Below are 55,331 nucleotides of genomic sequence, written 5' to 3' on the forward strand. Positions count from 1 at the left end.
GCGCCATCGCCGGCGGCCTGGCGTTCTCCACCGTGGTCAGCCTGCTGTTCTTGCCGACCATCTATGCGTTGCTGGACGACCTGCGCAGCGGGACAGCCCGTTCGATCAAGCGGGCTCGTCAGCGCCGCGGCGAGGCTCCTGTTGCGGCAAGCGCCACCAGCCCGCACGGAAACTGACGTGGACAGCAGAAGAAAAGCCGGGCAATGCCCGGCTTTTTCTTTGGATCGGATCGCGGGGGGACTTAGCCGACCAGCTTGCCCAGCATCCGCAATCCGCCCGTCCATACGCCGATGGCGGTGCCCAGGCTGGTCAGGAAGAAGTTCAGCAGCACGCGCGCCACGCGGTTCTTCCACCAGCCGCGCATCGTCTGCACGTCATCGCGCAGCGCCATGAAATCGGCGTAGGTCGGCTTGCGCAGGGTCGCTTCCACGAAGGCGCTGACCGTGCCCGAGGCGAGCGCCGGATGCAGCGGTGTGAGCGGCGAGGAGATGAAGGCGGCCAGGATGCTGAGGGGGTGTCCGCCCGCGATCGCGCAGCCGATGGCGCCGAGCACGCCCGTCGCCAGCACCCACTGCAGCAGCAGGTCCGAGCCGACATCCACGCCGCCCTGCCAGAAACCCCAGGCGAAGCCGCCGATGAGGAAGGCGCCGATGATGAGTTCCATCCACGGGAAGCGCGACTTGGCTTTCACGATTTCCAGCGACCTGCGGAGCTCGGCCGGATCAGCGGTGTCGTCCTTCAGGTGCCGGGTCAGGCCGGGCAAGTGGCCTGCGCCGACCACCGCGAGTACGCGATACGGCGATGCTGCATCCGTCGGCTTGCCCGCGGCGATCTGGCGCAGCGCCGACGCCATGTACTGGTCGCGCTCGGCGATGATGGTGCGGTACAGCTGCGGGCTTTCGGCCGCGAACTCGCCGAAGCTCGATTCCATCATGTCGCCCTGCTTGAGTTTCTCGATCTCGTCGTCGCCGACTTCGTCATCGCCGAACATGCTGGCCATGATGCCGGCGCCGACCTTGGTCCGCTGCCACCAGCCCAACGATTGCAGGGCGCGCTTGAAGGTCAGGCCGACTTCGCGGTCGATCAGGTGCACGGGCAGGCCGAGCGCCTTCGCATCCAGCGCGCCGGCCTTCAGTTCCTCGCCGGGCTCGACGCCGAGCTGTTCGGCCAGGCGCCGCTGGTAGGCGGCCAGCGCGAGGTTGGCGGCGAACAGGTGCGTCTTGCCTTCGCGGATCACCTTCACCAGGTCGAGCCGCGACAGGGTGTCGGGGTCGGTGAGCGATTGCAGGCGCCCGGGGTCCAGTTCCACCGCGACGCTGTCGTAGTCGCCGCTGGCCACGGCCGCGCGCACAGCGTCGACGCTGGCGCGCGAGACGTGCGCCGTACCGAGCAGGGTATAGCGGACGCCATCGCGTTCGACGATTTCGTGGGGTTGTCCGTGCAGGGGATCGGCAACGGCGTCAATCGATTCGGTCATCGTGTCATTCGTCTTTCGGAGGCGCGTCGGTACCGACGCCGAGGGAACGCTGCATCTGCACGGTGTCCAGCCAGCGGTCGTGCTTCCAGGCGATGCCGCGGAAGATGCCGACCAGGGTGAAGCCGAATTTCTCGTGCAGCCTGATGGAAGCCGTATTGGTGGGTTCCCCGATCACGGCGATCATCTGCCGGTAGCCACGCGCTTCGCAGGCGTCGATCAGCGCCTGCATCAGCGCGGCACCGATGCCCTGGCCCTGCTGGCCGGGCACCACGTAGACCGAGTTCTCGACCGTCTTGCGATAGCCCGCGCGGGCGCGGTAGCTCCCGGCGTAGGCGTAACCCACAAAGCGGCCGTCGAGTTCCGCGACGAGGTACGGATAGCCCGCATCCAGCAGTCCCCGCATACGACGCGCCATCTCGGCGTCGTCCGGCACGTCGTACTCGTAGGTGTTGACGTGGTCGCGGACTTCGTCCGCGTAGAGGGCGGCGATGGCCGGCACGTCGGCCGGCGTGGCGTCACGGACGATCAGCGGCACGCCCGGACCTCAGTCGATGTAGCGCTTGAGCAGGTCGCCGTACGCATCGATGCGGCGGTCGCGCAGGAACGGCCAGATGCGGCGGACGTGTTCGCTGCGCTGCAGGTCGACGTCGGCCATCAGGAGCGTCGCGTCGCCACCGGCTTCGGCGATGAACTCGCCCTGCGGACCGAGCACATGGCTGTTGCCCCAGAACTGGATGCCGGACGCGCCGAGCGGGGAGGGCTCGTGACCGACGCGGTTGCAGCTCAGCACCGGCAGCCCGTTGGCGACCGCGTGGCCGCGATGGCTGAGTACCCAGGCATCGCGCTGGCGGTTCTTTTCCGGCTGCTCGTCGTCGGGATCCCAGCCGATCGCGGTGGGATACAGCAGCAGGTCGGCGCCGGCCAGCGCCATCAGGCGTGCGGCTTCCGGATACCACTGGTCCCAGCAGACCAGTACGCCAAGGCGGCCCACCGAGGTATCGATCGGCGTGAAGCCGATATCGCCCGGCGTGAAGTAGAACTTCTCGTAGAAGCCCGGATCGTCGGGGATGTGCATCTTGCGGTACTTGCCCGCGATGCTGCCGTCCTTTTCGTAGACGACAGCGGTGTTGTGGTACAGGCCCGCCGCGCGCCGCTCGAACAGCGACGATACCAGCACCACGCCATGCTGCTTCGCCAGCACGCCAAGACGCTCCGTGCTGGGGCCGGGAATCGGCTCGGCCAGGTCGAACTCGTCGACCGATTCATGCTGGCAGAAGTACGCACCGTTGTGCAGCTCCTGCAGCAGCACGAGCTTCGCGCCGCGTTTGGCGGCTTCGGCCACACGCGCTTCGATCACCGACAGGTTGGCGTCGGCGTCGCCATGGTTCTTTTCCTGGATCAGGGCAACGGGCAGGGTGGTGCGGCTCATCGTGCGAGGCAGGGGGGTATCGGGGGAGGCCGCATGGTACCGCGTCCTTCGTGACGGCAGGCGTCCCGGGGGTGAACGCGCGGCTTCAGGGCGTGCCGCGCGTCGCTTCCAGCCGCCGCTGCCGCTTTCCGAGTGCCACGCCGGTCACCGCCCAGGCGGCCGCCACGCCCGCGCCGATGAACATCGCCGCCGCAGGATGCTCCGCCAGCACGTCCAGCGCCCGCTTCACCCACCCGCTCAGCGCATCGCCGCCGCGGTAGACCACGGTGTCGATGAAGTTCTTCGCCTTGTACTTCTGTTCGGCCGGGACGACGGTGTACAGCATTTCGCGGCCAGGCCGCACGAAGGCGTACTCGCCGGCGCGCCGAACCACCATCACCACCACGAAGACCGCGAACACCGGCGCCAGCGCCAGCCACAGGAAGCCCGCCGCCATGATCACCGGCACGGCGACCAGCAGCACGCCGACCCCCAGCTTCTGCGCGATGCGGCCGGTGATGAACACCTGGCTGAGGATCGCCAGCGTCTGCACCACGGTGTCGATCAGCCCGAACACCTGCGTCTGTTCTTCCTTGCTGCCGAACCGTTCGGCGACCAGCTTGGCCTGTTCGAAATAGAGGAAGGTGGTGACCGTGGCCAGCAGCAGCACGAAGAAAGCGATGCCGAGCAGATAGGGCGAGCGGAACACGGCGGTCGCGCCCGCGAACGGGTTTCCTCCCAATGGCCGTTGCCGTTGTTCGGCGGAGCTGGCACCGGCAGGCAACGGATGGCGGTCGCGCCAGCGATGCAGCCAGGTCGCCGTGGCGGCGCTCGCGCCGATCAGCAGCGCCGAGAACAGCATCAGGCCCCCGTGACCCAGCGGTTTGACCAGCAGCGTGGTCAGCAGCGGACCGGCGAGGCCGCCCAGGCTCGCGCCGGCGGCGATCAGCGCGAACAGGCGCTTGGCCTCATGGCTTTCCATCACGTCGGCCAGCACGCTCCAGGCCAACGAGATCATCAGCAGGTTGATGACCGATACCCAGATGTAGAACGTGCGCGCCAGCCACACGTCGTCCGGCCGCACCAGCATCGCCGCGCCGTAGCCCAGCAGGCTGGCGACCACGACGCCGAAGACCCACGGCACGATGCGACGGCGCGACACCTTCGAGGCGATCCAGCCGTACAGCGGCAGCACCGCCAGCGTGGCGACGAAGGTGCCGGTGAACAGCCATTGCAGGTTGTCGACGCCTCCCGCGACGCCCATCGTCTCGCGGATGGGACGGAGCATGAAATAGCCGGCGAACAGCAGGAAGAACATCATCAGCCCGGCGCCGACGACCGGCGCTTCGTGGTCGCGGACATTGAACGCGCGGGCAAGCCAGCCGGCGATGCCGGGCGCGGGAGGCGATGACATCGCCTCAGGCCACTGCGGCGATCAGCGCATCGCGCTGGACCGGGGTCAGGTCGGGACCGGTGCCGGCCTTCAGGTTGTCGGTCTGGCGGTCCGGCTTTCCGGTCGCCGGGATCACCGCCGTCACCGCCGGATGGCTCAGTGCGAACTTCAGGAACGCCTGCGCCCATGACGACACGCCCGCTTCGGTCAATGCGGCCGGCACCGGTTTGTCCTTCACCTGCGCGAACAGCTTGCCGTCCTCGAACGCGCGGTTGATCAGCACGGCCACGCCCAGTTCCTGGGCCAGCGGCAGCACGCGCTTCTCGGCCCCCCGGCTGGCGACCGAGTAGTTGATCTGCAGGAAATCCGGCTTCTCCGCCTGCACGACGTTGGCCAGTTCTTCCTGTGCACGCTCGACGTAATGGGTGACGCCGACGTATTTCACCTTGCCCTGTGCCTTCAGTTCGCGCGCGACCGCCAGTTGGGTCTTCAGGTCGCCCAGGTTATGGACCTGCAGCAGCGCGACCTTGTCGGTCTTGAGCCGGCGCAGCGTGTCCTCGAACTGCGCGATGCCGGCTTCGCGACCGGTGACACCGGACAGCTTGGTCGCCAGCCAGGCCTTGCCGGTGAGGTTCTGCTCGGCGAGCAGGGCTCCCATCACGTCTTCGGCGACGCTGTAGGTGGGGGCGGTGTCGATCAGTGTTCCGCCGGCGGCAAAGAACCGCTTCAGCACTTCGCGCAGCGGGCCCAGCTCGCCCGCGCTCTGGCCGACTTCGAAGCTGCCTGAGGTGCCCATGCCGATCACCGGAACGCGCTCGCCGGTGGAGGGGATGGCGCGGGTATTCAGCGGGCCGGGCAGCACGGGCGCCGGCAGGGTGGCTGACGCAGCGGGTAGCGCATCCACGCCGCCGGCCTGGGCGGCGTCGCGGCACGCGGCCAAGCCAAAACCGGCGGTGGCCAGCGCGGTGGTGGTCAGGAACTTGCGTCGTGAATACACGGCCGTCTCCTCGATCGATGGGAAACGGTGGTTATCCGGGATCAGTCCGCATGAGATGTAAACGAACCGTTCAATCTGCGCCCAACTGATGTCACGGTGCCACGAGCCGTGGCACCGTCGCTCAGTGGAGCAGGCCCGCCGGCAACTGCATGGTGATGCAGTGGAGGCTGCCGTTCTGCCAGATCAGGGCGCGGCAAGGCACCTGCACGATTTCGCGACCCGGGTAGGCTTCCGCCAGCACGGCGGCTGCGCGGTCGTCGGCGGGATCGCCGTAGGCGGGCATCAGCACCGCGCCATTGACGATCAGGTAGTTCGCGTAAGACGCCGCCAGCCGGCGGCCGTCATCGATCACCGGCTTCGCCCACGGCAGCGGGAACTGGCGGTACGGACGGCCATCGACGGTGCGCAGCGCGGCGATGTCGACGGCCATCGCCTGCAGTTCCGCATGGTGTGTGTCGCCGGCGTCGTCGCAGGCCTGGTAGACGATGGCATCGCCGGGCGCGAAGCGGGCGAGGGTGTCGATATGGGCGTCGGTGTCGTCGCCTTCCAGATAGCCATGGTCCAGCCACAGCACGCGGTCCTGCTTCAGCCAGCGCGCCAGCTTCTCGGTCAGCTCCTCGCGCGAGGCATCGGGGTGCCGCTCGTGCAGGCATTGCCATGTCGTCAGCAGGGTGCCCGCACCATCAGTTTCGATGGCGCCACCTTCCAAAGCAAAATCAATACTTTGGACGAAATAATTATGAAACAGCTGCATGCCGGACAGTTCGCCGACCAGCCGGTCATCGCGGCTGGCTTCGTACTTGCCACCCCAACCGGTGAAACGGAAATCGAGCAGCTTGAAGCGGTCGCCGTCGCGCAGCGTGACCGGCCCGGAATCGCGCAGCCACGTGTCGTCGTATTCGGCGGGGACGAAGCGCACGCGCGCCATGTCCACGCGCGCGGAACGCAGGCGGGCTTCGGCGTACGTCTGCAGGTCGTCGTCGGCGACGCAGATCACCACGGGCTGGAAGCGGGTGATGGCAGCGACCAGGGCGACATAGGTTTCCTCGACATCGGCGAGGCGGTCGGCCCAGTCCGTCTCGGCGTGCGGCCAGGCGATCAGGATCGCGGACTGGGGTTCCCATTCCGCGGGAAAGCGATAGGCATCGATCATCGGATTACAGGGCGCGCGGAGCGCCGGTCAGCGAATGGGAGGCTTGGGGCCGATTTCTTCGGCGGACGCCTTGTTCAGTACCACGTCGATGACGCGGCTCTTTTCGAAGTAGACGGTGAAGCCCGGGTAGACCCAGCGATGGATTACCGGCCACTGCCGCTTCTGGCCGCCGCGCGGCTCCAGCTTCTGCTGGGGCGCACCGAAGCGGGCTTTGACATCGGCAGTGGTCTGTCCACGGACCGGCGCAGCGGCGGGTTGCTCCTGGGCACGCTCGATCAGCAGGGTGTCGGCGGACGCCGGACCGGCGAGGCCGAGCAGGACGATCAACGGATATGCGAGGGCGCGACGGCTCATGGTGGAACTCCCCTGGATGATCTGCCTTTTATAACAAAAGGCAGGCAACAAAAAGGCGGTCGGGAGCCGCTTTTGACATCGCTTGTCGGTGGCCCGGACGGTGGCCGCCCTGCATGGCAGCAACAAAAAACCGCCCGAAGGCGGCTTTTCTCGCATTGCCGGCCTGAGCCGGCAGTGCCGTTTCTCAGCGCTGGCGCGCCTTGAAGCGGGGATTGGACTTGCAGATCACGAAGACCTTGCCGCGGCGGCGGACCACCTTGCAGTCGCGGTGACGGGCCTTCGCCGACTTCAGGGAGGACAGGACCTTCATGAGTTGAAACCTCGGCGTAAAAGAATATGGGGTGAAGCGAAGCCCGCTATTCTAGCGGCAATTCCGCTGGCTTATCAAGCGGTTGCACGTATCGATCGTTGCCGGGGGATTCCAGGCCTCCCTCGGACGCCATAATGGTGGCGAAAATCCTCCTGGAGTGCCCATGTCCGACACCGCCCCCGTCCTTACCATCGATGGCCCCTCCGGTGCCGGCAAGGGAACCGTGAGCCGCCTGGCGGCGGCCCGGCTGGGCTGGCATTACCTGGACTCGGGGGCCTTGTACCGGGCGGTCGGCGTGGCGGCCAGTTGGGCCGATCTGGACATTTCCGACCCCGCTGCCCTGGTCCGGTGTGCATTCGATACCCGGGTGAGCTTCAGGGAATCGGAACAGGGCCTGCGGGTGATCGTCGACGATCTTGATGCCACGGACGAGCTTCGCCTCGAGACGACGGGGGCGCTGGCCTCGGCCATCGCGGCGATTCCCGAGGTCCGCTCGGCGCTCAAGGAGCGCCAGCGGGCGTTCCGGCAGCGTCCGGGCCTGGTCGCCGACGGTCGCGACATGGGGACGGTCATCTTCCCGGATGCGCCCTACAAGGTCTTTCTGACCGCCAGCGCCGACGAACGGGCGGAAAGGCGCTATAAGCAGTTGAAAGACAAAGGGGTTTCCGTCACAATCGACGGTCTGCTGCGCGAGATCCTCGCCCGCGATGCCCGTGACGCCCAGCGCACGGTGGCGCCTCTGAGGCCGGCCGACGACGCCATCCTCATCGACACCACCGGCCTCGGTATCGATGCGGTCGTCGAGCGCGTGCTGGCCCTTGTGCCTGCACGTGCAGGCTGATTCCCGCGCAGCAGAAGGTCCGTTCGGAATCCCCCGGGCGGTTTTCCAACCACAACACTCACGGCCATACGCATCCCGCGGAGGCCGACAACGGGTGGACCGTCCGCACCGCGTGCGCCGGTCTGTTTCATCAACCGAGTATTTTTTCAATGACCGAATCATTTGCCGAACTGTTTGAACAGAGCCAGACCCAACTGGCCAAGCTGAAGCCGGGCGCCATCGTCACCGGCGTCGTCGTGGAAGTCCGCAACGACGTGGTGGTGATCAACGCCGGCCTGAAGTCCGAAGGCATCGTGCCGATCGAACAGTTCCGGAACGACGCCGGCGAAATCGACGTGGGCGTGGGCGACGAAGTGAAGGTGGCCCTCGACTCGATCGAGAACGGCTTCGGCGAAACCGTCCTCTCGCGCGAGAAGGCCAAGCGCGCCATGGTGTGGGACGAGCTGGAGCAGGCGCTGGAGAAGAACGAAACCATCACCGGCCGCATCAGCGGCAAGGTCAAGGGTGGTTTCACCGTCGACATCAAGGACGTCCGCGCGTTCCTGCCGGGCTCGCTAGTCGACGTGCGCCCCGTGCGCGACCCGGGCTACCTGGAAGGCAAGGAGCTGGAGTTCAAGCTCATCAAGCTGGATCGCAAGCGCAACAATGTGGTCGTCTCCCGCCGTGCGGTGGTCGAGAGCGAGCATTCGGAAGAGCGCGAGCAGCTGATGGACAAGCTGCAGGAAGGCGTGGTGCTGAAGGGTGTGGTCAAGAACCTCACCGACTACGGCGCGTTCGTCGACCTGGGCGGCATCGACGGCCTGCTGCACATCACCGACATGGCGTGGAAGCGCGTGCGTCATCCGTCCGAAGTCGTGGAAGTCGGCCAGGAGCTGGACGTCCGTGTGCTGAAGTACGACCGTGAGCGCAACCGCGTCTCGCTGGGCCTGAAGCAGCTGGGCGAGGATCCGTGGGACAACATCGCCCGCCGTTACCCGGCCAACAGCCGCGTGTTCGGCAAGGTCTCCAACGTCACCGATTACGGTGCGTTCGTCGAGATCGAGCCGGGCGTCGAAGGTCTGGTGCACGTGTCCGAGATGGATTGGACCAACAAGAACGTCAACCCGTCCAAGGTTGTCCAGGTTGGCGATGAAGTCGAAGTCATGGTGCTGGACGTGGACGAAGAGCGTCGCCGCATCTCGCTGGGCATGAAGCAGGTCGCCGCCAATCCGTGGGAGACCTTCGCGGCCACCCACAAGAAGAACGACAAGGTGTCCGGCCAGATCAAGTCGATCACCGACTTCGGCATCTTCATCGGCCTGGACGGCGGCATCGACGGCCTGATCCACCTGTCCGACATCAGCTGGAACACCACCGGCGAAGACATCGTCCGCAACTTCAAGAAGGGCGACACGCTGGAAGCCGTCGTGCTGGCCGTCGATCCGGAGCGCGAGCGCATCAGCCTGGGCGTGAAGCAGTTGGAGCAGGATCCGTTCGGCCAGTACATGGCGGCGCATCCGAAGGGCTCGAAGGTCGAAGGCACGGTGAAGGAAGTGGACGCCAAGGGCGCCACGGTCGAACTGGCCGACGGCATCGAGGGCTACGTGATGGCGCGGGACATCAGCTACGACCGCGTGGACGATGCCAGCCAGCACCTGAAGGTCGGCGACAAGGTCGAAGCCAAGTTCATCGGCATGGACCGCAAGGGCCGCACGCTGCAGCTGTCGATCAAGGCGAAGGACGAAGCCGAGACGGCCGAAGCGCTGGCGGAGTACAACAAGTCGGCCGCCGAAGCGTCCACCGGTACCACCAGCCTGGGCGCGCTGCTGCGCGCGCAGCTGGACGGTGGCAAGTCCGAGTAAGCGCGGCTCGCGCCGTTGCAGTACCACCCGCAGTAACGTTCCCCGCCGGCCCGGATATCCCGGGCCGGTGCGGGTTCACCCGCCCGACTTCCGCACGCGATGACCAAATCCGAACTCATCGAGATCCTCAGCCGCCGCCAGCCGCACCTCAAGGCGGAGGATGTGGACCTGGCCGTCAAGGCATTGCTGGAAATGATGGGCGGCGCCCTGTCGCAGGGCGACCGCATCGAGATCCGGGGTTTCGGCAGTTTTTCGCTGCACTACCGTCCGCCGCGCATGGGTCGCAACCCCAAGACCGGCGAGTCGGTCGCGCTGCCGGCCAAGCATGTTCCCCATTTCAAACCGGGCAAGGAGCTGCGCGAACGCGTCAGCGACGTCACGCCCATCGAGGAAAGCGGGGAATAGCCCCTGCGACTGGCGCGTGTCGTTCCGCGCCGACTCCGTTAAGCTAGGCGCCGTCCTGCAAGGAGTCGCCTGATGAACATGTTCCGCCTGGTCGTCGCTCTGCTGTTCCTGGCCTACGGACTCATCATCGGCGTGCTCAACACGCAGTCGATCACGCTGAAACTCCTGTTCACCGAATTCCAGACCTCGTCCGGCGTGGGCATCATGCTGTCCCTGCTGCTGGGCGTGGTGGTCGGCGGATTGATCGTGCTGGCCACGCTGGTATGGCCGCTTTACGCCAAGTTGCGCAAGGCGACCCGGGCCGCCGCAACGACCGCGAACAGCACAGGCGCAACGACCGTCGACGGCGGCGTCTGACCCATGGCGTTCCTGACCGAATGGTTCTGGTTCTTCCTGTTCCTCCCGCTGGCCGCGCTCAGCGGCTGGATCGTCGGCCGCCGCGGCGGACAACGGCATGGGGATACCCAGGTCAGCCGTCTTTCCAGCACCTACTTCCGCGGCCTCAACTATCTGCTCAACGAGCAGCCGGACAAGGCCATCGAACTGTTCCTGCACATCGCGGAACTGGACAAGGAAACCTTCGAGACCCAGGTCGCACTGGGTCACCTGTTTCGCCGGCGCGGCGAGGTGGACCGTGCCATCCGCCTCCACCAGGGGCTGGTGCAGCGTGCCGACCTCAGCGATGCGCAACGTGTGCAGGCATTGCTGGCGCTGGGCGAGGACTATATGCGTTCGGGGCTTCTTGATCGTGCGGAAACGGTCTTCTCCGACCTGGCCCAGATCGACCAGCGCGCACCGCAGGCACTCAAGCACCTGATCGGCATCTACCAGGCGGAGAGGGATTGGGAAAAGGCGATCGACAATGCCCGTCGCTACGAGGAAGTGACGGCGGAGCCGATGGGCAAACTGGTGGCGCAGTTCGAATGCGAACTTGCCGAGCGGCAACGCACCGCGAACAACATCGAGGCGGCCCGCTCGGCGGTAGCCCGCGCCTACCAGGCCGATGCCGGCAGCGTGCGTGCGGGCATCATCGAAGGACGTATCGAGTCCGATGCCGGCAATGCGGAAGCCGCCATCCGCGCATTCGAGCGCGCCGCGCGCCATGACCCCGACTATCTTCCTGAAGTGCTGCCCAGCCTGCTCGCCAGCTATGACCAGGTCGGCGACTTGTCCGGCGCGCGCGCTTTCCTGTCCGAGATGTGTGAGCACTATCGCGGCATCGCACCGGTGCTGGCGCTGACCAAGCTGGTCGAGCGGCAGGAGGGCGTGGCCGCCGCACGCGCGTACCTGGCCAGGCAGCTCAAGGACCGGCCATCGGTCAGGGGCGAGGCCTCATTGATCGACCTGACGCTGGCGGAAGGGGCGGATCCCGCCGCTACCCTGCACGACCTGAAGCACATCACCGACCAACTGTTGGTGCGCAATCCCAGCTACCGCTGCACACGCTGCGGTTTCGGGGCGCGGACCCACCACTGGCAGTGCCCCAGCTGCAAGGAGTGGGGGACGGTCAAGCCGCTTTTGAACTACGCGGTGGTTTGATGCCTGACGCGTTCGTCTGGGTGGGGGGGCTGTCTGCCGCCGCCGGGGTGGGCACGTGGGGGGCGCTGCACTACGCGTTGCGCGGCAACCTCATGGATCAACCAGGCGACCGGCGCAGCCATACGGTCGCCACGCCTCGTGGCGGCGGTATCGCCATTGTGCTGGTGGTGCTGCTGGCCGGCGCTTACCTGGCGACCCGGCGCGAACCGGTCGATGCCATGTGGCTCGGGTTTCTCCCCGGACTCCTGATCGTGTCCGGGATTGGCTGGTGGGACGATCACCGCCCCCTTTCGCCTTGGTTGCGGCTCGCGGTGCAGGCCGTCGCGGCGCTCATGTTGGCGCTGGGGGTGGGGTGGCAGAGCGGTCAGTGGTTACCGGCTGTCGCGGCGTTCGCAGCGGCGATGGTCCTGGTCAATGTCTGGAACTTCATGGATGGCATCAATGGCCTCGCCGCGAGCCAGGCTGCGCTGGCGGCACTCAGCTACGCCGTGCTCTTGACCGGCGAGTGGCATGGGTTGGCGCTGGCGTTGCTCGCCGGCTGCCTGGGCTTTCTGCCTTTCAACTTCCCCCGCGCCAGGATTTTCCTGGGAGATGTGGGCAGTGGCGCGCTGGGGTACATACTGGCGGCGCTGGCGACAGCGGGTGCGGTTCAACTGCCGTCGGCCAAAGTTCCCTTGTTATTGCTGCCGCTCGGCGTATTCCTCGTCGACGCTGGCTTCACATTGTCAGGGCGCATCCTGCGCGGCGAACAATGGTGGACACCGCATGTCAGCCACCTTTACCAGGTCATGGCTCGACGGATCGGACATACCGCTGTAACAGTGATTTACATAGCATTCGGCGGTGTAAGCTTATTGTTAAGCTATGTGTGGACGCCGGCGTCGCATTTCACCGCCGTCTGTGTTGTAGCTGCGCTCTATGTTGCGGGTGGCGCGCTGTGGGTTTTATTGCGCCGAGGATGGCGCGGCTAGTATTGGGAGAGGGAGCTAATGGAATCCTGGCGGGACCGTTTGAGCGGGTTCATGCCCCGTGCCCTGGTGGCAATCCACGATCTGGCCATGGTCTGGCTGTGCTGGCAGGTTCTGCACCGGGTCCGCTATGCGATGCTCCCGCACCAGCCAGAGTTCCCTTTGTGGTCCAACGAGATCGCGGTCGTCCTTCTTGCCCAGGGCGCGGTGTTCTGGTGGATGGGGTTGTATCGCGGCCTCTGGCGCTTCGCCAGTCTCCCGGACCTGTGGAACATCGTGAAGGCTTGCGCCCTGGGGTTCCTCGGCGTGGTCCTTGGTCTGTTCTTCTACAACCGGTTCGGGTCCACGCCGCGGGCCGTGCTGGGATTCTATCCCTTCGCACTGGTGGGCTTCTTGGGGCTCCCCCGGCTTGTTTACCGGGCCTGGAAAGACGGTCAGGTCCAGCGCAGCAGCGACAATGCCTCGCGCGTACTGGTACTAGGCGCTGGGCGAGCCGGTGAAGCGCTTGTCAGGGAGCTGCGCCGGACCGGTGTCTACCATCCCGTCGCCTTCCTCGACGACGCGTCCCGATTGCACGGGTCCAAGCTGTTGGGTGTTCCGGTGCTTGGCGGGCTCGAAAACGCGGCGGCGGTCGCGCGCGAGACCGCCGCACGCATGCTTGTCATCGCCATGCCATCGCTCGATGCGCCTTCCATGCAGCGTGTCGTGGCGATCTGCGAAAGCACGGGGCTGCCGTTCAGGATGGTGCCTCGGCTGGTCAATGTCCTAGAAGGCCAGTCCATGCCGGGCGACTTGAAGGAAGTCGCGATCGAAGACCTGCTGGGACGGAAGTCGGTCACGCCGGACTGGAAGCTGATTCGCGGTTGGCTGGGCGGTCGCACCGTCATGGTGACGGGCGCGGGCGGGTCGATCGGTTCGGAGCTCTGCAGGCAGTGCGCGCGTCATGGCGCGCAGCGGATCGCGCTGGTCGAGATCGACGAACTGGCCCTGATCACGATCCAGGGCGACCTGCGGCGCGCCTTCCCGGACCTCGAAGTCCTCCCCGTTCTCGGTAATTGCGGCGATCCCGCCGTCATCGCGCATGCCTTGCGGGTGGCGGAGCCGGATGCGGTCTTCCATGCGGCGGCCTACAAGCAGGTCCCGTTGCTGGAGGGTCACCTGCGAGAGGCGGTCGGCAACAACGTCCTGGCGACGGAGACGGTCGCGCGTGCCTGCCGCGAGGCTGGCGTGGGTACCTTCGTCCTCATCTCGACGGACAAGGCCGTGGATCCGGTCAATGTGCTGGGGGCGACCAAGCGCCTTGCCGAAATGGCCTGCCAGGCGCTGGATGATGCGCGCTCGGGTACGCGCTATGTCACCGTGCGGTTTGGCAACGTGCTGGATTCGGCCGGCAGCGTGGTCCCCCTGTTTCGCGAGCAGATACGCAAGGGCGGACCGGTGACGGTTACCGACCCGGACGTCACCCGCTACTTCATGACGATTCCGGAGGCATGCCAGTTGATCCTGCAGGCGGCGTCCGGAGCGGCCCACGCGTCCATCTACACGTTGGACATGGGCGATCCCGTGCCGATCCGCCTGCTGGCCGAGCAGATGATCCGCCTGGCAGGCAAGCAGCCCGGGCGCGACATCGTGATCGTCTATACCGGCCTGCGCCCGGGCGAGAAATTGCATGAAACGTTGTTCCACGCGGATGAGCGTTACCAGCCCACATCGCACTCGAAGATCATGAAGGCGCTGGCGCGTGACGTATCGCCGGAGTTTCTGGACCTCGCGTTGCAGCGCTTGCGTGCGGCCTACACCCGCTATGACACCGCAGAACTGGGTGAGGTACTCAAGGTCGCCGTACCGGAGTTCGCCCCGCTGTCAAATGATCTTGACGACGCCTCGGCTAATATCGTGGTTTTCCCAGGCCGCGATGCGCGCAGGATCCGATGACTCGAGCAAGAATCCGTAAGGCCGTATTCCCCGTCGCCGGCCTGGGCACACGCTTTCTGCCGGCGACCAAGACCGTTCCCAAGGAGATGCTGCCGATCATCGATCGGCCGTTGATCCAGTACGCCGTGGACGAGGCGATCGAGGCGGGCTGCGATACGCTGATCTTCGTCACCAACCGCTACAAGCATGCGGTGGCGGATTACTTCGACAAAGCGTACGAACTCGAGCAGAAGCTGGAGCGCGCGGGCAAGACCGAGCAGCTCGAACTGGTGCGCAACGTACTGCCGCCGCATGTGCGCGCCGTGTTCGTCACCCAGGCCGAAGCGCTGGGTCTGGGACATGCGGTGCTCTGCGCCAAACCCATCGTCGGCGACGAGCCGTTCGCCGTGCTGCTGCCCGATGACCTGATCTGGAACCGGGGTCCCGGCGCACTCAAGCAGATGGCGGATGCGGCGGAAGCGAGCGGTGGCAGCGTTATTGCGGTGCAGGATGTGCCGCCGGAACAGACGGCGAGTTACGGCATCGTCGCCACCGAGACCTTCGCCGGGCGCGAGGGACGCATCAGCGCGATCGTCGAGAAACCCAGGCCTGACGTGGCGCCCAGCACGCTCGCTGTGGTCGGTCGCTATGTTCTGGATGCACGCATCTTTTCGCTGCTCGAAAGCACCACGCCCGGCGCCGGCGGCGAGATCCAGCTGACCGACGCCATCGCCGCGCTGCTGGCGGAAAAGCCAGTGCATGCCTACCGCTTCCAGGGCACGCGTTTCGACTGCGGTACGCATATCGGGTTGATCGAAGCCACGATCCGCTACGCGCTCGATCACGAGAAACTCAGCGACGCCGCGCGCGATACGATGCAGAACGCACTGGATGAGCTCGGGGTGCGGGACCTCGGTTGACGGTCCCGGCATCGGCAACGTCCGATGCGTTTCCGGCTTTCAACGTCCCCGGGAAACCGCGCCGTGCAGATGTCGTCACGCAACTACTACGTGGATACGGCAGGTGGCGAGCCCGCCCTGTCGATGCTCGACTCTCGAGTGAACGCATCGGTTTGCGTCGTGGGCGGGGGCTTCGCCGGCCTGAACACGGCCCTGGGCCTGGCCGAGCGCGGCGTCCGCGAGGTCGTGCTGCTCGAAGCGGATACCCCTGCCTTCGGCGCCTCGGGCCGCAATGGTGGCTTCGTGTTCGGAGGCTTCTCGCGGGGCGAGTCGGCGCTGCTGCGCGACCTGGGGCAGGTGCGTGCGAAAGCACTGTATGCCGGCACGACGCAGGCGGTGGAATTGATCCGCGGCCGGATCGCGCGGCACGGCATCGATTGCGATGACGCCCAGGTCGGCATCCTGTGGGCGAACTGGTTCCGCGATCAGGCGGTGCTTCGCCAGCGGCAGACATTGCTTGCCGATGTGTTCGGGCAGGACTGGCAATGGATGGACCGCGACGACGTCCGCCAGCGATTGCGCACGACGCGCTACCACGATGCCCTGTTCGAACCGAGCGCCTTCCACTTCCATCCCTTGAAGTATGCGAACGGGCTGGTGCGCGCGGCAGGCAAGCAGGGCGTCTCGATCTTTGCGCATTCGCCCGCGGTTTCGCTGGCGAAGGTCGGTGAGGGCTGGCGCGTCACGACCCCATCGGGGAGCGTGGACGCCAGACAGGTGGTGCTGGCCTGCGGTGGATATCTGGCGGGTCTGCACCGTCGGGTCGACGCGGGCGTGCTGCCGATCGCGACCTACGTGATGGTCACCGAGCCGCTCGGCGAGCGCATGGACGAGGCGATGCGCACCCGGGCGGCGGTCTACGACACCCGCTTCGCCTTCGACTACTATCGGCCGCTGCCGGATTCCCGCGTGCTGTGGGGCGGGCGCATTTCCATTCTCGACCGTTCACCCCAGGCGGTCAGGCGCCTGCTGTACCGGGACATGCTGAAAGTCTTTCCGCAACTGGAGGGCGTGGGCATCGAGTACGCATGGTCCGGACTGATGAGTTATGCGCGCCATGAGATGCCGCAGATCGGTCAGGTCGAACCGGGACTCTGGGTGGCGCAGGCGTTCGGCGGCCATGGCGTGGCGCCTACGACGCTCGCCGGCGAGGTCATCGCCGCCGCCATCGCGGAAGGCGACGCGCGTTGGCGCGAGTTCTCGGCGTACGGTCTGGTGTCGGCGATGAAGCCCGCGGGCTTCCTGGGCGCGCAGGTGAGCTATTGGTGGGCCGAGGCCAGGGATGCATGGAAGGCACGGGCAGAGGCGAGGGCGGGGACATGAGGGTGCCAATGGACGTCATCGCATGGGACGACTTCATGCGCGTGCAACTCTGTGCGGGCACGGTGTTGCGGGTGGAACCGTTCCCCGAGGCACGCAAGCCCGCGTGGAAGCTGTGGGTCGATTTCGGCCCGCATGGCGTCAGGAAGACCAGTGCGCAGGTCCGGGCGCTTTATGCGCCGGAGGATCTGATCGGACGGCAGATCGTGGGCGTGATCAACTTTCCGCCGAAGCAGGTGGGGCCGTTCGTGTCGGAGTTCCTGCTGACCGGCTTCCATACCGACGAGGGTGTGGTGATCACCACGGTTGAACGCCCTGTGCCCGACGGCGCGCGGATGGCGTGAAGCCCGCCGCTGGCAGACAAGGAAATGGCGCCTCACGGCGCCATCTCTTCTTGCAGCATGCAATGGGTTCGCTTACAGCGATTCGAAGATGCCCGCCGCGCCCATGCCGGTGCCGATGCACATGGTCACCATGCCGTACTTTTTCTGGTGGCGGCGCATGCCGTGCACGATCGTGGCGGTGCGGATGGCGCCGGTCGCGCCCAGCGGATGACCGAGCGCGATCGCGCCGCCCAGCGGATTGATCTTCGACGCATCCAGTTCGCTGTCGCGGATTACCGCCAGCGCCTGCGCGGCGAAGGCTTCGTTGAGTTCGATCCAGTCCAGCTGGTCCTTGGTCAGGCCGGCCTGCTTCAATGCCTTCGGGATCGCCGCGATCGGTCCGATACCCATCACTTCCGGGCGGACGCCGGCGACGGAGAAGCTGACGAAGCGGGCGAGCGGGGTCAGGCCGTAGTCCTTGATCGCCTGCTCCGAGGCCAGCAGCACGCCAGCCGCGCCGTCGCTCATCTGCGACGAGGTGCCGGCAGTCACGGTGCCGCCGAACTGCGGGTTGCGGAACACGGTACGCAGCTTGGCCAAGCCTTCCAGCGACGTGTCGGCGCGCGGGCCTTCGTCCTGCTCGACCAGCAGCTTCTTCAGGCGCACCGTGTTGCCGGCCAGGTCGGGCTGGCGCGAGATCACTTCGTACGGGCTGATCTCGTCCCTGAATTCGCCAGCGGCCTGCGCGGCCAGCGCCTTCTGGTGCGAGGCGACGGCGAAGGCGTCCTGATCCTCGCGCGAGATCTTCCATTCTTCGGCCACCTTCTCGGCGGTGATGCCCATGCCGTAGGCGATGGCCACGTGGTCGTTGTCGAACACGCTGGGCGCCATAGCGATCTTGTTGCCCATCATCGGCACCATGCTCATGCTCTCGGTGCCGCCGGCCAGCATCAGGTCGGCGTTGCCGAGCCGGATCTGGTCCGCCGCCATCGCCACGGCCTGCAGGCCGGAGGAGCAGAACCGGTTGATGGTCTGCGCCGCGATCGTGTTCGGCAGGCCCGCGAGCAGCAGGCCGATGCGCGCCACGTTCATGCCTTGCTCGGCTTCCGGCATCGCGCAGCCGATGATGGCGTCGTCGATGCGGTTGAGGTCGATGCCCGGCGCCTGCGCCACGACCGACTTCAGCACGTGCGCCAGCATGTCGTCCGGACGGGTGTTGCGGAACACGCCCTTGGGCGCCTTGCCGACCGGGGTGCGGGTAGCGGCGACGATATAGGCTTCTTGTACTTGCTTGCTCATGTCTCTGTGTCCTGTGTCGTCGTCGGTCAGTTACGCAGCGGCTTGCCGGTCTTCAGCATGTGCGCGATGCGGGCCTGGGTCTTTTCCTGCTGGGCCAGCTCGACGAAATGCTGGCGTTCCAGCTTCAGCAGCCACTCCTCGTCGACCAGCGAACCGCGGTCGATCTCGCCGCCGCACAGCACGGTGGCGATGCGCACCGCGATCTCGTAGTCGTACGGGCTGATGAAGCGGCCTTCAAGCATGTTGACCAGCATCATCTTGAAAGTGGCGATGCCGACGTCGCCGGCCACCTGGATGCGGCGGGCGGGCAGCGGCGGGCGATAGCCGCTTTCGGACAGTTGCAGCACCTGCTGCTTGGCCACGTAGAGCTGCTCGTAGGCGTTGAACACGACCAGGTCGTTGGCGCGCACCAGGCCCAGTTCCTTCGCCTCCACGGCGGAGGCGGAGACCTTGGCCATCGCCACGGTCTCGAAGGTCTTCTTCAGCTCGGCGAACACGTCGCCGCCCGGACCCGCGGCCTGCGACGCGCGCACGGCGATTTCCTTCAGGCCGCCGCCGGCCGGCAGCAGGCCGACGCCCGCTTCGACCAAGCCGATGTAGCTCTCCAGCGCGAGCACCGTGCGGGCGCTATGCATCTGGAACTCGCAGCCGCCGCCGAGCGCCAGGCCACGCACGGCCGCCACGACCGGGACCAGCGAATACTTGATGCGCTGGCTGGTGGCCTGGAAGTTGGCGACCATCGCTTCGAACTCGGCGATCTTGCCCGCCTGCAACGCACCCAGCGCCCCGGCCAGGTCGGCGCCGGCGGAGAAGGGCTCCTTCGGCTGCCAGATCACCAGGCCCTTGAACGTCTGCTCGGCGATGGTGATCGCCTGCTGCAGGCCATCCAGCACGGCGTCGGACACGGTGTGCATCTTGGTCTTGAAGCTGACCACGCCGATACCGTCGCCGTCGGTCCACAGGCGCACGCCGTCGTTCTCGAACACCGTCTCGCCCTGCGGGAAGACCTCGCCGAGCAGCGGATCGGGGAAGCGCTGGCGCCTGTACACGGCCAGCGAAGAGCGTGGCAGCTTGGCGTTCTTGACCGGGCTGTAGCTGCCCTCGGCCGCATGCACGCCCTCGCGGCCGTCGAATACCCAGTTCGGCAACGGCGCGCTGCTCATGGCCTTGCCGGCCACGATATCGTCGGCGATCCACTGCGCCACCTGCTTCCAGCCGGCGGCCTGCCAGGTCTCGAACGGGCCAAGGCTCCAGCCGTAGCCCCAGCGGATGGCCAGGTCGACGTCACGTGCGGTCTCGGCGATGTCGGCCAGGTGGTAAGCGCTGTAATGAAAGAGGTCGCGGAACACCGCCCACAGGAACTGCGCCTGCGGATGCTGGCTCTCGCGCAGCCTGGCGAACTTCTCGGCCGGGTTGCGGATCTTCAGGATCTCGACCACCTCGGGTGCCGCGGTGCGGTCCGAGGCGCGATAGTCCTGCTTCTCCAGGTCGAGGACCACGATGTCCTTGCCGACCTTGCGGAAGATGCCGGCGCCGGTCTTCTGGCCCAGCGCGCCCTTGGCGATCAGCGCTTCCAGCCACTTCGGCGCCTTGAAATAGCTGTGCCAAGGATCCTCCGGCAGGGTGTCGGCCATGGTCTTGATGACATGCGCCATGGTGTCTAGGCCCACCACGTCCGAGGTGCGGTAGGTCGCCGACTTCGGACGGCTGATCAGCGGACCGGTGATGGCATCCACCTCGTCGAAGCCCAGCTTGAACTCGCCCGTGTGGTGGGCGGTGGCCAGGATCGAGAACACGCCGATCCGGTTGCCGATGAAGTTCGGCGTGTCCTTGGCGTAGACCACGCCCTTGCCGAGCGTGGTGGTCAGGAAGGTCTCGAGGCCTTCCAGCACCGAGGCGTCGGTGGATTTGGCCGGGATCAGTTCGGCCAGGTGCATGTACCGCGGCGGATTGAAGAAGTGCACGCCGCAGAAGCGGTGGCGAAGCTGTTCCGGAAGAACTTCGGCCAGCTTGTTGATGCCCAGGCCCGAGGTATTGCTGGCGAGCACGGCGTGATCGGCCACGAACGGGGCGATCTTCTTGTACAGGTCCTGCTTCCAGTCCATCCGCTCGGCGATGGCTTCGATGATCAGGTCGCAGCCTTTCAGGTGCTCCAGCCCGGTCTCGTAGTTGGCCGGGGTGATCGCCTCGGCCAGCGACTTGCTGGCCAGCGGGGCAGGGCTGAGCTTGGCCAGGTTGGCGATGGCCTTCTGGACGATGCCGTCGGGGTGACCGTCCTTGGCGGGCAGGTCGAACAGCACGGTGTCGACGCCGGCATTGGTCAGGTGGGCGGCGATCTGCGCGCCCATCACGCCGGCGCCCAGCACGGCCGCCTTGCGAACAAGCAGGGGGTTGGACATGGGATTTCCTTGGATGGCAGGGGGTGTCAGGTGCGGTCGGCGCGCAGGCCGGCCTCGGCGAAGCGGATCAGTTCACGGGCAGCACGCTCACGGTGGGCCGCTTCGGTGACACCCGTGGGGCGCTTGATCAGGCCGAAGTCGGCCATCGCATAGGTCAGCGCGCCGGAGAAGAAGTCCAGGCGCCAGTAGAGCTCTTCCTTGCTCAGGCCCGGGACGCAGGCAGCGATGGCCTTGCCGAATTCGCGGAGTACGTGGCCGTAATGGTCGGACAGGAACTTGCGCAGTCCGTCATTCTTCTCGGCGTAGGCACGGGCGATGACACGGACGAAGGCGCCACCGCCATGACGGTCCTGGGCCAGCGCAAGAGCCGGTTCGACGAAAGCGGCGAGGATGGGTTCGAGCTCGCCCGGGCGATCGCCCAGGGCCTTCTCCAACAGGGAAAGACGGGCGACGGTCATGTCGTCCATGCGGCGGCGGAAGACCTCGTTGACCAGGTTTTCCTTGCTGCCGAAGTGGTAGTTGACCGCGGCGATGTTGACGTCCGCCCGGCTGGTGACCTGCCGGAGCGAGGTACCGGCGAATCCGTGCTGGGCGAACAGCTCTTCGGCGGCCCCCAGGATCCGTTCCTTCGTCGAAAAATGCGTGGTGTTGCCCATCACTCCTCCGGGACCTGAATCAAACGCTTGTTTGATCCATTGTCTGCCCGGCGTGGGCGGGGTGTCATGCTGCGAAGCAGCAAATCCACCATCAGGGCGGCTGCACACTTCCGGCCGATACGTTAGAATCTCGCTACGCTTTCTGGTCTAAGCCCGCGTTTCGACGCGGGTTTTTCATGTTAACCTCGGGTCTTCAGTGGCCCGCCCAACGGAGAGAATCCCCATGGCGCTGGAGCGCACCCTGTCGATCGTCAAGCCCGATGCCGTCGCCAAGAACGTCATCGGCGAAATCTATGCCCGTTTCGAAAAGAACGGCCTGAAGATCGTCGCCTCGAAGATGAAGCATCTGTCGCGTCGTGAAGCCGAAGGTTTCTACGCCGTGCACCGCGAGCGTCCGTTCTTCAACGCGCTGGTCGAGTTCATGATCTCCGGTCCGGTCGCCATCCAGGTGCTGGAAGGCGAGAACGCCGTGCTGAAGCATCGCGACATCCTCGGCGCCACCAACCCGAAGGACGCCGCGCCGGGCACGATCCGCGCCGACTTCGCCGATTCCATCGACGCCAACGCCGCGCACGGCTCGGACTCGGTCGAGAATGCGAACATCGAGATCGCGTACTTCTTCGCCGCGACCGAAGTGTTCTCGCGCTGAGCGATACGTGATGAGCAGCCACGAACTGCCGCCGATCGAGTTGAAGCTGGCCACGGACGCTCCGTCCGTGGCCGTCGGCGTGCCTGTGTCTGCGAAGCAGAACCTGATGGATCTGGACCGTGAAGGTCTGGAGCAGTTCTTCACCGGCAAGCTGGGCGAGCAGAAGTTCCGCGCGCACCAGGTGATGAAGTGGATCCATCATCGGTACGTCACCGACTTCGACGAGATGACCGACCTCGGCAAGAACCTGCGCGCGAAGCTGCAGGAACATGCCGAAGTCCTCGTGCCGCAGGTGGTGTTCGACAAGCCCTCCGCCGACGGTACGCACAAGTGGTTGCTCGGCATGGGCGTGGACGGCAAGAACGCCGTCGAAACCGTGTACATCCCCGACAAGAACCGCGGCACGCTGTGCGTGTCGTCGCAGGTCGGTTGTGGTCTGAACTGCACCTTCTGCTCGACCGCGACCCAGGGTTTCAACCGCAACCTGACCACGGCGGAGATCATCGGCCAGGTGTGGGTGACGGCGCGCCATCTGGGTAACGTGCCCGCGCAGAACCGCCGTCTCACCAACGTGGTGATGATGGGCATGGGCGAGCCGCTGCTGAACTTCGACAACGTCGTGCGCGCGATGAACATCATGCGCGACGACCTGGGTTACGGCCTGGCCAGCAAGCGCGTCACGCTGTCGACCTCCGGCCTGGTGCCGATGATCGATCGGCTGTCGACCGAAACGGACGTATCGCTCGCGGTATCGCTGCACGCGCCGAACGACGCGTTGCGCGAGCAACTGGTGCCGCTCAACAAGAAGTATCCGATCGCCGACCTGATGGCCTCGTGCGTACGCTACCTGCGCGCGAACAAGAAGCGCGACTCGGTGACGTTCGAGTACACGCTGATGAAGGGCGTCAACGACCAGCCCGAGCATGCGCGCCAGCTGGCGCAGTTGATGCGCAAGTTCAGCAATGCCGCGCAGCTGAAGGATGCCGGCAAGGTCAACCTGATCCCGTTCAACCCCTTCCCGGGAACACGCTATGAACGCGCGCCCGAGGAAGACATCCGCGCTTTCCAGAAACTGCTGCTCGATGCGCAGGTGCTAACGATGGTCCGCCGGACCCGCGGCGACGATATCGACGCGGCCTGCGGCCAGTTGAAAGGGCAGGTGATGGACCGTACCCGTCGCCAGGCCGAGTTCCGCCGGCAGTTGCAGGAACAGGGCATCGACGATGCGGCTTAAGGCGATCTGCCTGCTGCTGATCACCGTCCTGCTGGCCACGGCCTGCAGTCGCCTCACCTTCGTGCGCCCCAAGGGCAAGATGGGTCAGCTGGATGGCCAGGAAGAGCTGCCCGACTACGCGGTCAAGGACAGCCCGGAAGTGAAGCGCCGGCAGAACGTCCAGACGATTCTCGCGCGTACCCTGCAGCGGCTTCAGGCGGGCCAGTTGGAGGCTGCCGAGAAAGATGCGCGGTCGGCACTGAAACTGTCCCCGGATTCCGTGGATGCGCTGACCCTGCTGGCGGTGATCGAGGACCGCCAGGGACGTCACGACAAGGCGGGCGAGTCCTATCGCCGGGCAGCCGAACTGGCGCCGAAGGTGGGCGCGACCCAGAACAATTACGGCACCTGGCTGTGCGCGAATGGTTTCGCCGCCGAGTCGCTGGTCTGGTTCGACCGGGCCATCGGCGCCCCCGGATATGCCACTCCCGGCGCAGCCGTCGCGAATGCGGGCAGCTGCGCGCTGAAGGCCGGCCAAAAGGAGCGTGCGGCACGCGATCTGAGGCAGGCATTGGCGCTCGACCCTGCCAATGCCGTAGCGCTGGAAGCCATGGCCGAACTCGAATTCACCCAGCAGCAGTACATGTCCGCTCGCGCTTTCGTCGAGCGTCGGCTGGCTGCTGCACCGGCCAGCGCGGCCGTGTTGAAACTCGCATCACAGATTGAGGACAGACTCGGCGACAAGGCCGCTGCCAGTCGATATGTTCAGCGCATTCGGGCGGAGTTCCCCGACGCGCAGGACGTCACAACCGGGGGAAATGCAGGGCCATGATGCAGTCGGTAGTCGGGGATGTGCCCCCGCCGCAGGGGTGCGGCGCGGCGTTGCGGTCGGCGCGTGAACAGGCCGGCCTTTCATTGCAGGAAGTCAGTCAGCGGCTGAAAATGCCCGCCAAGGTGCTGCAGGCCCTCGAAGCAGGGCAGTGGGACCAGTCGGGCGGTGCCGTCTTCGTCCGCGGGCAACTGCGAAGTTATGGCCGCCTGCTGAAGGTGGATGTGGAGCCTTTCCTGCAGCAGGCGGATGCCGTCGTGGCGAGGCCGGCAGAGCTGGTCAGCCACAGCCATACGCCACGCCTCCAGTATGTCTTCGAAAGCTTCAAGCGGCGCGCGGTCTATGCGGTGCTGACGCTGGTCATCGTGACGCCGGTCTGGATGGCCCTTCGCCCGTCCGGCGACTCCGATGCCGCGACCGCGTCGCTGGACGTCGTGGCCGATGCCTCCGTCGCCTCCGAGGAACCCGCGGACAAGCCCGCTCGAACGGGCGCTCGTCCGCAAGCGGCACCGTACGTGGCGTCGATGGCGCCCTTGCCGCGCTCGGCCGCCCCCTGGCTTTCGCTGTCGTTCAAGGGCGACAGCTGGGTCGAGGTGAATGCGCCCGATGGCCGCAAGGTCGAGCATGCGCTGTTGCGGGCAGGCGATGAGCGTCGCTACGCACAGGGCGAGGTCGGCCGCGTCAAACTGGGCGATGCGACGGCGGTCGAGGTTCAGCAAGCGGGGAGTACGGTGGATTTGGCGCCGTACCAGCGAGCGAACGTCGCACGCTTTACGGTATCCTCTGAGGGTTCCCTGGCGCCGGTCGTTGACTGACCCGCGCGCGGGTCTTTCCAACCTAGACCGAGACCCCGCATGAGACGGGGCAAGAGAGCGCATGGCGATTGACGATCTGCTCGACGAGCACGAACAAAGCGAACGTGTCCGCAGCTGGCTGAGGAACAACGGTGCCGGCCTGCTGGGAGGCGTGGTCCTGGGGTTGGCCGTGATCCTCGGCTGGCAGTGGTGGCAGAAGGATCAGGCCGGCAAGAAAGAGCAGGCGTACCAGAGTTACCAGACGGCGGTCGAAGGGCTCGCCAAGGGCGACCTGAAGAAGACCCAGGGCGCGGTGGACGCGCTGGTGAAGGAAGACGAGCTCTATGCCGACGTCGCCGGCCTGCAACTGGCCAAGGCGCAGATCCAGGCGGGCGAGCGCGATGCCGCCATCGCCACCTTGCGTACGCTGACGCCCGACGATGCGCTGCGACCGCTGGTCAATCTGCGGCTCGCCCGCCTGCTGATCGACGCGGGCAAGCACGACGAAGCACTGAAAGTGCTCGACAAGTCGGACGACGCGTCCAGCCTCGAAGTGCGCGGCGATGCACTGCTGGCGACCGGCAAGACCAAGGAAGCGCAGGATGCCTATATCCGTGCGCTGACCACGCTGGATGCGGTGTCCCCGCAGCGTCGGCTGGTGGAACTCAAGCTGATCGACGCCGGCGGTACCCCGCCCAAGACCGGGGGTGCGGCATGAAGCGCGCTTCCGGTTCCCCGGTACGCCTTGTCGCGGCGCTCGCACTCGTCGTCGCGCTTGGCGGCTGCAGCACGGTGAAGGGCTGGTTCTCGAGCAAGGACAAGGAAGGCGAGAAGCCGGTCGATCCGGCCGAGCTCGTCGACTTCACGCCGTCGGCATCCGTCGCCAAGCTGTGGAGTGCCAATATCGGCAAGGGCGAGAAGCGTCTCGGCCTGCAGCAGGCCCCGGTCGTGGAGGATGGCCGCGTCTACGCGGCGGCCGTGGAAGGCGGCGTACGTGCCTTCGACCTGCAGACGGGCAAGCAGGCGTGGCAGTACAAGTCCGACCTGCGCCTGTCGGGTGGACCGGGGGCCGGACAGGGTCTGGTGGTCGTCGGCACGCTCGATGGTCAGGTGATCGCACTCGACGCCGCCACGGGCACCGAAAAATGGCAGGCCAAGGTACCGAACGAGGTCATCGCGGCGCCTGCCGTTGGCCAGGGCCTGGTCTATGTCCGTACCAACGACGGTCGCGTGACGGCGCTTTCGTCCGAGAATGGCGAGCGGCGCTGGTTCTGGAACAACGAACTCCCCAGCCTCACCGTGCGGGGCAACGCGCCTGTCGTCATCGGCCCGGGCGTGGTGTTCGCGGCCAGCGACGACGGCACGGTCACCGCGCTCGGGGCCAACGACGGGCGTCCGATGTGGACGCAGGCCGTCGGCATTCCGGAAGGCCGCAGTGAACTGGAGCGCATGGCCGATGTCGATGGCGCTCCCGTGCTGGAAGGCACCACGCTGTACGTCACAAGCTTCAAGAAGGAAACGGTCGCTCTCGAGGGTCCCTCCGGGCGTCCGTTGTGGACGCGCGACAATGGCGGCGCCGGCGGACTCGGCGTGACCAGCAGCGTCGTCGTCGTGTCCGATCCGGCCGGCACAGTCTGGGGTCTGGACAAGTACAGCGGCAGTGCCCAGTGGTCGAATACCACGCTGGCCCGCCGCTCACTTACGGCGCCGACCATCCATGGCGACTATGCGGTCGTCGGCGACTTCGATGGCTACCTGCACTGGCTGAAGACGGACAACGGCGACGTGGCAGCGCGCGCGCGCGTCGGTGGCAAGGCCATCCGTGGCAAGCCGGTCGTGGCCGACGGCATCCTGCTGGTGCAGGATGTGGAAGGCGGATTGACCGCGTTCGGCTTCAAGTAAGCCCGGAAAAGGAGCGGCCTGGCCGCTCCCTCGTCATCAGAAAGGGCCGCATTGCGGCCCTTTTTCGCGGAAGAGGGCGTATTCCGATACCATGGCGGCCCCTTGACCGACCGGAGCTGTCGCGCCACCTGCGTGGCGGCGAGCCTCCGGCGACCTCCTTCTTTACGGTTGCCCCCTGCATGCTGCCCCTCGTCGCCCTGGTGGGCCGTCCCAACGTCGGCAAGTCCACCCTGTTCAATGCGCTGACCCGCAGTCGTGATGCGCTCGTGCACGACCAGCCCGGCGTGACCCGCGACCGCAACTACGGGGTCTGCCGGTTGGATGAGGAGGATCCGTTCCTGGTTGTCGACACGGGCGGCATCGCCGGCGAGGAGGAAGGCCTCGCGGGGGCGACCGCGCGCCAGGCGAGGGCGGCGGCCGAAGAGGCGGACCTGGTGCTGTTCATCGTGGACGGCCGCGAAGGCGCCTCCGCGCTCGACGACGAGATCCTGGCCTGGCTGCGCAAGACCGCGCGTCCGACGCTGCTGGTCATCAACAAGATCGATGGCATCAACGAGACCACGGCGATCGCGGATTTCGCGCGCTACGGCTTTGCCGATGTCGTCACCATCTCGGCCTCGCACCGTCAGGGCATCGACGACCTGCTGGAAGAAGTGCACCAGCGCTTGCCGGAAGAGGGCGCCACCGCCGGCCTCGACAACGATCCCGACCGCATGCGGGTGGCGTTCGTCGGTCGCCCCAATGTGGGCAAGTCCACGCTGGTGAACCGGCTGTTGGGCGAAGAGCGCATGATCGCGTCCGAAGTACCGGGCACCACGCGCGATTCGATCGCGGTGGACATGGAGCGCGACGGACGCCAGTACCGCCTGATCGACACCGCAGGCCTGCGCCGCAAGGGCAAGGTCGAGGAGGCGGTCGAAAAATTCAGTGTGGTCAAGACGCTGCAAGCCATCGAACAGTGCCAGGTGGCCGTGCTGTTGCTGGATGCCACCGAGGGCGTCACCGACCAGGATGCCAGCGTACTGGGTGCCGTGCTCGACGCCGGCCGCGCGCTGGTCGTGGCGATCAACAAGTGGGACGGATTGACCGCCTACCAGCGCGAGCAGGCCGAAGCGTTGCTCGCCCGCAAGCTGGGGTTCGTCGAATGGGCCGAGGTCGTGCGGATCTCCGCACTGCACGGATCCGGCATGCGCGAACTGTTCAAGGCGATCCACCGCGCGCACGCGTCGGCGACCAAGGAGTTCGGCACCAGCGAGGTCAACAAGGCGCTCGAGATCGCCTACGAGACCAATCCGCCGCCGAGCATCCGCGGCCACGTCTCCAAGCTGCGCTATGTGCATCCCGGCGGCGCCAATCCGCCGACGTTCATCGTGCATGGCACGCGCCTGAAGGTGCTGCCGGAGTCGTACAAGCGCTACCTGGAGAACTTCTTCCGCAAGCGTTTCAAACTGGTCGGTACGCCGGTGCGTTTCATCTTCCGCGAGGGCGCCAATCCCTACGAGGGCAAGAAGAACGTGCTGACCGAGAAGCAGATCGCCAAGAAGCGTCGCCTGATCCGGCACGTCAAGCGCGGCAAGTGACGGATTACCCGACCCGCATCGATTTCGCCGCCGCCGCGGAGACCATCCGCGAGGTCGCCGGCAACCGCATGTTGAAGGCCGAGCGCGTACCGGTGACGCGCGCCAGCGGCCGTGCGCTGGCCGAGGACATCACCTCGCCGATCGCCTTGCCGCCCTTCGACAACAGTCGCATGGATGGCTTCGCCTTCGCGCATGCCAGCCTCTCCCGGGATGGCGCGACGACACTGAGGCTCGTCGGTGAGCAGTTCGCCGGCCCCCTGCAAGACCTCGGTGTCGGGGTGGGCGAATGCGTCCGCATCACCACCGGTGCGCCCCTTCCTGCGGGCACCGATAGCGTCGCCATGAAGGAAGTCTGCGTCGAGAACGAGGGCCGCATCCTTGTGCCAGCGGGACTGCCGCAGGGCAACGATGTTCGCCGTGCCGGCGAGGACGTGGCCGCTGGTACCCACGTACTTTCCGAAGGTCAGTGGCTGACGCCGGCGCGCGTCTCGCTGGCGGCGGCGCTGGGCATCGCGTCGCTCGCGGTCGCGCAACGCCCGACCGTCGCCGTGTTCACGACGGGAGATGAGCTGGTGGAGCCGGGACTGCCACTGGCGCCCGGCCGGATCTACAACAGCAATCGCGAGCTGGTGATGGGGCTGCTGCGCGCGGAAGGCCTGGAACCGACCGCATGGCCGAGCCTGCCGGACGATCCCGAGCGCATGACGACGCTGCTGACCGACGCTGCCGCGGCGTTCGATCTGGTCATCACCTGCGGCGGCGTGTCGGCAGGCGAGAAGGATCATCTGCCCGGCCTGCTGGCTGCGCATGGCCGCATCCACTTCTGGAAGGTGCGGATGAAGCCGGGCATGCCGGTGCTGTTCGGCGAGATGGATCGCGCCCTGTTCCTCGGCCTGCCGGGCAATCCGGTCTCCGTGCTGGCGACGTTCCTGACGCTGGGTCGCGAGGTGCTGGATGGATTGCAGCGCCGTCGCGAGGCGAGGCCGCAATGGAAGGCGGTCCTCGGCGCCCCTTGGCGGAAGTCCCACGAGCGCCTGGAGTTCCTGCGCGGTTGGCTGGCAAGTGCGCCGGATGGCCGGTTGCAGGTCATGCCGAATGCGGCCGATGCTTCGCACCAGTTGCGCGCGGCAGCCGACAGCAATGCGCTGATCGTGCTGCCCGAGGGCGTGCACGACTACCGCGCCGGCGATGTCGTCGACGTGATCGGCTGCTGAGGCTATCCGCGCCACGACTTGCGCGATAATCGCCGCATGGCCATCCGCGAAATCGATCCCCGTGACGTTGCCGCGCTGCTCGCACAGGGCAGCGTGTTCATCGACGTGCGCGAGGAGCACGAGCGCGCCAGCGGCCAGGCCGAAGGTGCGCGCGGCGTCGCCAAGGGCGAGTTGGAACGCGATCCTGTCGCGTACCTGCCCGACCGTGACGCCAGCATCGTGCTTATCTGCCAGAAGGGCGGTCGCTCGCTGGACACCGCACGCGTGCTGGAAGCGGTGGGCTACAGCCGGCTTGCATCCGTCGCGGGCGGCACGTCCCGCTGGAGGGACGAGCAGCGTCCCGTGGTGGTGCCGGCGATGTCGGCCGACGCCCGCGATTTCAATGAGCGCTATTCGCGCCATCTGCTGCTTCCCGAAGTGGGCGTCGTGGGCCAGCAACGCCTGCAGCGATCGCGCGTGCTGATGATCGGGGCGGGCGGGCTGGGTTCGCCGGCAGCGTTCTATCTGGCGGCCGCCGGGGTGGGGCAGTTGCGCATCGCGGACGACGACATCGTCGATCGCAGCAACCTGCAGCGCCAGATCCTGCATACCGAAGCGCGCATCGGTGCACCGAAGGTCGCGTCGGCGCAGGCGACCCTGGCTGCGCTCAATCCGCGCACGCGGGTGGAAGCCGTGGAAGAGCGTGTCACGGCGGAGAACGTCGAACGTCTGCTCGACGGTGTTGACGTGGTGCTGGACGGCGCAGACAACTTCCCGGCCCGCTACCTGCTCAACGACGCCTGCGTGAAGCTGGGCAAGCCGCTGGTCTACGGCGCCGTGCAGCGCTTCGAAGGGCAGGTGAGCGTGTTCGACGCCGGACGCCATCGGGGCGAACAGCCGTGCTATCGCTGCCTGTTCCCGGAACCCCCGCCGCCGGAGTTCGCGCCGAATTGCGCCGAAGCCGGCGTGCTGGGCGTATTGCCCGGGGTGATCGGCCTGTTGCAGGCCACCGAGGTGATCAAGCTGCTTCTGGGGGCAGGTGAAACACTGGTGGGCCGCTTGCTGTATTTCGATGCGCTGGCCATGCGGTTCCGCGAAACCCGCTTGCGCCACGATCCCGATTGCCCGGTCTGCGCCGCCGGCCGGCCGTTCCCGGGTTACATCGACTACGCAGCGTTCTGCCGGGCGGACTGATCAGTCCAGCGGACGCATCCGCAGGCCGTCGCGGAACTGACGTGGCGTGATGCCGGCGTCGCGCTTGAAGGCGGCGCTCAGGTGGCTGTGGCTGGCGAAACCGCAAGCGAGGGCGATGACGGTGATGTCATCGTTGCGGTTGAGCAGGTACCAGCGTGCGCGGCGCAATCGCTGCGCGAGAATGTACTGTGCGGGCGTAGTGCCGAAGGTGCGCCGGAATGCGATCAGCAACTGGTGCACGCTCATGCCGGCCAGTGAAGCGAGTTCGGCCAGCGTGATGCGTTGGCCCAGCGCACTTTCGATGTGGTCGCTAAGCTGCCGCGCCGTACGGGGGGCGAGCGATGTCGGTGCGGCCGCCGGCACGGCGGGCAGGCGGTAGCCGTCGTACAGGTGCTGGCGCAGCAGCAGTTGCAGCCGCTCGGCCATCATCGCCGACACGTCGTCATCCTGCTGGCTGAGCCGTCCCAGCCGCGCGACGCTGTAATGGAGGAACTCGTCGCGATGCCCCAGCCTTGGCATCAGCGCCTCGATGGGAACGCGCCGGTCGGCGCCCACATCGACATCCGCCATCGGCGAGATGCGCAGCTCGGCATAGGTAATGACCTGACCCGTCGCCTGGCTGGCGTAGCGCTTCCCCGCGGGCACCAGCCAGATGTCACCGGGCGAAGGCGGGGCATGGGTGGCGCCGACGCCGTCGATCTCGGTGTCCAGTTCGCGCATCGTGCCGCCCAGATGGACGATGACCGTGTGGCGTGGTTCATCGATGGCCCAGAGCGTGCGCTGCCGGATGTCCTCGCGGCAGAGCAACAGCTCCACGCCTGGCCAGTGTGCCTGTGCCAGCACCCGGTATTGCGGCGGGGCAGCGGCCTCCGGATCGTCCGCCGCCGGGGCCGCACCCTGCGGCTCGCCAATGTGAGTTGATGCCGGAGAATTTGATAGCGGGTGGGACATCGTGAAAGCCGCCGGAACGCTTCCATCGCATCTTAGACGCGCCTCGTCGCGCTGCCCACTGCGCCGTTGACGGGCGCCCTTCCCCTGCCAGGAGCATTCCCATGACCGATCATTCCATCCGCGGCAAAGTCGTCCTGATTGCCGGCGGCGCCAAGAACCTCGGCGGCCTGATCGCCCGCGACCTTGCGCAGCAAGGCGCTGCGGCCGTCGCCCTCCACTACAACAGCGCGGCCAGCAAGGCCGAGGCCGACGCGACCGTCGCTGCCGTGCAGGCAGCCGGGGCGAAGGCCGTCGCGCTGCAGGGCGACCTGACCAGCGCGGCCGCCATGGAACGTCTGTTCGGCGACGCCATCGCCGCCGTCGGCCGTCCCGACATCGCCATCAACACCGTCGGCAAGGTGTTGAAGAAGCCGATCGCCGAGATCTCCGAGGCTGAATACGACGAGATGTCGGCGGTCAACGCCAAGACCGCGTTCTTTTTCCTGAAGGAAGCGGGCAAGCACGTCAACGACAACGGCAAGGTGGTCACGCTGGTCACGTCGCTGCTGGGTGCATTCACGCCGTTCTACGCCTCGTACGCGGGCACCAAGGCGCCGGTGGAACACTTCACCCGCGCGGCCGCCAAGGAGTTCGGCGAACGCGGCATCTCGGTGACGGCGGTCGGTCCCGGCCCGATGGACACATCGTTCTTCTATCCGGCCGAAGGCGCGGACGCCGTCGCCTACCACAAGACCGCGGCCGCGCTGTCGCCGCACAGCAAGACCGGCCTGACCGACATCGAGGACGTGGTGCCCTTCATCCGCCACCTGGTCAGCGACGGCTGGTGGATCACCGGGCAGACCATCCTCATCAACGGTGGCTATACGACCAAGTGAGCCGTGCGGGCGGGTGGCGTCGCGGCCGCCCGTCCCGTGTCGCGCGGGACATGGTTGCGATAACGTGCGCCTACCGGATGCCTGTCACGGAGGAAGACCTTCATGCGTACCCTGATCTTCATCGTCGTGGGCCTGTTGCTGGCAGGCGCCTCGATGTGGCTGGCGCGAACGGACAAGCGCCGTAGCGTGGCGGCGGTCTTCAGCCTCGGCTGGCTCGCCGCCGTGCTGTGGAACCTGCGCACCGGCATGTCGCACGGTTACTCGCTGCAGGAAGAGCTGCCGATCCAGGCCGTGATCTACCTCGTGCCGGTCGCCGCCGGCTGGTGGTGGGCATGGAAGACGAAACAGCGTTGACGCTTCCGCCCGATCCGGACGCTCCGTCATGACGAACCCTGCACATCCGCTGTTGCGGCCATCCGGGCAACCTGCCCGCGTGGCCAATGTCGAGCTGTTCTTCGACCTGGTCTACGTGTTCGCCATCACCCAGTTGTCCCACTACCTGCTGGAGCATCTGTCGTGGCTCGGCGTACTGCAGACGGCGACGCTGTGGTTCGCGGTCTGGCTGGGCTGGCAATACACGGCATGGGTCAGCAACTGGTTCAATCCCGAGCATCTGGTCATCCGCACCATGCTGATGGTGTTGATGGGAGTGGCCCTGCTGGTGTCGGCCGCCATCCCGGAAGCGTTCGGGGAGCGCGGGCTGCTGTTCGCCTGCAGCTTTGCGGCCATCCAGGTGGGGCGCACGTTGTTCGTGCTGTACAGCCTGGGACGCGGCCATGTATTGACCCCGAACTTCCTGCGCATGCTGTGCTGGTTGCTGGTATCCGCGACGCTCTGGATCGCGGGGGGCCTGAACGACGGAAGCACCCGCCTGCTGCTGTGGCTGCTGGCGGTCGGCTGCGAGTACCTGTCGCCGATGGCCGGCTTCCCGGTACCCGGGCTCGGGCGCTCGCGGACGACGGACTGGACCATCGACGGCGGCCACCTGGCGGAGCGATGCCAGCTGTTCGTCATCATCGCGCTGGGCGAGTCCGTGCTGGCCACGGGTGCATCGTTCGGCCATGCGGCGCACCCGGGAGCCGCGGTGTGGATCGCCTTCCTCGTCTCGTTCGTCGGCTGCGTCGCCATGTGGTGGATGTACTTCGACACCTCCAGCGGCGATGCGGCGCACGTGATCGAGCACTCGGACGACCCCGGCCGGCTGGGCGCCTATTTCCACTATGTCCACGTGCTGTTGATCGCGGGCGTCATTGTCTGTGCGGTGGCCGACGACCTGGTGGTGGCGCATCCGCTGGACCCTGTGAAGGTCAAGTACGCCGCGGTCCTGGACGGCGGTCCGTTGGTCTATCTGATCGGCAATGCGCTGTTCAAGCGTGTCGTATACGGACGCTTCCCGTTGTCGCATGTCGTCGGCATCGGCGCGTTGCTCGCGCTGTGGCCGGTGCTGCCGCGAGTCAACCTGCTGATTGCCGGCGCACTCACCACGGCGGTGATGGTCCTGGTGACGGTATGGGCTGCGTACTACCGCCGTCATGGCCGCGGCATCGCGCACGCACATACCGCAGGGTAGGTGGGGCAGGGCAGGCACCATCCGGTAGACTGCCCGCATGAGTGCAGAATCCGGTGCCAGCCAACTGGTCAGTGTCGTCGCCCTGCTGGGTGCCGCCGTGGTCGCCGTCCCGATCTTCCGGCGTCTGGGCCTTGGATCGGTCCTCGGCTATCTGGCCGCCGGCCTGGCGATCGGTCCCTTCGGCCTGAAATGGTTCTCCGATCCGCAGTCCATCCTGCATGTCGCGGAACTCGGCGTGGTGATGTTCCTGTTCGTCATCGGCCTGGAGATGCGTCCCAGCCACCTGTGGAGCCTGCGCAAGCAGATCTTCGGCCTGGGCGCGCTGCAGATCGCGGTATGCACGCTGCTGCTGACCGGTGTCGGCCTGGTGTTCGGCTATTCGTTGCCGGTGTCGTTCATCGGCGGCATGGGTTTCGTGCTGACGTCGACGGCGGTGGTGATGCAACTGCTGGCCGAGCGCGGCGACGTGGCCCTGCCGAACGGCCAGAAGGTCGTCTCGATCCTGTTGTTCGAAGACCTGCTGATCGTGCCGCTGCTGGTGCTGGTCGCCTTCATGTCGCCCCAGGTCGTGGAGCCGCAGGAAGGATCGAGCTGGGCGGCGATCGGCATCGGCGTGGCGTCGCTGGCGGGACTGATCGCGGCCGGCATCTGGCTGCTCAATCCGTTCTTCCGTGTCCTTGCCGCCGCGAAGGCGCGTGAAGTGATGACGGCGGCGGCGCTGCTGGTGGTGCTGGGTGCCGCGCTGCTGATGCAGCTGGGTGGCCTTTCGATGGCGATGGGCGCCTTCCTGGCCGGCGTGCTGCTGTCGGAATCGACCTTCCGCCACCAGATCGAAGCCGACATCGAACCGTTCCGCGGCATCCTGCTGGGCCTGTTCTTCCTCGGCGTCGGCATGGCGCTGGACCTGGGCGTGGTCGCGGCCAATTGGCCGCTGATCGTCAGTGCGGTACTGGCGATGATGCTGGTGAAGGCCATCTGCATCTACGTGGTGGCGCGCGTGACCCGCAGTCCGCATGCCGAAGCGCTCGACCGCGCCGTGCTGATGGCGCAGGGCGGCGAGTTCGCCTTCGTGCTGTTCGCCGCCGCGGCGTCGGCAGGCATCATCGACGCCACCGTCAACGCCAACCTGACCGCCATCGTCGTGCTGTCGATGGCGCTCACTCCGCTGTTCGTACTCGTGCTGCGTCGTTTCACCCATCCGGACAAGCCGTCGATGGAAGGCATCGAGGAAGCCAAGGGGCTCAGCGGCAGCGTGCTGATCATCGGTTTCGGCCGCTTCGGCCAGGTGATGAGCCAGTCGCTGCTCGCGCGCGACGTGGACGTGACCATCATCGATACCGACATCGAGATGATCCGCAGCGCGGACGAGTTCGGCTTCAAGATCTATTACGGCGACGGCACGCGGCTGGACGTGCTGCGCGCGTGCGGCGCCCAGACCGCGCAGTCCATTGCCATCTGCATCGACGACAAGGAAGCCGCCAGCCGCATCGTGGAACTGGTGAAGCACGAGTTCCCGCAGGCGCAGGTGCTGGCCAGGTCGTTCGACCGCGAGCACTCGCTGGCGCTGATCTCGGCCGGTGTCGATTTCCAGATCCGCGAGACCTTCGAGTCCGCGGTGGAGTTCGGCAAGGCCGCGTTGATGAGCGTGGGCACGTCGTCGGAAGAGGCGGACGCGATCGCGCTGGAGATCCGCCGACGCGATGCCGAGCGCTTCGAACTCGAGATCGCTGGCGGGGGAGACCTCAGGTCCGGGATTCCCGCGCTTTACGGCAACGCCCGTCCCGCCAAACCCACGCCCACCCCGTTCACCAAGCCCAAGCGCGAAGCGAAGGCGCTCAACGAGGAAGCGGCCGAGGCGATCGGCGAGGAAGAAGAGGAGTAGCCGGCGCTATTCGGCGGCGGGTCGGAGGAAATCCCGGATCGCCGGCCAGTAGGCAGGGTCCGTCGACAGGTCGTCGTGGCCGGCGCGCGGAAAATCCACGACCCGCGCCTGTCCCGTGAACGATGCCAGCAGCCGGTCGGTGTGCGGCGGCGGCACGACCGTGTCCCGCCCTGCGCGCAGCACGAGCAACCTGCCACGATACCGGGGCAGTCGGGCGACGGAGTCGTAGCGGTCCGTCAGCAGCAGGCGGACGGGAAACACCGGATAGTGCGACTGCGCGACTGCCGTCAGGCTGTCGAACGGCGTAACCAGCACCAGGTCAGTGGTGTCGCGCTCGGTGGCGACGTAGGCCGCCACACCGCTGCCGAGGCTGCGGCCGGCAATCGCGATACGGCCGGAGGGATGGCGCCTGGCGACCTCGTCATGCAAGGCGAGCGCATCGGCGAACAGGGCCGCTTCCGAAGGTTGGCCGTCGCTCGCGCCGTAGCCCCGATACGCCAGCAGGTACACCGTATGCGTCGGCAACCACTGGGCAAAGGCCCCGCGGTTGGCTTCCAACGCTTCCGCATTGCCGCCGAAGTACAGCACCGCATCCTGCTGTCCGGGATTCACGACCCAGCCGCGCAGTACCGCATCCGGCCTGTGAAAAGCGAAATCCGCCTGTGCCGGCGCGACCCGGGTGAATTGCGGGTAGTAGATGAGGCGTCGCTGCTGAAGATAGAGCAGGGCACAGAGGCCCAGGTAGGCCGCGAGCGCCAGCGCGACGAGCCACATCAGCGTGCGGCGTGCACGCTCAGCCATGGCGCTCCTGCGCGGCCTTGAACGCAGCCAACTGTTCCGGCGTGGCGTCGCGCTGGTGTTGTGCCTTCCATGCATTGAACGGCATGCCATAGACACGTTCGCGCGCCTGCTCCTTGTCCATGGCGACACCTGCCTCCACCGCGGCCTCGCGGTACCAGTCGGCCAGACAGTTGCGGCAGAAGCCGGCCAGGATCATCAGGTCGATGTTCTGCACATCCGGACGGTCCTGGTTGAGGTGCTGCAGCAGGCGGCGGAAGGCGGCGGCTTCGAGGGCGGTGGTGTCGGTCATGGCGTCGGGAGAGTTCCGGAGGCGCAACACGGGTCGCGCTGGGGTAGGGGAATCGGGGACAATACGCGCCGACTCTACACCGCCCCCCCCCATGACTGCCCGAATCCTGGACGGCCGCCGCATCGCCGAGAACCTGCTGGACCAACTGAAGGTCCGGGTCGACGCGCGCGTCGCCGCAGGGCAAGGCCGGCCTGGTCTGGCGGTGGTCCTGGTGGGCGGCGATCCCGCATCCACCGTGTACGTGCGCAACAAGCGCCGCGCGGCCGAAAAGGTCGGCATCGAAGCGTTCGACCACGACCTGCCGGCCGGCACGTCCGAGGCGCAACTGCTCGCGCTGATCGACCAGCTGAATGCCGATCCGAAGATCCACGGCATCCTGGTGCAGCTGCCGCTGCCGGGCATTCCGGACGCTACGCGGCTGATCGAGCGCATCGATCCGCGCAAGGACGTCGATGGCTTCCATCCGGCCAACGTCGGCCATCTGGCATTGCGCCAGTTCGGCCTGCGCCCCTGCACGCCGCGCGGCATCACGACCCTGCTGGGCTACACCGACCAGCCGGTGCGTGGCCGAAATGCCACCATCGTCGGCGTCAGCAACCATGTGGGGCGCCCGATGGCGCTGGAACTGCTGATCGCCGGCTGCACGGTGACCAGCTGCCACAAGTTCACTCCCCGCGAGGTGCTGCAGGCCCGGGTCGGCGATGCCGACATCCTGGTCGTGGCGGCCGGCAAGCCGGGCCTGATCCCCGGTGAGTGGGTCAAACCGGGGGCCGTCGTCATCGATGTGGGCATCAACCGGCTGGACGACGGCAGGCTCGTCGGCGACGTCGGTTTCGACGCGGCGGCCGAACGCGCCAGCTGGATCACGCCGGTGCCCGGCGGGGTGGGGCCGATGACCGTCGCCACTCTCATGCAGAACACGCTGGAAGCTGCCGAAGCGGGCCTCTGAGCCGCGTTTTTGCTGATTGTGGGAGCGACGTCAGTCGCGATGGGGGAATCCGGATGCGTCATCGCGACTGACGTCGCTCCCACCGCCGCGGGTCCACACGCACTCATGACGAGCCAGGGAAAGCATCGTTCCAGCTGCGCAGGCAGGCGGACGACCCGCCGATCAGGGTATAATGCCGCGCTTCCCCAACTTCCCGGGCCCGCCGATGCTGCGCATCCAGGCTGAAGCACTGACGTACGACGACGTCTCCCTCGTCCCCGCCCATTCCACCGTCCTGCCCAAGGATGTCAGCCTGGAAACGCGCCTGACGCGCGATCTGCGGCTGAAGCTGCCGATCGTCTCGGCCGCGATGGATACCGTCACGGAAGCCCGCCTTGCCATCGCCATGGCCCAGCTGGGCGGCATCGGCATCCTGCACAAGAACCTGACCGTCGAACAGCAGGCCGCGGAAGTGGCCAAGGTCAAGAAGTTCGAAGCCGGCGTCATCAAGGAGCCCTTCACCGTCGGGCCCGAAACCACCATCGCCGAAGTGCTCAAGCTCACCCGTGCCCGCAACATCTCCGGCGTGCCGGTGGTGGATGGCGGCCAGCTGGTCGGCATCGTCACCAGCCGCGACATGCGCTTCGAGACCAAGCTCGACGATCCGGTCCGCCACATCATGACCAAGAAGGATCGCCTGGTCACCGTGCGCGAAGGCGCCAGCGACGGCGAAGTGCTGCAGTTGCTGCACAAGCACCGCATCGAGAAGGTGCTGGTGGTCAACGACGCGTTCGACCTGCGCGGCCTGATCACCGTCAAGGACATCCAGAAGAAGACCGACAACCCCAACGCCGCCAAGGACAGCGCCAGCCGCCTGGTCGTCGGCGCCGCGGTGGGCGTCGGTGGCGACACCGACCAGCGCGTCGAAGCGCTGGTCGCCGCTGGTGTGGACGTGATCATCGTCGACACCGCGCACGGCCATTCGCAGGGCGTGCTGGACCGCGTCAGTTGGGTCAAGAAGCGCTTCCCGTCGCTGCAGGTCATCGGCGGCAACATCGTCACCGGCGACGCCGCGCTGGCGCTGATGGACGCCGGTGCCGATGCGGTGAAGGTCGGCGTGGGTCCGGGCTCCATCTGCACCACCCGCATGGTGGCCGGCGTGGGCGTGCCGCAGATCACCGCGATCGACATGGTCGCCGAAGCGCTGCAGGACCGCATCCCGCTGATCGCCGACGGCGGCATCCGGTACTCGGGCGACATCGGCAAGGCGATCGCTGCCGGTGCATCCACCGTGATGATCGGCGGCCTGTTCGCCGGCACCGAGGAAGCCCCGGGCGAAGTCGAACTGTTCCAGGGCCGCAGCTACAAGAGCTACCGTGGCATGGGCAGCCTGGGTGCGATGGAGAAGGGTTCCAAGGATCGCTACTTCCAGGACGCCAGCGACGCCGACAAGCTGGTGCCGGAAGGCATCGAAGGGCGCGTGCCGTACCGCGGATCGGTCGGCGGCATCATCCACCAGCTGGTCGGCGGCCTGCGCGCCACGATGGGCTACGTGGGCTGCGCCACCATCGAAGACATGCGCAGCAAGCCGAAGTTCGTCGTCATCACCGGCGCCGGCCAGCGCGAAAGCCACGTGCACGACGTGCAGATCACCAAAGAGCCGCCGAATTACCGGATGGGGTGAGGCAGGAGTGAGCGGAGAGGAGTGAGGAGTGAGGGAACTCCGGAGCTCCTCTTCTGCTTTTGGCTTCCCGCTTCCACTCACTTCTCACTCCTCTGCACCCACTCCTTGCTCATGACCAACATCCACACCGACAAGATCCTCATCCTCGATTTCGGCGCGCAGTACACGCAGCTGATCGCCCGCCGCATCCGCGAGATCGGCGTCTACTGCGAGATCTGGGCGTGGGACCACGACCCGGAGGAGATCGCGAAGTTCGGCGCGAAGGGCATCATCCTGTCGGGCGGCCCGGAATCCACCACGCAGCACGGCGCCCCCGCCGCGCCGCAGCAGGTGTTCGACAGCGGCCTGCCGATCCTCGGCATCTGCTACGGCATGCAGACCCTGGCCGCGCAGCTGGGCGGCGCGACGGAAGCGGCCGATGCACGCGAGTTCGGCCATGCCGAAGTGCAGCTCGTCGCACATGACGCGCTGCTTGGCGGCCTGAGCGACCACCAGGGCGAGCCGCGCATCGACGTATGGATGAGCCATGGCGACCATGTCGCCAAGGCGCCACCGGGCTGGACCATCACCGCCACCACCGACCGTATCCCGGTCGCCGCGATGGCGCTGGAAGAGAAGCAGTGGTACGGCGTGCAGTTCCATCCGGAAGTGACGCATACCAAGCAGGGCCAGACGCTGCTGCGCCGCTTCGTCGCCGACATCTGCGGCTGCAGGACGCTGTGGACGGCGGCCAACATCATCGACGACCAGATCGCCCGCGTCCGCGAGCAGGTCGGTTCGGACGAGGTGATCCTCGGCCTGTCCGGCGGCGTCGATTCGTCGGTCGTCGCCGCACTGCTGCACAAGGCCATCGGCGACCAGCTGACCTGTGTGTTCGTGGATACCGGCCTGCTGCGCTGGCAGGAAGGCGACCAGGTAATGGCGATGTTCGCCGAGCACATGGGCGTCAAGGTCGTGCGCGTCAACGCGGCCGACCGCTATTTCAACGCGCTGGAAGGCGTCGCCGACCCGGAAGCCAAGCGCAAGATCATCGGCAACCTGTTCGTCGAGATCTTCGAGGAAGAATCGAACAAGCGGAAGAACGCCAAGTGGCTGGCGCAGGGCACGATCTACCCGGACGTGATCGAGTCCGCCGGCAGCAAGACCGGCAAGGCGCACGTCATCAAGAGCCACCACAACGTCGGCGGCCTGCCGGAGCACATGAAGCTGGGTCTGGTCGAGCCGCTGCGTGAGCTGTTCAAGGACGAAGTGCGCCGCCTCGGCGTCGAACTCGGCCTGCCGCGCACGATGGTCTACCGTCATCCGTTCCCGGGCCCCGGCCTGGGCGTACGCATCCTGGGCGAAGTGAAGCCCGAGTACGCCGAGCTGCTGGCCAAGGCCGACGCGATCTTCATCGACGAACTGCGCAAGGCCGACCTGTACGACAGGACCTCGCAGGCGTTCGCGGTGTTCCTCCCGGTCAAGTCGGTGGGCGTGGTCGGCGACGCGCGTGCGTACGAATGGGTCATCGCATTGCGTGCGGTGGAGACGATCGACTTCATGACCGCACACTGGGCGCACCTGCCGTACGAGTTCCTCGGTACCGTCAGCAATCGCATCATCAACGAGCTGCGCGGCGTCTCGCGCGTGGTCTACGACATCTCCGGCAAACCGCCGGCGACGATCGAGTGGGAGTGAAGGGTCGAGGATAGCGCCAGGCTCCGCTCCAGCGAGCGGATGCGCCCGGCGTCATGAGAGGGGAGCAGTCGATGTCCGAGCAGAGTTGGGACCGCGTGCCGATCGATCCGCAGAGCATCGATGCGCCGCTGTCGCAGGCGGCGGTGTTCCTGGTGGTGACCGTCAACCCGGAGGCGTCCGCGCTGGCCCGGGTCTGCACGGCGCTGGACGGACTGGACGATCTGGTCAAGACCGTGGGGTTCCGCGATCTGTCCGCACGTCTGTCCTGCATCGCCGGCATCGGCCGCCGCCTGTGGGATCGCCTGGACGACACGCGAAGACCCGTGGAACTGACGACCTTCCAGGCCATCCAGGGTGCGGCACACACTGCGCCGTCCACGCCCGGCGACCTGCTGTTCCATATCCGTGCCGAGCGGCAGGACCTCTGCTTCGAATTCGAGCGCTTGCTGCTGGACGCGCTGCGCGGTGCCGTCGACGTCGTCGACGAGGTGAGCGGTTTCCGCTATTTCGACGCGCGCGACCTGCTGGGTTTCGTGGACGGCACGGCCAACCCGACCGGGATCGATCTGCCGGCCTCCGCCCTGGTCGGCGCCGAGGACGCAGCGTATCGCGGTGGCAGCTATGTCGTGGTGCAGAAGTACCTGCACGACCTGGCGGCCTGGTCCAGGGTGCCGACCGATGTGCAGGAGGCGATCATCGGACGCACCAAGGCGGACAACGTCGAGATCGACGATGACGACGCCCCGCGGAAGTCGCACAAGTCCCTGGCGACGATCGTCGATGCGGAGGGCAACGAGCACGACATCCTGCGCGACAACATGCCGTTCGGACGTCCGGGCCAGGACGAGTACGGGACGTACTTCATCGGTTACTCGCGTCACCTGTGGGTCGTCGAGAAGATGCTGCAGCGCATGTACGTGGGCGACCCGCCGGGGGCCTACGACCGGCTGCTGGATTTCTCGGTGGCCAGGACGGGAGGCACGTTCTTCGCGCCCACGCGCGCCACGCTGCAGGCGCTGGTGCGGCGCGCATCCGCCGGATGAGCACGATGCCCCCCGATGACGTGCCCGATGCGCGCGACGACGCATCCTGGATGCGCCACGCCTTCGCGCTGGCCGATCGGGCCGAACGCGAATTCGACGAGATCCCGGTGGGTGCGGTGCTCGTCGGTGCCGATGGCCGCGTCCTCGGCGAGGGTTGGAACCGCAACATCCTCGATCATGATCCCAGCGCGCATGCCGAGATCGTGGCGATGCGCGAGGCGGGCAGGGCGCTGGGCAACCACCGGCTGGTCGGCAGCACGCTGTACGTCACGCTGGAGCCCTGCGCGATGTGCGCGATGGCGCTGGTGCACGCGCGTGTCGCGCGCGTCGTGTATGGCGCGTCCGACCCCAAGACGGGCGCCTGCGGCAGCGTGTTCGATCTGGTCGCGGATCCGCGCCACAACCATCGCATCGAGGTCGTCGGTGGCGTGCTGGGCGAAGAAGCCGGCCGCCGACTGACCAACTACTTCCGCGCCAAGCGCGGGCGGCCGCTGGTCTAGGGGGTCGGGAACTTCCGCTTCACCTTGCGGTGGTCCATTTCCTCGTTGATCGCGGTGACCGCCAGCGTCGACTCCCGCGCCAGCAGCAGGCTCGCGGCGAGCATCGCCACCACGCCGAGCGCGGCCAGCCACGTGGGCAGGGATCCGAGCCTGTGGCCGGTGAACGTGTCCACCGCCACCGCGAGGCTGGTGCCCACGAAGCAGCTGATCGCCGCGTACAGCAATTGGCCGGCCCGCAGGATGATCAAGCTGCGCAGACGCTGCAGCGCGATGCGCTTCTCCAGCAGGCTGCGGTCGGCTTCGTCATCGGATTCTGCGAGCTCGCGCAGCAGGGTACGCGCACGATCGATGATGCGCGCCAGCCGGTTGTTCGCCGAGAGCAGGAGCGAGGCCGTGGCCGTCAGGAAGAAGGCTGGCGCGAGCATGGCGGTGAGTACGGCGTGATCGGTGGAAGGGTTCATGGGCCGGTCGCCGGGATGGTCTGCGTTATCATGACACGATGCGGCAGGTCCGCATTCCCGGTGTGGAACGGCCGGACCTTCTTCCTGAAATGGATCGCTGCATGGCCTCGAACAACGCGAATACCGACCGCCTGATCTGGATCGACCTGGAAATGACGGGGCTGGATACCGACCGCGACTCGATCCTGGAGATCGCCACGGTGGTCACCGATTCGAAGTTGAACGTATTGGCCGAGGGTCCCGAGTTCGCCATCGCGCACCCGGTGTCGGTGCTGGAAGCGATGGACGACTGGAACCGCAACCAGCATGGCCGCTCGGGCCTGTGGAAGCGGGTGGTGGAAAGCCGGGTGTCGCTGGGCCAGGCCGAGGCGCAGACGGTCGCGTTCCTCAACGAATGGCTGCCGGCGGGCGCGTCGCCGATGTGCGGCAACTCGATCTGCCAAGACCGGCGCTTCCTGCATCGGCTGATGCCGCGACTGGAAAAGTACTTCCACTACCGCAACCTCGACGTCAGCACATTGAAGGAGCTCGCGCGCCGCTGGGCGCCGCAGGTGCTGGACGGGGTGCGCAAGCAGGCCAGCCATACCGCGCTGAGCGACGTACGCGATTCCATCGAGGAGCTGCGCCACTACCGCAAGCACATGGCGGCGCTCGCCGAATGATGCGTGGAGCCGGGCTTGCTCGGCTTGTTGCCCATGTAGCCGAGCAGGCTCGGCTCTACACCGCCGGTTTCGCCACGTCGCCGTCGTCGGCGACGCCCTTGGCGATGATATCGGTCAGCGGCGTGCCGTCGCTGTTGTGGTGGTACACGTGCAGGTCGCGCTGCGGGTACGGAATGTTGAGACCGTTGCCGATGATCTCAGTGCGCACCGCTTCGGTCAGGTCGCTCTTGGTCTCGCCGAAATCCTTGGTCTTGCTCCACGCCAGCAGGATCAGGTCGACGCTGCTTTCGCTCAACTTGGACACGATGACGCTGGGTGCCGGTTCCGGCAGCACGTGCGGGTGGTCCTGTGCGATCTTCAGCAGGATCTGCTTGGCGCGCTTGAGGTCGTCGTCGTAGCCCACGCCGACCGGGATATCGATGCGGCGCTGCGGTTTGGCGGTGAAGTTGATGATCGGCGCGGTGGTGATCAGGCTGTTGGGTAGCACGATCAGGCGGTTGTCGACGGTGCGCATGCGCGTCTGGAAGATGCGAACCTCCTCGATGATGCCCTCCAGCCCGGCCGCCTGCACGAAGTCGCCGTCGCGGAACGGCCGCAGCACGATCAGCATCACGCCCGAGGCGATGTTCGACAGCGAGTCCTTCAGCGCCAGGCCGACGGCGAGGCCGGCGGCACCGAGCACGGCGAGCATCGACGTAGGATTCACGCCCAGCGAGGTGAGTGCGGTGATGATCACCAGCACCATCATCGCGGCGTAGCTCGTCCGGCGCAGGAAGCCGCCCAGTGTGGCGTCGGCATGCGTGCGGCCGAGCACGCGCTCCAGTCCCGCGCTCAGCCGTTTCGCCAGCCACATGCCGGCCAGGAAGATGACGACCGCGGCAAGCAGCTTCAACCCCCAGGTTTCCAGCAACTGCAGCCAGTCGATGCCGCGCAGCTCGCGCATCAGCGCGGCCGGTTCGGTCGGAATGTCGGTGAGGGCAGGTGCGGTGGCGGTGGCCGTTGCGGAGGATGTGGGCATGGAGACTCCTGAAATGCAGCACGCCCCATCAAGGGGCGTGCCGGGTTTGCAGGCGCATGGTAACCGCGTCAGCGTGAAAGCGCCGAGGCGCCATCAGCCCGCCTTGGTTTTCGCCAGGCGAAGCCAGGTGTCGACCACCGTATCGGGATTCAGCGAGACCGACTCGATGCCCTCGGCCATCAGCCATTCGGCGAGGTCCGGGTGGTCGCTCGGGCCCTGACCGCAGATGCCGACGTACTTGCCCTTGGCACGGGCCGCCTTGATGGCCATCGACAGCATCTTCTTGACCGCGGGGTTCCGCTCGTCGAACAGGTTGGCCACGATGCTGGAGTCGCGATCCAGGCCCAGCGTCAGCTGGGTCAGGTCGTTGGAGCCGATCGAGAAACCGTCGAAGATGTCGAGGAATTCCTCGGCGAGCAGCGCGTTCGACGGCACTTCGCACATCATGATGATCTTCAGGCCGTTCTCGCCCTGGCGCAGGCCATGCTTCGACAGGACTTCGATGACCTTGCGACCTTCCTCCAGCGTACGGACGAACGGGATCATGACCCACAGGTTGTCCAGGCCCATCTCGTCGCGCACGCGGCGGACGGCCTGGCATTCCAGTGCGAACGCCGGCTCGAACGACGGGTCGACGTAACGGCTGGCGCCGCGGAAGCCGATCATCGGGTTCTCTTCGTGCGGTTCGTAACGCGTGCCGCCGATCAGGTTGGCGTACTCGTTCGACTTGAAGTCCGACAGGCGCACGATCACCGGGTGCGGTGCGACCGATGCGGTGATCGTCGCGATGCCTTCCGCCAAGCGGTCCACGTAGAAGCTGACCGGATCGGCATAGCCGGCGGTCTTGGCGTCGATCTTCTTGCGAACGTCGAGGTCCTGGCGGTCGTATTCCAGCAACGCCAGCGGATGCACGCCGATATGGCTGGCGATGATCATCTCCAGACGCGCCAGGCCGATGCCGGCGTTCGGCAGCTGGCCGAAGTCGAATGCGCGCTCCGGGTTGGCCACGTTCATCATGATCTTCAACGGTGCCGGCGGCATGGCGGCCAGGTCGGTCGTCGTGCGTTCGAAGGGCAGGGCGCCGGCATAGATGAAGCCGGTGTCGCCTTCGGCGCAACTGACGGTGACCTCGACGCCGTCCTCGATCAGGTCCAGTGCATTGCCGGTACCGACCACGGCGGGCACGCCCAGCTCGCGCGCGATGATGGCCGCGTGGCAGGTGCGGCCGCCGCGATTGGTGACGATAGCGCTGGCGCGCTTCATCACCGGCTCCCAGTCGGGGTCGGTCATGTCGGCGACCAGCACGTCGCCGGGCTGCACGCGACTCATGTCGTCCAGTGTGCGCACTACGCGGGCGACGCCGCTGCCGATCTTCTGGCCGATGGCGCGGCCTTCCGCGATCACCTCGCCGCGCTTCTCCAGCGCGTAGCGTTCGATCTGCGTGGCCTTGGCGCGCGACTTCACGGTTTCCGGGCGCGCCTGCACGATGAACAGCTTGCCGGTCACGCCGTCCTTCGCCCACTCGATGTCCATCGGGCGGCCGTAGTGCTGTTCGATGACCAGCGCCTGCTTCGACAACTCGTGCACGTCCTCGTCGGTGATGGAGAAGGTGGCACGCAGGTTCGCCGGGGTGTCCTCGGTACGCACGCGCTCGCCGGGCACGTCCGAATACACCATCCGCAGCGCCTTGCTGCCCAGCGCACGGCGAAGGATCGCCGGCTTGCCCTGCTTCAGCGTGGGCTTGTAGACGTAGAACTCGTCCGGGTTCACCGCGCCCTGCACGACCATTTCGCCCAGGCCGAAGCTGGAGGTAACGAACACGACGTCGCGGAAGCCGGACTCGGTGTCCAGCGTGAACAGCACGCCGGACGCGCCGACGCCGGAGCGCACCATCAGCTGCACGCCGGCGGAGAGGAACACGTCCTCGTGCTTGAAGCCGTGGTGCACGCGATAGGCGATGGCACGGTCGTTGTAGAGGCTCGCGAAGACCTCCTTCACCTTGTGCACGACATCGTCGGCGCCGGTGACGTTGAGGAAGGTTTCCTGCTGGCCCGCGAACGAGGCGTCGGGCAGGTCTTCGGCGGTGGCGGAAGAGCGCACGGCGACCGCGATGTCACCGCCGCCGTTGTCGGCCGAGAGCTTGGCGTATGCGGCACGGATGTCCGCATCCAGATCCGGCTGCAGCGGCGCGTCGATCACCCAGCTGCGGATTTCCCTTCCGGCTGCGGTGAGGGCCGGCACGTCCTCGACATCCAGCGTCGCCAGCTTGTCGAAGATGCGCGTGGACAGGTCGTTGTGCGCGATGAAGGCCTTGAAGGCCTCCGCCGTGGTCGCATAGCCTCCCGGGACCGACACCCCCAGGTTGGCCAGGTGGCCGATCATTTCGCCGAGCGACGAATTCTTGCCGCCGACGCGGGCCAGGTCGGCCAGGCGCAGTTCGTGCAACCACAGGATGTTCTCGTTCAAGCGCAATGCTCCGAAGCAGGCCGCGCCATGCCGATGACCATCGGCGTGGGGTGCCGTGTCCATGGGGAAAGAAGCGATATGATGCAGTGCATACCAATTGCAGACAAGCTTGATCTGACGGGGGTTTCCATGGTGAAGCGGGGAAGGGGCGGACATGTCTGAGCTGCGCCCGGTGTTTTATGTTTCAGATGGAACCGGTATTACCGCCGAGACCATCGGCCACAGCCTGCTGACCCAGTTCGCCGGCATGCGCTTCCAGACCGACCGGCTGTCGTTCGTCGACGACGAGGAGAAGGCGCGGGATGCCGCGGACCGCATCCGCAGGACGGGCGAACGGCTCGGCGCGCGCCCGATCGTGGTGAGTTCCTGCGTCGACCCGGGATTGAGCGCGCTGATCGCCGAAAGCGGGGCACTGATGCTGGATGTCTTCGCGCCGTTCATCGAGCCGCTGGAGCGTGAGCTGGGCGAGCAGCGGCAATCGCGGGTGGGCCAGGCGCACGGCCTGGTCGATTTCGAGACCTACCATCGCCGTATCAACGCGATGAACTTCGCGCTGACGCACGACGACGGCATGGCGGTGAACTACGACGAGGCGGACGTGATCCTGGTGGCGGTATCGCGCGCGGGCAAGACGCCGACCTGCGTCTACCTGGCGCTGCATTACGGCATCCGCGCGGCCAACTATCCGTTGACCGATGGCGATCTGGAAACCGACCGGCTGCCGGCGCGCCTGCGTCCTTACCGGCGCAAGCTGTTCGCACTGACCATCGATCCCGAGCGCCTGCACCAGATCCGGCAGGAGCGCCGCCCGAATTCCGGCTACGCGAAGATGGAGACCTGCAAGCGCGAGGTCGCCGCGGCCGAGGCGATGTTCCAGGTCGAGCGCCTGCCGACCCTCAGCACGACCAACAAGTCGATCGAGGAAATCTCCAGCAAGGTGCTGTCCACGCTGGGCCTGCAGCGGGAAATGTACTGAGCGGCGGGGCCCGCGCGGCAGGCGGAAGAAAGGCGCGCCGGGAATCCTTAACTTAGGCCGCACGCGGCGGCACGTCAATGCTGCCGCGACGGGGATCCGGCGTGTAGGATCGGCTCATGTCACAGGCTCTCGCACGTACCGCGCGCATCCCCCGGCTGGGCCGTTTCGGCTGGCTGATGGCGCTGTACGCGGAGAACCACGCGCGCCTCACGCGCCTGTTCGCGCCGGAGCATCTGCAGGTGGGTACGTACCTGTCGAGCATCGGCGACGGACTGGACCTGCGGCTGGACGTCATCGAGACGCACCGCTACACGGTGGAACTGCGCCTGACCTACGACATCTGCGATCCGTTGACCGGCGAGCCGGACCCCTCCGCGTTCGTGCGCCTCTATCGCGACGCGCACCAGGCGGAAGCGACGCACTGCTATGTCGGCAAGCGCTGGCAGGACGTGATCGGCCTGTATCCGCCACCGGCGGAAGTGATCAGCCATCGCATGCGCATGAACACGTTTCTCGGCAAGTGGCTCGAATATCTCGCCGAGCAAGGGCATGGCGTCGCCACCCTGCGTCCGACGAGTACCGCGCGCGACGTCGCCTGACGCGCAGTTGGGCGGACTTCCCACGGAAGCAAATCCATCGGTCTGGCGTCGGACAAAAAAAGGCCCGGTTTCCCGGGCCTTGAAGAATTGGCGTCCCCACGGGGATTCGAACCCCGGTCGCTACCGTGAAAGGGTAATGTCCTAGGCCTCTAGACGATGGGGACGCACGAAAGTTGTCGCCAGATTTTCTTTCCGGACTGCCTATTGTCCGGAAGTGGTGGAGCCAGGCGGGATCGAACCGCCGACCTCCTGCATGCCATGCAGGCGCTCTCCCAGCTGAGCTATGGCCCCACGTGCTGGCAGGAGCGGAATAATACTTAGGCTATTTCCGATGCGCAAGCATCCGCCACGAAAAAATTTCACGGCTGGCGAACGGCGGGGCATGCAGGTTGAAATAGGCTGCTCCGGCATCGGCAAGGCGACGCACAGTACATGATCGGTTTTTCAGTGAACGCGTGGTCTGCGTGGGCGCCGGGGTTGGTGGATCACGATGCGTGGCGCGCCTGGGCCGCCGCGCCCTGGGTGCCGGCGGGTGACGATACGCCTGCACTGGCCGAGGTGCCGGCCATGCAGCGACGCCGCATCGAGCGACTCGGGCGCATGGCGATCCAGACCGCGTTCTGGTGCCAGCAGGCGCAGGACAGCGGTGTGCCCTTGGTGTTCGCTTCGCGTCATGGCGATGTGGCGCGTTCGATGGAATTGCTGGAAGCCCTGGCGACGGACCAGCCGCCTTCGCCCACCACGTTCGGCCTGTCGGTGCACAACGCGATCGCCGCGCTCTACTCGATCCTGCGCCACGAGCGAGGCAACTACATCGCGCTGGCTGGCGGCATCGCGACGGTGGAAACCGCCTGCGTCGAAGCGGCGACACTGCTGGCCGACGGCGCGCCTGAAGTGCTGCTTGTCGTCTACGACGCACCACTGCCAGGGATCTATGCCGGTTTCGCAGACGAGCCCGATGCGGGCTTCGCGTGGTGCTGGCGGATCGGGCCGGCTACCGGATCCATGCCGGCCCTGGCGCTGACGTGGGACGCAGACGCGAGTGCGGACAGCACGGAGGCCACTGCACTACCGCACGGCCTGGACGTGTTGCGCTTCTTCCTGTCCGGCGACGCGTCGTTGCGCTGGCGCTGCGACGGAACGGTGTGGCAGTGGACACGCGATGCGTGACCGCTTGGATCATGCGTGGCGTGTCGTCGGCACCGGGCTGAGCTTCCTGGCATTCGGCGCAGGAGGGCTGGTCCTCGGCCTCTTCGTCCTGCCGCCGCTCCTGTGGCTGGTGCGGAATCCCCGACGCCGGCAGCGCTGGTCCCGGCGCATCGTGCAGCGCAGCTTCGCGGCGCATGTCGAGTTCATGCGCCGCCTGGGCCTGATGACGTACGAGATCCGCGGGCGGGAGCGCCTGGCGCGCGACGGCCTGCTGGTGTTGGCCAACCATCCGACGTTGATCGACGTGGTGCTGCTGGTGTCCCTGTTACCGAATGCCGACTGCGTGGTGAAGTCCGCAGTGGCGCGCAACCCGTTCATGCGCGGCCCCGTGCGGGCCGCCGGTTACGTGACGAACGACGACGGCGCCGGGCTGGTGGAGGACTGCATCGCCGCCGTCCGCGCCGGCTTTGCGGGAGATCCATCGCGTGCAGGCACTTGAGCACGAGATCAAGGAATTGATCATTTCGTCGCTGTCACTGGAGGACATCTCCCCGGACGACATCGATACCGGCGCGCCCCTGTTCGTCGAAGGGCTGGGCCTGGATTCGATCGACGCGCTCGAGCTGGGCCTGGCGCTGCAGAAGCGTTACGGCGTGGCGCTCTCCGCCGACTCCCAGGAAACCCGCCGGCATTTCGCCAGCGTGCGTTCGCTGGCGGATTTCGTCGCCTCGCAGGGCAAGGCCTGAGCAGGGGCAGGCAGGACTGGCAAGATGACCAAGAACGAACTTTTCGACCGGATCGTCACGATCCTGCATGACAGCTTCGAGATCGAGCCCGCGCGCATCACGCCCGAGGCCCGGCTCTACGACGACCTCGACATCGACAGCATCGATGCGGTGGACCTGATCGTGCAGCTCAAGCCGCTGCTCGGGCGCAGCCTGCAGCCGGATGCGTTCAAGTCGGTGCGCACGGTGCAGGACATCGTGGACGTGCTGTACGGCCTGATCCGCGACCAAGCCGCCTGAGCGCCGGCGGCGTTCCCGTGTCCCGCATAGGCGCGGCCATCTTCGTGGCGTTGTCGGTGGCGTACCCGCTGGTCGTGTACTGGGCGATGGGCCGCTTCGAGCCGCGCTGGCTCGCGGTGCTGTTGCTGGTGCTCGCCGTGCTGCGCGCCATCGCCACCCGGCAGGCCATCTGGCTGGTTGCCGCCGCAGGCGCCGCGCTTCTCGCGGCGCTGGCCACGGCGTTCAACGAAGCGTTGCCGCTGAAGCTTTATCCGGCGCTGATCAATGCGGTGATGCTGGGGGTGTTCGCGACCAGCCTGTTCTTCCCGCCGTCGGCGGTGGAACGCATCGCGCGGCTGACCGAACCCGACCTGCCGCCCGCCGGCGTGGCCTATACGCGCCGGGTCACCCAGGTGTGGTGCTGCTTCTTCGTGTTCAATGGCGCGCTCGCGCTGCTCACGGCGCTGTGGATGTCGGATCGCGCGTGGGCGCTCTACAACGGTCTGATCGCCTATGGACTGATCGGCCTGCTGTTCGGCGCCGAATGGCTGGTGCGCCAGCGGGTGAAGGCGGGGTACCGGCATGGCTGAGTGGCGAGCGCTCGCCGACGTCGCCGTGCAGCCGTTGCCTGGTCGCGTGTTCGTGTCTGCGTACGGGGCCGCCTCGGACCATGCCGGGTTCCACCGCGACGTGCTGCGCTGGCGGGCGAGTTTCCGGGCGCGTGCCGGCCAAGCCTGGGCGCTCCACTTCGACGACGCCGCGCGCTTTGCCGCTGCGCTTTACGGTGCCTGGCATGCCGGCAAGACCGTGGTGCTGCCCGGCGATGCGCTGAGCGGCACCCAGGCGCGCCTGCGGACGCACGTGCACGGCTTTGCCGGCGACTGGATCAAGAGCGACATGCCGTCGCCCGACGACGCGGCGGACATCGACGCCGGGGTGGAACCGCTCGATGCGGACGCCACGCGCCTGGTCGTGTTCACCTCGGGCAGTACCGGCGAGCCCGTCGCCATCGAGAAGCGGCTGCGCCAGCTCGATGCCGAAGCGCATGCGCTGGAAGCGGCGCTCGGCGGCGGCCTGGAGGGCGTGGCGGTACACGGCACCGTCTCGCACCAGCACATCTACGGTTTGCTGTTCCGGGTGCTGTGGCCGCTGGCGGCCGGGCGCGCCATCGTGCCGCGCGCGTTCTTTCCCGAGGACCTGCTGGCGGCGATGGGCGGACAAGAGACCGTGCTGGTCGCCAGTCCCGCCCACCTGAAGCGGCTGCCGGCGCAGCTGTCGTGGGCGTCGCTGCACGGCAGGCTGCGCGCCGTGTTTTCTTCCGGCGGTGCGCTGCCTGCCGAGGCCGCACATGACGCCGCTCTCCTGCTCGGCGTACCGCCCACCGAGATCCTCGGCAGCAGCGAGACCGGCGGCATCGCCTGGCGCCGCTGGGACACGGAACGGCCGACCTGGCGGCCGCTGCCCGGCGTCGACTGGCGCATCGATGACGGCGTACTGGAAGTGCATTCGCCGCACCTCCCCACGGAGGCGTGGTGGCGCAGCCAGGATCGCGCGGAGTCCGATGAGGCCGGCGGGTTCCGCCTGCTGGGCCGCGCCGACCGCGTGGTGAAGGTGGAGGAGCGGCGCGTCTCGCTGGATGCACTCGAACGCCAGATCCGGGCGCATGCCGCGGTGAAGGAGGCGCGCGTGCTGTTGCTCGATGGTGCCCGCAGCGCGCTGGCGGCCGTCGTGGCGATGGCCGACGGCGTGCCCGTGCCGGTCGATGCCGGAGCGCGGCGTGCGTTGTCGCAGGCATTGTCGCGGCATCTCGCGGCGACGCAGGATGCGGTGACGCGCCCGCGCCGCTGGCGCTTCACGACGGCGTTGCCGATCAACGCCCAAGGCAAGGTGACCGAAGCCGGCCTGACGGCCCTGTTCCGGCCCGAGCGCCCCGAGGCGCGCTGGACGCTGCGCGAGACCGGGCGGGCGCAGGCCGAGCTGAACCTGGACGCATCGCTGGCCGTGTTCGATGGACACTTCGCCCAGGCCGCGATCCTGCCCGGCGTCGCCCAGCTCGACTGGGCGGTGCAGCTGGCTCGCGAGGTGTTCACCATGCCGCCACGCTTCCTGCGCATGGAGGCGCTGAAGTTCCAGCGGGTGGCGCGCCCCGGCGATCAGATCCGCCTGGAGCTGGACTGGCAGGCGGAGCGGGGCACGCTGGTATTCCGCTACACCTCCGTGCATGGAGCCCACGCGAGCGGGCGCGTGGTGTTCGCCGATGGCGAATGAGTCCCTGCCGATGCCGGACGCCTTCCGCCCCCTGGTGGTGATCCCGGTGTTCGACCACGAACACGCCATCGCCATGATGGTGGAGGGCGTAGTGAAAGCCGACGCGTCCTGCCTGCTGGTCGACGATGGTTCGAGTAACGCGTGCGCGCGCGAACTGGACCGGCTGGCTGCGCTGCACGCGCCGCAGGTGCGGTTGCTGCGCCTGCCGGTGAACCAGGGCAAGGGCGGGGCGGTGCTGGCCGGCTTCCGCGATGCGGGAGACCATGGCCATACCCATGTCCTGCAGATCGATGCGGACGGGCAACACGATCCCGCCGACATCCCGCGGTTCCTCGCCGCATCGCAGGCCCATCCGGCGGATGTCATCTGCGGTGTGCCGCTGTACGACGAAAGCGTGCCGAAGGGCCGGCTCTACGGCCGCTACCTCACCCACGTGTGGGTGTGGATCAACACGCTGTCCTTCGCCATCCGCGACTCGATGTGCGGCTTCCGCGTGTATCCGCTGCCGCCGGTGCTGCGCCTGATGCGCGAGGAAACCATCGGGCGGCGGATGGACTTCGACGTCGAAGTGCTGGTGCGCCTGTTCTGGCGGGGCGTCGTCGTACGCAACCTGCCGACGCGCGTGACGTACCCCCTCGATGGCGTGTCGCACTTCGATGTCTGGCGCGACAACGTGCGCATCAGCCGCATGCACACGCGCCTGTTCTTCGGCATGTTGCGCCGGCTGCCGCGCCTGCTGGCGCGCCGTGCACCGGCAACGCCCGCATGAGCGGACGCAGCGAGCACTGGGCCGACCTCGGCGAATCCACCTCGGTGCGCGGCATCCTGCTGTTGTGCGCCGTGCATCGCTGGCTGGGGCGCTGGCCGTTCCGCATCTGCGTGTACCCGGTCGTGTTCGTGCACTGGCTGCTCAACGGCACCGCACGGCGCGCGTCGCTGCAGTACCTGCAGCGTGCGCACGATCACCAGGGGACGCCTGCCGCGCGTCCCGGCATGCGGCAGAGCCTGCACCACTTCGCGATGTTCGCCGAGACGATGCTCGACAAGATCCTCGCCCTGGGCCAGCGCTATCCGGTCGACAAGGTGCGCCTGGAACGCAAGGGCGTGCTGGCACGCGTGCGATCGGGGCAGGGGGGGCTGATCGTCACGGCGCACCTGGGTTGCCTGGAGCTGTGCCAGGTGCTGGCAGAACAGGTGCCGGGGTTGCGGCTGACCGCGCTGGTGCATACGGCGCACGCCGAACGCTTCAACCGGATGATGCGCCGCCTCGACGAAACGACGCGGGTCGAACTGCTGCAGGTCACCGACCTGGGACCGGCCGACGCGGTGAAGCTGGCCGAGCGCGTGGCGCGCGGCGAGTTCGTCGCCATCGCCGGCGACCGCGTCCCGCTGCGCGGCGGACGCAGCGTGACCGCGACGTTCCTCGGCCACGAGGCGCCATTCCCGATCGGGGCCTACGTGCTGGGCGCCGCGCTGCGCTGCCCGGTCTTCACGATGGCGTGCCTGCACGAAGGCGATGGTTACGCCGTGCAGTTCGACGCCTTCGCCGAACGCATCACGCTGCCGCGCGGCTCGCGCGACGCCGCCCTGGCCGGCTACGCTGCGCAGTTCTCGGCGT

At 66.9% G+C, this 55,331-nt stretch carries 57 protein-coding genes and 2 tRNA genes (2 of these 59 cut by a window edge); 40 read left to right on the forward strand and 19 right to left on the reverse strand.

Translation table 11 applies throughout. From position 1 onward, the window contains the following. A protein-coding gene (locus AC1Q5B_RS19825; protein WP_492633164.1) for an efflux RND transporter permease subunit crosses the window boundary here: on the forward strand, window positions 1-176 show its final stretch. The gene continues 2,911 nt to the left of window position 1, outside the view; only the last 176 of its 3,087 coding nucleotides appear in the window; its start codon lies beyond the left edge, outside the window; its stop codon occupies window positions 174-176. A gap of 65 nt (window positions 177-241) precedes the next feature. On the opposite strand, the gene AC1Q5B_RS19830 is transcribed toward AC1Q5B_RS19825, so the two are convergent. The 8 genes from AC1Q5B_RS19830 to ykgO all read right to left on the reverse strand — a co-directional run bounded on the left by AC1Q5B_RS19830 (window position 242) and on the right by ykgO (window position 7,092). After that, window positions 242-1,477, reverse strand: a complete 1,236-nt coding sequence (locus tag AC1Q5B_RS19830; protein ID WP_492633165.1) for a TraB/GumN family protein — start codon at window positions 1,475-1,477, stop codon at window positions 242-244. Between the two features lie 4 nt (window positions 1,478-1,481). Next, the gene (locus tag AC1Q5B_RS19835; protein WP_492633166.1) at window positions 1,482-2,012 is read right to left on the reverse strand and encodes a GNAT family N-acetyltransferase; all 531 of its coding nucleotides are present in this window, start codon (window positions 2,010-2,012) and stop codon (window positions 1,482-1,484) included. A 9-nt stretch (window positions 2,013-2,021) separates the two neighbouring features. Then, window positions 2,022-2,906 carry a carbon-nitrogen hydrolase gene (locus tag AC1Q5B_RS19840; RefSeq protein WP_492633167.1) on the reverse strand — a complete coding sequence of 295 codons (885 nt, stop codon included), beginning with the start codon at window positions 2,904-2,906 and terminating at the stop codon, window positions 2,022-2,024. Between the two features lie 85 nt (window positions 2,907-2,991). Continuing rightward, window positions 2,992-4,299, reverse strand: a complete 1,308-nt coding sequence (locus AC1Q5B_RS19845) for an NTP/NDP exchange transporter (RefSeq protein WP_492633168.1) — start codon at window positions 4,297-4,299, stop codon at window positions 2,992-2,994. 4 nt (window positions 4,300-4,303) lie between these two features. Continuing rightward, the gene (locus AC1Q5B_RS19850) at window positions 4,304-5,275 is read right to left on the reverse strand and encodes an aldo/keto reductase (protein ID WP_492633169.1); all 972 of its coding nucleotides are present in this window, start codon (window positions 5,273-5,275) and stop codon (window positions 4,304-4,306) included. Between the two features lie 121 nt (window positions 5,276-5,396). Next, a complete protein-coding gene (locus AC1Q5B_RS19855; protein ID WP_492633170.1) occupies window positions 5,397-6,428 on the reverse strand; it encodes an agmatine deiminase family protein in 1,032 nt (343 codons plus the stop codon). Between the two features lie 27 nt (window positions 6,429-6,455). Further along, window positions 6,456-6,782: a hypothetical protein gene (locus AC1Q5B_RS19860; protein WP_492633171.1), complete on the reverse strand. Its 327-nt coding sequence runs from the start codon at window positions 6,780-6,782 to the stop codon at window positions 6,456-6,458. Window positions 6,783-6,966: 184 nt separating this feature from the next. Continuing rightward, window positions 6,967-7,092, reverse strand: a complete 126-nt coding sequence (ykgO, locus tag AC1Q5B_RS19865; protein WP_010342887.1) for a type B 50S ribosomal protein L36 — start codon at window positions 7,090-7,092, stop codon at window positions 6,967-6,969. Between the two features lie 163 nt (window positions 7,093-7,255). Between ykgO and cmk the strand changes: the two genes are divergently transcribed. The 10 genes from cmk to AC1Q5B_RS19915 all read left to right on the forward strand — a co-directional run bounded on the left by cmk (window position 7,256) and on the right by AC1Q5B_RS19915 (window position 17,223). Continuing rightward, window positions 7,256-7,933, forward strand: coding sequence for a (d)CMP kinase (cmk, locus tag AC1Q5B_RS19870; RefSeq protein ID WP_492633172.1), 678 nt, complete (start codon window positions 7,256-7,258; stop codon window positions 7,931-7,933). A 149-nt stretch (window positions 7,934-8,082) separates the two neighbouring features. Further along, window positions 8,083-9,774, forward strand: coding sequence for a 30S ribosomal protein S1 (gene rpsA, locus AC1Q5B_RS19875; RefSeq protein ID WP_192267958.1), 1,692 nt, complete (start codon window positions 8,083-8,085; stop codon window positions 9,772-9,774). 99 nt (window positions 9,775-9,873) lie between these two features. After that, window positions 9,874-10,179 (forward strand): integration host factor subunit beta, encoded by a 306-nt coding sequence (locus AC1Q5B_RS19880; RefSeq protein ID WP_055944733.1) that lies wholly within the window; start codon window positions 9,874-9,876, stop codon window positions 10,177-10,179. A gap of 72 nt (window positions 10,180-10,251) precedes the next feature. Continuing rightward, a complete protein-coding gene (locus tag AC1Q5B_RS19885) occupies window positions 10,252-10,536 on the forward strand; it encodes a lipopolysaccharide assembly protein LapA domain-containing protein (protein WP_492633173.1) in 285 nt (94 codons plus the stop codon). Window positions 10,537-10,539: 3 nt separating this feature from the next. Further along, the gene (lapB, locus tag AC1Q5B_RS19890) at window positions 10,540-11,718 is read left to right on the forward strand and encodes a lipopolysaccharide assembly protein LapB (RefSeq protein ID WP_492633174.1); all 1,179 of its coding nucleotides are present in this window, start codon (window positions 10,540-10,542) and stop codon (window positions 11,716-11,718) included. Next, window positions 11,718-12,689, forward strand: coding sequence for an MraY family glycosyltransferase (locus tag AC1Q5B_RS19895; RefSeq protein WP_492633175.1), 972 nt, complete (start codon window positions 11,718-11,720; stop codon window positions 12,687-12,689). Before lapB ends, AC1Q5B_RS19895 begins: the two co-directional genes overlap by 1 nt. An 18-nt stretch (window positions 12,690-12,707) precedes the next feature. Next, window positions 12,708-14,621, forward strand: a complete 1,914-nt coding sequence (locus tag AC1Q5B_RS19900) for a polysaccharide biosynthesis protein (RefSeq protein WP_492633176.1) — start codon at window positions 12,708-12,710, stop codon at window positions 14,619-14,621. Continuing rightward, window positions 14,618-15,520 carry a UTP--glucose-1-phosphate uridylyltransferase GalU gene (galU, locus tag AC1Q5B_RS19905; RefSeq protein ID WP_492633177.1) on the forward strand — a complete coding sequence of 301 codons (903 nt, stop codon included), beginning with the start codon at window positions 14,618-14,620 and terminating at the stop codon, window positions 15,518-15,520. The genes AC1Q5B_RS19900 and galU overlap by 4 nt, the downstream gene beginning before the upstream one ends. A 69-nt stretch (window positions 15,521-15,589) precedes the next feature. Further along, complete coding sequence (locus tag AC1Q5B_RS19910) at window positions 15,590-16,882, forward strand: NAD(P)/FAD-dependent oxidoreductase (protein WP_492633257.1); 1,293 nt, start codon at window positions 15,590-15,592, stop codon at window positions 16,880-16,882. 8 nt (window positions 16,883-16,890) lie between these two features. After that, window positions 16,891-17,223: a tRNA-binding protein gene (locus tag AC1Q5B_RS19915; RefSeq protein WP_492633178.1), complete on the forward strand. Its 333-nt coding sequence runs from the start codon at window positions 16,891-16,893 to the stop codon at window positions 17,221-17,223. Window positions 17,224-17,295: 72 nt separating this feature from the next. Here AC1Q5B_RS19915 and AC1Q5B_RS19920 read toward each other — a convergent pair whose 3' ends face one another. From AC1Q5B_RS19920 to AC1Q5B_RS19930, 3 genes are read right to left on the reverse strand one after another with little or no spacing between them, the layout of a single operon-like run. Continuing rightward, a complete protein-coding gene (locus AC1Q5B_RS19920; protein WP_492633179.1) occupies window positions 17,296-18,501 on the reverse strand; it encodes an acetyl-CoA C-acyltransferase in 1,206 nt (401 codons plus the stop codon). Between the two features lie 26 nt (window positions 18,502-18,527). Then, a complete protein-coding gene (locus AC1Q5B_RS19925; protein WP_492633180.1) occupies window positions 18,528-20,900 on the reverse strand; it encodes a 3-hydroxyacyl-CoA dehydrogenase/enoyl-CoA hydratase family protein in 2,373 nt (790 codons plus the stop codon). 26 nt (window positions 20,901-20,926) lie between these two features. Next, on the reverse strand, window positions 20,927-21,556 hold the full coding sequence (locus AC1Q5B_RS19930) for a TetR/AcrR family transcriptional regulator (RefSeq protein ID WP_492633181.1): 630 nt from the start codon (window positions 21,554-21,556) through the stop codon (window positions 20,927-20,929). Between the two features lie 223 nt (window positions 21,557-21,779). On the opposite strand from AC1Q5B_RS19930, the gene ndk reads away from it, so the two are divergent. From ndk to moeB, 9 genes are all read left to right on the forward strand, one after another. Then, complete coding sequence (gene ndk / locus AC1Q5B_RS19935) at window positions 21,780-22,205, forward strand: nucleoside-diphosphate kinase (protein WP_162337947.1); 426 nt, start codon at window positions 21,780-21,782, stop codon at window positions 22,203-22,205. Between the two features lie 10 nt (window positions 22,206-22,215). Then, on the forward strand, window positions 22,216-23,439 hold the full coding sequence (gene rlmN, locus AC1Q5B_RS19940) for a dual-specificity RNA methyltransferase RlmN (RefSeq protein WP_492633182.1): 1,224 nt from the start codon (window positions 22,216-22,218) through the stop codon (window positions 23,437-23,439). Continuing rightward, entirely contained in the window at window positions 23,429-24,250 is an 822-nt protein-coding gene (pilW, locus tag AC1Q5B_RS19945; RefSeq protein ID WP_492633183.1) for a type IV pilus biogenesis/stability protein PilW, read from the forward strand. Before rlmN ends, pilW begins: the two co-directional genes overlap by 11 nt. Continuing rightward, complete coding sequence (locus tag AC1Q5B_RS19950) at window positions 24,247-25,062, forward strand: helix-turn-helix domain-containing protein (protein WP_492633184.1); 816 nt, start codon at window positions 24,247-24,249, stop codon at window positions 25,060-25,062. The genes pilW and AC1Q5B_RS19950 overlap by 4 nt, the downstream gene beginning before the upstream one ends. Window positions 25,063-25,123: 61 nt before the next feature. Beyond that, complete coding sequence (locus AC1Q5B_RS19955; protein ID WP_492633185.1) at window positions 25,124-25,759, forward strand: YfgM family protein; 636 nt, start codon at window positions 25,124-25,126, stop codon at window positions 25,757-25,759. Next, the gene (gene bamB / locus AC1Q5B_RS19960; RefSeq protein ID WP_492633186.1) at window positions 25,756-26,943 is read left to right on the forward strand and encodes an outer membrane protein assembly factor BamB; all 1,188 of its coding nucleotides are present in this window, start codon (window positions 25,756-25,758) and stop codon (window positions 26,941-26,943) included. Before AC1Q5B_RS19955 ends, bamB begins: the two co-directional genes overlap by 4 nt. Before the next feature lie 179 nt (window positions 26,944-27,122). Then, on the forward strand, window positions 27,123-28,523 hold the full coding sequence (der, locus tag AC1Q5B_RS19965; RefSeq protein ID WP_492633187.1) for a ribosome biogenesis GTPase Der: 1,401 nt from the start codon (window positions 27,123-27,125) through the stop codon (window positions 28,521-28,523). After that, on the forward strand, window positions 28,520-29,737 hold the full coding sequence (locus AC1Q5B_RS19970) for a molybdopterin molybdotransferase MoeA (RefSeq protein ID WP_492633188.1): 1,218 nt from the start codon (window positions 28,520-28,522) through the stop codon (window positions 29,735-29,737). Before der ends, AC1Q5B_RS19970 begins: the two co-directional genes overlap by 4 nt. Before the next feature lie 18 nt (window positions 29,738-29,755). Beyond that, window positions 29,756-30,910 (forward strand): molybdopterin-synthase adenylyltransferase MoeB, encoded by a 1,155-nt coding sequence (gene moeB, locus AC1Q5B_RS19975; protein ID WP_492633189.1) that lies wholly within the window; start codon window positions 29,756-29,758, stop codon window positions 30,908-30,910. On the opposite strand, the gene AC1Q5B_RS19980 is transcribed toward moeB, so the two are convergent. After that, the gene (locus AC1Q5B_RS19980) at window positions 30,911-31,753 is read right to left on the reverse strand and encodes a helix-turn-helix transcriptional regulator (RefSeq protein WP_492633190.1); all 843 of its coding nucleotides are present in this window, start codon (window positions 31,751-31,753) and stop codon (window positions 30,911-30,913) included. 209 nt (window positions 31,754-31,962) lie between these two features. Here AC1Q5B_RS19980 and AC1Q5B_RS19985 point away from each other — a divergent pair, with 209 nt between their 5' ends. The 4 genes from AC1Q5B_RS19985 (at window position 31,963) to AC1Q5B_RS20000 (ending at window position 36,188) form a co-directional block, all read left to right on the forward strand. Continuing rightward, window positions 31,963-32,736 (forward strand): SDR family oxidoreductase, encoded by a 774-nt coding sequence (locus tag AC1Q5B_RS19985; protein WP_492633191.1) that lies wholly within the window; start codon window positions 31,963-31,965, stop codon window positions 32,734-32,736. Between the two features lie 102 nt (window positions 32,737-32,838). Continuing rightward, the gene (locus AC1Q5B_RS19990; RefSeq protein WP_492633192.1) at window positions 32,839-33,090 is read left to right on the forward strand and encodes a hypothetical protein; all 252 of its coding nucleotides are present in this window, start codon (window positions 32,839-32,841) and stop codon (window positions 33,088-33,090) included. A 28-nt stretch (window positions 33,091-33,118) separates the two neighbouring features. Next, window positions 33,119-34,306, forward strand: coding sequence for a low temperature requirement protein A (locus AC1Q5B_RS19995; RefSeq protein ID WP_492633193.1), 1,188 nt, complete (start codon window positions 33,119-33,121; stop codon window positions 34,304-34,306). Between the two features lie 37 nt (window positions 34,307-34,343). Further along, window positions 34,344-36,188, forward strand: a complete 1,845-nt coding sequence (locus AC1Q5B_RS20000) for a monovalent cation:proton antiporter-2 (CPA2) family protein (protein ID WP_492633194.1) — start codon at window positions 34,344-34,346, stop codon at window positions 36,186-36,188. Window positions 36,189-36,194: 6 nt separating this feature from the next. Here AC1Q5B_RS20000 and AC1Q5B_RS20005 read toward each other — a convergent pair whose 3' ends face one another. Both AC1Q5B_RS20005 and AC1Q5B_RS20010 read right to left on the reverse strand, forming a co-directional pair. Beyond that, window positions 36,195-36,989, reverse strand: a complete 795-nt coding sequence (locus AC1Q5B_RS20005) for an alpha/beta hydrolase (protein WP_492633195.1) — start codon at window positions 36,987-36,989, stop codon at window positions 36,195-36,197. Further along, window positions 36,982-37,278, reverse strand: a complete 297-nt coding sequence (locus AC1Q5B_RS20010) for a DUF1244 domain-containing protein (protein WP_492633196.1) — start codon at window positions 37,276-37,278, stop codon at window positions 36,982-36,984. Before AC1Q5B_RS20010 ends, AC1Q5B_RS20005 begins: the two co-directional genes overlap by 8 nt. Window positions 37,279-37,369: 91 nt before the next feature. On the opposite strand from AC1Q5B_RS20010, the gene folD reads away from it, so the two are divergent. From folD to tadA, 5 genes are all read left to right on the forward strand, one after another. Continuing rightward, a complete protein-coding gene (folD, locus tag AC1Q5B_RS20015) occupies window positions 37,370-38,227 on the forward strand; it encodes a bifunctional methylenetetrahydrofolate dehydrogenase/methenyltetrahydrofolate cyclohydrolase FolD (protein WP_492633197.1) in 858 nt (285 codons plus the stop codon). 205 nt (window positions 38,228-38,432) lie between these two features. Further along, complete coding sequence (gene guaB / locus AC1Q5B_RS20020) at window positions 38,433-39,890, forward strand: IMP dehydrogenase (protein WP_192268005.1); 1,458 nt, start codon at window positions 38,433-38,435, stop codon at window positions 39,888-39,890. 111 nt (window positions 39,891-40,001) lie between these two features. Continuing rightward, window positions 40,002-41,567, forward strand: a complete 1,566-nt coding sequence (gene guaA, locus AC1Q5B_RS20025) for a glutamine-hydrolyzing GMP synthase (protein ID WP_492633198.1) — start codon at window positions 40,002-40,004, stop codon at window positions 41,565-41,567. Window positions 41,568-41,638: 71 nt separating this feature from the next. Further along, entirely contained in the window at window positions 41,639-42,610 is a 972-nt protein-coding gene (locus tag AC1Q5B_RS20030) for a Dyp-type peroxidase (protein WP_492633199.1), read from the forward strand. Beyond that, window positions 42,607-43,110 (forward strand): tRNA adenosine(34) deaminase TadA, encoded by a 504-nt coding sequence (gene tadA, locus AC1Q5B_RS20035; RefSeq protein WP_492633200.1) that lies wholly within the window; start codon window positions 42,607-42,609, stop codon window positions 43,108-43,110. Before AC1Q5B_RS20030 ends, tadA begins: the two co-directional genes overlap by 4 nt. Here the strand turns inward: tadA and AC1Q5B_RS20040 are convergent. Beyond that, on the reverse strand, window positions 43,107-43,571 hold the full coding sequence (locus tag AC1Q5B_RS20040) for a DUF2721 domain-containing protein (protein WP_492633201.1): 465 nt from the start codon (window positions 43,569-43,571) through the stop codon (window positions 43,107-43,109). The two genes, tadA and AC1Q5B_RS20040, sit on opposite strands and share 4 nt — an antisense overlap. 101 nt (window positions 43,572-43,672) lie before the next feature. On the opposite strand from AC1Q5B_RS20040, the gene orn reads away from it, so the two are divergent. Further along, a complete protein-coding gene (gene orn, locus AC1Q5B_RS20045) occupies window positions 43,673-44,233 on the forward strand; it encodes an oligoribonuclease (RefSeq protein ID WP_492633202.1) in 561 nt (186 codons plus the stop codon). A 55-nt stretch (window positions 44,234-44,288) separates the two neighbouring features. Here the strand turns inward: orn and AC1Q5B_RS20050 are convergent, their stop codons facing one another. Together AC1Q5B_RS20050 and ppsA are read right to left on the reverse strand one after the other, a co-directional pair. Continuing rightward, window positions 44,289-45,251: a mechanosensitive ion channel family protein gene (locus AC1Q5B_RS20050; RefSeq protein ID WP_492633203.1), complete on the reverse strand. Its 963-nt coding sequence runs from the start codon at window positions 45,249-45,251 to the stop codon at window positions 44,289-44,291. A gap of 93 nt (window positions 45,252-45,344) precedes the next feature. After that, window positions 45,345-47,717 carry a phosphoenolpyruvate synthase gene (gene ppsA, locus AC1Q5B_RS20055; RefSeq protein ID WP_492633204.1) on the reverse strand — a complete coding sequence of 791 codons (2,373 nt, stop codon included), beginning with the start codon at window positions 47,715-47,717 and terminating at the stop codon, window positions 45,345-45,347. A gap of 154 nt (window positions 47,718-47,871) precedes the next feature. Between ppsA and ppsR the strand changes: the two genes are divergently transcribed. Then, a complete protein-coding gene (ppsR, locus tag AC1Q5B_RS20060) occupies window positions 47,872-48,693 on the forward strand; it encodes a posphoenolpyruvate synthetase regulatory kinase/phosphorylase PpsR (RefSeq protein WP_492633205.1) in 822 nt (273 codons plus the stop codon). A 116-nt stretch (window positions 48,694-48,809) separates the two neighbouring features. Further along, window positions 48,810-49,292: a DUF1249 domain-containing protein gene (locus AC1Q5B_RS20065; RefSeq protein ID WP_492633206.1), complete on the forward strand. Its 483-nt coding sequence runs from the start codon at window positions 48,810-48,812 to the stop codon at window positions 49,290-49,292. Window positions 49,293-49,380: 88 nt separating this feature from the next. On the opposite strand, the gene AC1Q5B_RS20070 is transcribed toward AC1Q5B_RS20065, so the two are convergent. Both AC1Q5B_RS20070 and AC1Q5B_RS20075 read right to left on the reverse strand, forming a co-directional pair. Then, a tRNA-Glu gene (locus AC1Q5B_RS20070) sits at window positions 49,381-49,456 on the reverse strand. 51 nt (window positions 49,457-49,507) lie between these two features. After that, window positions 49,508-49,583 (reverse strand) — tRNA-Ala (locus AC1Q5B_RS20075). A 141-nt stretch (window positions 49,584-49,724) separates the two neighbouring features. On the opposite strand from AC1Q5B_RS20075, the gene AC1Q5B_RS20080 reads away from it, so the two are divergent. The 8 genes in view from AC1Q5B_RS20080 to AC1Q5B_RS20115 are tightly spaced (at most 24 nt apart) and all read left to right on the forward strand, a layout consistent with a single transcriptional unit that may run on beyond the window. After that, entirely contained in the window at window positions 49,725-50,462 is a 738-nt protein-coding gene (locus tag AC1Q5B_RS20080; protein ID WP_492633207.1) for a beta-ketoacyl synthase chain length factor, read from the forward strand. Beyond that, complete coding sequence (locus AC1Q5B_RS20085; RefSeq protein ID WP_492633208.1) at window positions 50,455-50,940, forward strand: lysophospholipid acyltransferase family protein; 486 nt, start codon at window positions 50,455-50,457, stop codon at window positions 50,938-50,940. Before AC1Q5B_RS20080 ends, AC1Q5B_RS20085 begins: the two co-directional genes overlap by 8 nt. Continuing rightward, on the forward strand, window positions 50,918-51,187 hold the full coding sequence (locus AC1Q5B_RS20090; protein ID WP_492633258.1) for a phosphopantetheine-binding protein: 270 nt from the start codon (window positions 50,918-50,920) through the stop codon (window positions 51,185-51,187). Before AC1Q5B_RS20085 ends, AC1Q5B_RS20090 begins: the two co-directional genes overlap by 23 nt. A 24-nt stretch (window positions 51,188-51,211) precedes the next feature. Continuing rightward, window positions 51,212-51,466, forward strand: coding sequence for an acyl carrier protein (locus AC1Q5B_RS20095; protein ID WP_142124725.1), 255 nt, complete (start codon window positions 51,212-51,214; stop codon window positions 51,464-51,466). Window positions 51,467-51,483: 17 nt separating this feature from the next. Then, window positions 51,484-52,035: a COG4648 family protein gene (locus AC1Q5B_RS20100; protein WP_492633209.1), complete on the forward strand. Its 552-nt coding sequence runs from the start codon at window positions 51,484-51,486 to the stop codon at window positions 52,033-52,035. After that, window positions 52,028-53,713 (forward strand): ApeI family dehydratase, encoded by a 1,686-nt coding sequence (locus tag AC1Q5B_RS20105; protein ID WP_492633210.1) that lies wholly within the window; start codon window positions 52,028-52,030, stop codon window positions 53,711-53,713. Before AC1Q5B_RS20100 ends, AC1Q5B_RS20105 begins: the two co-directional genes overlap by 8 nt. Continuing rightward, entirely contained in the window at window positions 53,703-54,482 is a 780-nt protein-coding gene (locus tag AC1Q5B_RS20110) for a glycosyltransferase family 2 protein (protein WP_492633211.1), read from the forward strand. Before AC1Q5B_RS20105 ends, AC1Q5B_RS20110 begins: the two co-directional genes overlap by 11 nt. After that, window positions 54,479-55,331 carry the 5' portion of a lysophospholipid acyltransferase family protein gene (locus tag AC1Q5B_RS20115; RefSeq protein ID WP_492633212.1) on the forward strand. 92 nt of this gene lie beyond the right edge of the window, so the window shows 853 of its 945 coding nt (coding positions 1-853); its start codon is at window positions 54,479-54,481; its stop codon lies beyond the right edge, outside the window. Before AC1Q5B_RS20110 ends, AC1Q5B_RS20115 begins: the two co-directional genes overlap by 4 nt.

Source organism: Pseudoxanthomonas sp. GW835-FHT14C01, assembly GCF_058793715.1.

Coding starts and splice junctions, on each gene's coding strand:
- AC1Q5B_RS19830 (WP_492633165.1), bottom strand. CDS start 1,477: ATGACCGAATCGATTGACGCCGTTGCCGATCCCCTGCACGGACAACCC.
- AC1Q5B_RS19840 (WP_492633167.1), bottom strand. CDS start 2,906: ATGAGCCGCACCACCCTGCCCGTTGCCCTGATCCAGGAAAAGAACCAT.
- AC1Q5B_RS19845 (WP_492633168.1), bottom strand. CDS start 4,299: ATGTCATCGCCTCCCGCGCCCGGCATCGCCGGCTGGCTTGCCCGCGCG.
- AC1Q5B_RS19855 (WP_492633170.1), bottom strand. CDS start 6,428: ATGATCGATGCCTATCGCTTTCCCGCGGAATGGGAACCCCAGTCCGCG.
- AC1Q5B_RS19860 (WP_492633171.1), bottom strand. CDS start 6,782: ATGAGCCGTCGCGCCCTCGCATATCCGTTGATCGTCCTGCTCGGCCTC.
- ykgO (WP_010342887.1), bottom strand. CDS start 7,092: ATGAAGGTCCTGTCCTCCCTGAAGTCGGCGAAGGCCCGTCACCGCGAC.
- cmk (WP_492633172.1), top strand. CDS start 7,256: ATGTCCGACACCGCCCCCGTCCTTACCATCGATGGCCCCTCCGGTGCC.
- rpsA (WP_192267958.1), top strand. CDS start 8,083: ATGACCGAATCATTTGCCGAACTGTTTGAACAGAGCCAGACCCAACTG.
- AC1Q5B_RS19880 (WP_055944733.1), top strand. CDS start 9,874: ATGACCAAATCCGAACTCATCGAGATCCTCAGCCGCCGCCAGCCGCAC.
- AC1Q5B_RS19885 (WP_492633173.1), top strand. CDS start 10,252: ATGAACATGTTCCGCCTGGTCGTCGCTCTGCTGTTCCTGGCCTACGGA.
- lapB (WP_492633174.1), top strand. CDS start 10,540: ATGGCGTTCCTGACCGAATGGTTCTGGTTCTTCCTGTTCCTCCCGCTG.
- AC1Q5B_RS19895 (WP_492633175.1), top strand. CDS start 11,718: ATGCCTGACGCGTTCGTCTGGGTGGGGGGGCTGTCTGCCGCCGCCGGG.
- AC1Q5B_RS19900 (WP_492633176.1), top strand. CDS start 12,708: ATGGAATCCTGGCGGGACCGTTTGAGCGGGTTCATGCCCCGTGCCCTG.
- galU (WP_492633177.1), top strand. CDS start 14,618: ATGACTCGAGCAAGAATCCGTAAGGCCGTATTCCCCGTCGCCGGCCTG.
- AC1Q5B_RS19910 (WP_492633257.1), top strand. CDS start 15,590: ATGTCGTCACGCAACTACTACGTGGATACGGCAGGTGGCGAGCCCGCC.
- AC1Q5B_RS19915 (WP_492633178.1), top strand. CDS start 16,891: ATGGACGTCATCGCATGGGACGACTTCATGCGCGTGCAACTCTGTGCG.
- AC1Q5B_RS19920 (WP_492633179.1), bottom strand. CDS start 18,501: ATGAGCAAGCAAGTACAAGAAGCCTATATCGTCGCCGCTACCCGCACC.
- AC1Q5B_RS19925 (WP_492633180.1), bottom strand. CDS start 20,900: ATGTCCAACCCCCTGCTTGTTCGCAAGGCGGCCGTGCTGGGCGCCGGC.
- AC1Q5B_RS19930 (WP_492633181.1), bottom strand. CDS start 21,556: ATGGGCAACACCACGCATTTTTCGACGAAGGAACGGATCCTGGGGGCC.
- ndk (WP_162337947.1), top strand. CDS start 21,780: ATGGCGCTGGAGCGCACCCTGTCGATCGTCAAGCCCGATGCCGTCGCC.
- rlmN (WP_492633182.1), top strand. CDS start 22,216: ATGAGCAGCCACGAACTGCCGCCGATCGAGTTGAAGCTGGCCACGGAC.
- pilW (WP_492633183.1), top strand. CDS start 23,429: ATGCGGCTTAAGGCGATCTGCCTGCTGCTGATCACCGTCCTGCTGGCC.
- AC1Q5B_RS19950 (WP_492633184.1), top strand. CDS start 24,247: ATGATGCAGTCGGTAGTCGGGGATGTGCCCCCGCCGCAGGGGTGCGGC.
- AC1Q5B_RS19955 (WP_492633185.1), top strand. CDS start 25,124: ATGGCGATTGACGATCTGCTCGACGAGCACGAACAAAGCGAACGTGTC.
- bamB (WP_492633186.1), top strand. CDS start 25,756: ATGAAGCGCGCTTCCGGTTCCCCGGTACGCCTTGTCGCGGCGCTCGCA.
- der (WP_492633187.1), top strand. CDS start 27,123: ATGCTGCCCCTCGTCGCCCTGGTGGGCCGTCCCAACGTCGGCAAGTCC.
- AC1Q5B_RS19985 (WP_492633191.1), top strand. CDS start 31,963: ATGACCGATCATTCCATCCGCGGCAAAGTCGTCCTGATTGCCGGCGGC.
- AC1Q5B_RS19990 (WP_492633192.1), top strand. CDS start 32,839: ATGCGTACCCTGATCTTCATCGTCGTGGGCCTGTTGCTGGCAGGCGCC.
- AC1Q5B_RS19995 (WP_492633193.1), top strand. CDS start 33,119: ATGACGAACCCTGCACATCCGCTGTTGCGGCCATCCGGGCAACCTGCC.
- AC1Q5B_RS20000 (WP_492633194.1), top strand. CDS start 34,344: ATGAGTGCAGAATCCGGTGCCAGCCAACTGGTCAGTGTCGTCGCCCTG.
- AC1Q5B_RS20005 (WP_492633195.1), bottom strand. CDS start 36,989: ATGGCTGAGCGTGCACGCCGCACGCTGATGTGGCTCGTCGCGCTGGCG.
- AC1Q5B_RS20010 (WP_492633196.1), bottom strand. CDS start 37,278: ATGACCGACACCACCGCCCTCGAAGCCGCCGCCTTCCGCCGCCTGCTG.
- folD (WP_492633197.1), top strand. CDS start 37,370: ATGACTGCCCGAATCCTGGACGGCCGCCGCATCGCCGAGAACCTGCTG.
- guaB (WP_192268005.1), top strand. CDS start 38,433: ATGCTGCGCATCCAGGCTGAAGCACTGACGTACGACGACGTCTCCCTC.
- guaA (WP_492633198.1), top strand. CDS start 40,002: ATGACCAACATCCACACCGACAAGATCCTCATCCTCGATTTCGGCGCG.
- AC1Q5B_RS20030 (WP_492633199.1), top strand. CDS start 41,639: ATGTCCGAGCAGAGTTGGGACCGCGTGCCGATCGATCCGCAGAGCATC.
- tadA (WP_492633200.1), top strand. CDS start 42,607: ATGAGCACGATGCCCCCCGATGACGTGCCCGATGCGCGCGACGACGCA.
- AC1Q5B_RS20040 (WP_492633201.1), bottom strand. CDS start 43,571: ATGAACCCTTCCACCGATCACGCCGTACTCACCGCCATGCTCGCGCCA.
- orn (WP_492633202.1), top strand. CDS start 43,673: ATGGCCTCGAACAACGCGAATACCGACCGCCTGATCTGGATCGACCTG.
- AC1Q5B_RS20050 (WP_492633203.1), bottom strand. CDS start 45,251: ATGCCCACATCCTCCGCAACGGCCACCGCCACCGCACCTGCCCTCACC.
- ppsR (WP_492633205.1), top strand. CDS start 47,872: ATGTCTGAGCTGCGCCCGGTGTTTTATGTTTCAGATGGAACCGGTATT.
- AC1Q5B_RS20065 (WP_492633206.1), top strand. CDS start 48,810: ATGTCACAGGCTCTCGCACGTACCGCGCGCATCCCCCGGCTGGGCCGT.
- AC1Q5B_RS20080 (WP_492633207.1), top strand. CDS start 49,725: ATGATCGGTTTTTCAGTGAACGCGTGGTCTGCGTGGGCGCCGGGGTTG.
- AC1Q5B_RS20085 (WP_492633208.1), top strand. CDS start 50,455: ATGCGTGACCGCTTGGATCATGCGTGGCGTGTCGTCGGCACCGGGCTG.
- AC1Q5B_RS20095 (WP_142124725.1), top strand. CDS start 51,212: ATGACCAAGAACGAACTTTTCGACCGGATCGTCACGATCCTGCATGAC.
- AC1Q5B_RS20105 (WP_492633210.1), top strand. CDS start 52,028: ATGGCTGAGTGGCGAGCGCTCGCCGACGTCGCCGTGCAGCCGTTGCCT.
- AC1Q5B_RS20110 (WP_492633211.1), top strand. CDS start 53,703: ATGGCGAATGAGTCCCTGCCGATGCCGGACGCCTTCCGCCCCCTGGTG.